Genomic DNA, 55,474 nt, shown 5'->3' on the forward strand with positions numbered 1-55,474 from the left:
TTTTTTTTTAATAATAGTATTTGTAAGTTAGGTATTTATCACAAAAACATCCACCATCTCTTAATCTTTAAGTAATATGTAGCGCGTGCCTGTGGCGCTACCCTGAGATTTTAAATCGAAAACAACACCGTCTAACGTGATAGCATCAAAAACAGGGGTAAGCAGATCTATTTGTGCTTGTTTCTCAATCGTATCGAATAACGTCGGATCCATATAAAGCTTTAATGGCTCATCACCCTCTTCAATACTACCAAAAGCCGCAATCGGGTCGTCATCTTTATTCATAATATCAATCCTCATTAAATAAAAAGGCTGCTATTTTGCAGCCTCTTTTTTATCTTATTTTTTATTAAAAGTCTAACCGTAAAAACAGACTGCCCAGTAGCATTTAGCATAAAACACTTAGCGCGCTGGCAATTACTTACCTTATTAAAAGCACTCTATTTAAAATCACAGTCTTTAATAATCTTCCCAATGACCATTGCGCAATAACAGCTGACGATCAGCCAGTGCCGCCAAATTGCGATCATGCGTCACCATCAACAGCGCCGTTTTCATCGTGCTTTGTAGCTCTGATAACAGACCAAAAACGCTTTGTGCATTGTCATAATCTAAGTTACCAGTTGGCTCATCTGCCAAAATAAGCGATGGTTTGGTGACCAAGGCACGGGCAATAGCCACGCGCTGACGCTCACCGCCTGATAACTCACCAGGTCTATGCGCCAAACGATGCTCAAGACCGACGCTATTTAAAATATCAATTGCTTGTTGACGCGCTTCAGTTGTCGATACTTTTGGGCGCATCAATAACGGCATAGCCACGTTTTCAATGGCAGTAAATTCAGCCAATAGATGATGGAACTGGTAAATAAAACCTAAGTGTTTATTGCGCATCGCACCACGTTCAGTCTCATTCATATTATTTAATAACTGACCATGCAGCCAAACTTCGCCGCTAGTCGGCATATCAAGTCCACCTAGCAGGTGTAGCAAGGTACTTTTTCCTGACCCACTGGTTCCAACAATAGCGATACGCTCACCGGCATTGACGGTCAAATCTAAACCTGTCAATACTTGTGTACTGACGGCGCCTTCGTCATATATCTTATTGATATTGATCGCTTTTAAAATCGCAGACATAATGCTTCCTTTATTTTATTTATAGTGGCATTTACGCCTTTATATTACTCGTAACGCAGCGTTTGCGCAGGCTGGATCTTAGCCGCTCGGCGTGCTGGATAAATAGTTGCCAAAAAGCTCAACACAAATGACGCGCTCGTAATCAGCACCACATCTGTCAAGCGCAGCTGCGATGGCAGATAATTAACAAAATAAGCATCAAATAAATTTAGACCAAAGCTTTGGTTGATAAAGCCCAAAATATCACTGACCGTCAACGCAAATATCACGCCCAATATCGTGCCAGCAATCGTTCCGATAAAACCGATGACTATACCCTGAACCATAAAGACCTGAGTAATCAAACGAGGGGACGCGCCAAAAGTTTTTAAGATAGCGATATCCGCTTTTTTATCGGTGACCAACATGACCAAACTTGAAACAATATTAAAAGCAGCAACTAGGATAATTAAAAATAGCAGCAACCCTACCATTGCTTTTTCCATCTGAATGGCACCAAACAGATTACCGTGCGTTTGTGTCCAATCGCTAGGATACAATTGTTCAGGTGCAATCGCTGCGGCTTTTTGCGCAGCCATCGGTGCGTTAAAGATATCATCAAGCTTCATACGGATACCCTGCGCCCCATCTGGGAGTCGCAGTAATTTTGCAGCGTCACCCATGGGAATAAATGCCATGAGACTGTCCACTTCTGGACTGATGGTAAATATTCCGGTTAAGGTAAAACGCTTAAAGCGCGGTATCACGCCTGCAGGTGATGGCGATGCTTCTGGCAGCACTAAAGTCACTTTGTCGCCCAATTGCAAACCCAAAGATTGCACCATCCCTTCGCCTAGCACAATACTGAACTCGCCATTTTGTAGCGTATCAATACTCCCTTCCACCATATGCTCGTTAATGATAGAAACGTTTTTTTCATACTCAGGGTCAACGCCTGTGACCATAATTCCTGCCACTTGACCATTGGAGGTCAGCATACCTTGCAACTGAATGAAAGGTGCAACAGCAGCGACTTCTGGATCTTCTTTAATCTTATCCGCTATTTGCTTCCAATCACCAATAATCTCGGTTGAAGTGACAGTCGCTTGCGGCACCATACCCAAAATACGAGTTTTTAGCTCACGATCGAAGCCATTCATGACCGATAGTACCGTAATCAATACTGCCACGCCAAGAGTCAAACCAATCATCGAGATTAGAGATATAAAGGAGATAAAACCATTACTACGCTCTGCTCGGGTGTACCGTAAGCCGATAAATAACGCTAAAGGACGAAACATATTCAAACTCTTTATCTTATCTACGTGCGACTTTATGTATGTTACAAAACAAATAGCGGCAGCGGCATCAACATTTTGCACCTGCCACAGAAACATATCAATCGAACACAAAAACAGGGTATAAGACAAGCCAAATGCGGCTGTCAAAAGGGAGCTAGTTTGACACAATTCGGCTTATATGTGCCAGTCATTCGCGCAAACTGCCCAGATTTTTTAATAAAAAATTAGGTTTTATTATTATTTTTCATGAGGGACTTGCTATTCTTTGCTTCTATACCTATATATTGTAGGCTAAGGACAATTGTCATTAACCCATCATTGTTGTTTGTTGCCTCTTTACTGACGACATTGCGAGCTACCATAAACCAACCATCTAAGATGTTGCATGGTAGTCAGCAATCACAGTTTCAGACCCAAACCTCATGGCTGACTTAAGTTTGAGTATATTCATGACTATTAATTACCAATATAAAAACATCCAATCTCCCACCAAAATCACTTTAACTGACGAGCAGTCCGCAGGTCATGCTGATCATTGGCGTATTTTGACCGATGACATGAGTCATGATGTACCAGAGTGGTTGCAGAAGATGATTGAGCAGGCCGCAATGCCTAAAGGACTCAATACCAGCGTCAGTGCCACAAAAGACAGCTGCTTGCTTTTATCTGAAGACCAGCCTTGCCACATCAATCAAGTACTGGCCATGAAAGATGGTAAGCCTGAATGTTTTATCAATGCCTATCCTTGTGTCGATAGCCCTTATGGATTGACATGTAAAATCGAACGTATGATTGTCAATGACAACTCACACGATGCGGTACTACGCTTACGCACGACTGACGGTAGTATCATTTATGCTTTTGATCAACTTTATACCGCCAACCGTCATTTGTATCAGCAAGATATGGCTTATTTCGTAAATCTTAGTGCTTGGGCGCATGAGATTAAGCTAAGTGAACAAAACGAGGTGATTATGGTGGAAGACCAAGAGTCTATCCGCTATCACCGTGCTTTTAACGATATTGTCGCTGCCAATGACGGAAAAATACCCGACGATTTACAAGAGCAGATCAAAGAGTGGCAGCCAGAAACCAAAGAACAAATGGCACCAGTAGAGATCAATCTGGGTCACATGTGTGCCTATCTATTTGGCGACACCTTGGGACAAGAAGACGAAGCATGGTGTCAAGGTCAGGTGCTCGGCAAGCAAGACACGCTATTCAATGGTAAGCCAATCATTTTATTTGATGTCGTAATATTACGTGAGCAAGATGCCGATCCATTTGTGGTGCGTATTGGCGCGCTCAAAACGCCAGAGACTGCCTCTATTAAAGTTCATGATTATGTGCAAGCGAATGTTTGGCTACAAGCTGCTGTTTATAAAGAAAATCAGAAACCACAAGCGGCTGCACAACAATCAAAAGCCAGCTAGTCAGCTTCGAATAGCTCATTTTAGAATTTAACAGGCGCTCACAATCAGGTTGAACGCTCAAATAAAAAGCCCCTAATGAATATATTAGGGGCTTTTTATTTGAGCTAAACATAAGTAAATCAATAAAAAATTAAGCCATCGTGGTCATTGATTTAATACGGCTATAAAGCTCTTTTTGCTCAGCACTTGGACGGGCAGTTTGTACGGCCATCAATTGTGACATATCACCTTCGACACGGATTTTACCACCCATAAACGCGCCCATGATCTCATTGGTATCGAAATCTGTGATGATCGACTGTAAAATGCTGCGATCAAGCAACAAGGTGGTCGTCGCCGCGTCATTTAAGCCGCGATGTAATAAACCATCCGCGAAACTGGCTTCAATATCTTGTTCGGCATCAGATACTTTTAGATTAACAATCATATTAGCCAGCGCAGGTGGTAAATTTAACTCACCGGCCTCGTTACCCATCTGTTCAACTTGATCGAACCACTCATCTGTCAAAAAAACTGCCATATTATTATCCTTAATACTTATTATGGTAGGCTAATGCTGTTTATAACCCTAGCCTGACCGCTATTTAAATGATCAAAGTGTTATTAACACTGCTGTCAAAAACACTCTATTACTTACCATACTCAGTCTCATTATAAGATGCGACTTCATAATAAGTAAAACCTATTTGTAGCGCTAGCACTGCAATTGTTACAAAACCTTGTGAATAATTTGTTTTTTAACCTTGTTAGCAGTATATTTTTTCACCCCTAGAATAGTATGAAGATTGGGTATAAAATAGGTGGATAGTGCAGCAATAATAAGTTGCTTGCTAATATTTTTACCAAAGAGTTTGTATTTTGGCGCATAGTTCTGATGATATTTTATTAGGTTTGCGTTACAATACCCTTAAACAGAGTCGGGAGTTTTAACTAAACATTACGTAAACATGTTTTTTTGTCAGCCGCCGCTAGCATACATTGATGGTCGATAAGTTTTTTATCACCAGTTGAATATCAGTATTTATCTTCGTTAGTACTTTTTTTATCAGTAATAATGAAGATAAATACTTCGCCTCAATAGATGTTTGATGCTCAAGGAAGGCATACTTTCTTATTAAACCTGACATTTTATTAACAATCCTACTATCGACTAGCTGTGAGTGCCGTGCATTTTTAGCGCTGTTCTCTGCCCATCAGCAGCAGATACCTAGCGAAAGCTTAGCTTGATAGTTAATAACGTCAGCCTGATAAGATAAGTCAAAAAACAGCATGTACCGCAATCCTTATCTGGTTATACATTTTTGTATAATACAGATGCCGCGGAGAGTTAGTTAATTCTGTTGATAATTCGGGCTGTAAAGGAATCATCCAATGAGTTTACAAAACACAGCAGTCGCCCCAGTTGACCGTGAGTACGAAATTACTGTCGTAAGATTCTTTACGATAATGGCCGTAGTTTGGGGCATCATCGGCATGAGTCTTGGCGTGTTCATTGCTTCACAGTTAGCATGGCCAGCACTCAACTTTGACATTCCATGGTTGACATTTAGTCGTCTAAGACCACTGCATACTAATGCGGTTATTTTTGCATTCGGTGGTAGTGCTTTGTTCGCAACGTCTTACTACATCGTTCAACGTACGTGTAAGACAAGATTATTTGCCCCTTACTTAGCTTGGTTTACCTTTTGGGGTTGGCAAGCGGTCATCGTGTCAGCAGTGATTACGCTTCCTCTAGGTTTAACTACGACCAGAGAATACGCTGAGATGGAGTGGCCAATCGATATCTTGATTGCCTTGGTATGGATTTCTTATGCCATCGTTTTCTTTGGTACGCTCATCAAACGTAAGACCTCACATATTTATGTGGCTAACTGGTTCTTTGCAGCCTTTATCATTACGATTGCACTACTGCATATCGTAAACAGCATGGCGATCCCTGTTAGTGCGTTTAAATCTTATTCATTATTTGGCGGTGCAACCGATGCGATGGTGCAGTGGTGGTACGGGCATAATGCAGTAGGTTTTTACTTAACGGCAGCCTTCCTTGGGATGATGTATTACTTCGTTCCGGTACAGATTGGTCGTCCTATTTACTCTTATCGTTTGTCTATCGTTCACTTTTGGGCACTAATCGCCTCTTATATGTGGGCTGGTGGGCACCATTTGCATTATTCAGCGCTTCCAGATTGGACGCAGTCATTGGCAATGGTATTCTCAATCATCCTATTCGCACCGTCTTGGGGTGGTATGATTAACGGTGTACTTACTTTATCAGGCAGTTGGGATAAATTACGTACCGATCCGATCATTCGCTTTATGATTGTGGCATTGTCATTCTATGCAATGTCAACCTTTGAAGGTCCAATGATGTCGATTAAGACCGTCAATGCGTTATCGCATAATACGGATTGGACAGTCGGTCACGTACACTCAGGTGCACTTGGTTGGGTTGGTATGATCACCATTGGTTCGTTATATGTATTGTTACCACGTATCTATAACAAGCCAAAAATGTATTCAATCAGCTTAATCACCACGCATTTCTGGTTGGCGACAGCAGGTACTATCTTCTATATCGTCTCAATGTGGATTTCAGGTATTGGCCAAGGCATGATGTGGCTTGCTACCAATCCAGATGGTACTTTAGTATATAGCTTCGTTGATACGGTTGAGTTCTCACATTTCCCATATATTGGTCGTGCCTTTGGTGGCTTACTGTATGTATCGGGTATGTTTGTGATGGCATATAACGTTTATAAAACACTTAAGATGCCAGAAGGAAAGCCTGTAGATATCGCTGACCCAACGGATCATGAACCTAGTGTTGATAAACCTTCGGCAGCTAACGTATAAGGAGCGATCATGGCTGGTACACCGCATGAAATTATTGAAAAAAATACAGGCTTGTTGGTCATCGGTATTGTGATTGCTATTAGTTTTGCAACGCTAGTTGAAATCGTACCGCTAATATATGATAACAAGGGTCCTGAAGAAGGTGGGGTGAACGCTCCCCTTCCTGCTATGGAACCGTGGACTGCGCTTGAGTTTGAAGGTCGTGACATCTATATTCGTGAAGGTTGTCACGTTTGTCATACCCAAATGATTCGTCCGCTACGTGCTGAAGTTGAACGTTATGGGCCGTACTCACGTGCTGCAGAATCAACGTGGGATCATCCATTCTTATGGGGCTCGAAACGTACTGGACCTGATCTAGCACGTGTTGGTGGACGCTATTCTGAAGATTGGCAAAAACAACATCTCATCGCACCACGTTCGTTAGTGCCTGAATCAGTTATGCCTGGTTTCCCTTGGCTTGCGACCAACGAAGTTAATGGGTCCAATGTTCAAACCAAAATGCGTCTATTCCGCGATCGCTTCGGGGTTCCTTATACTGAAGAAGATATCGAAGGAGCGCCAGATGCTGTGCTTGGTGCCACTGAGCTTGATGCTTTGGTTGCCTATTTACAGCAATTAGGTACTGCAATGGAAGGACAGCGCTAATGGGTATTGGTGAATTACAAACAATTGCAACCGTTTCTGCCTTCGTAGCTTTTATAGGTGTGGCGTGGTGGGCGTATTCGCCAAAAAACAAAAAACGCTTCGAAGAAGATGCACAACTTGCGCTTGATGACGAGGATGTAGAAGCCTTGTCTGAAGAGCAGCGCAATAAGGATAAACGATGACATTTTTTTGGAGTACTTGGATTACCGTACTGAGTTTCATGTGCTGGGCGTTTATCCTCGGTGTTTTACTAATGGTATTGAAATATAAGCCAGAAGTAGAAGAAGACGGTACCACAGGTCACACTTATGACGGTATTCAGGAATACGACAAGCCACTGCCTAAATGGTGGCTAGTGATATTTTTTGGTTCAATCATTTGGGGTGTTGCCTATTGGGTATTCTTCCCCGCTATGTTTCCAAAACACTGGGATGGTATTGCAACCGTAGAAGTAGATGGCAAAACCGTGCCATGGACCTCTCACAACGAGTTGAATAGTGACCTTGAGAGTAACAACAAAGTATTTACAGATAACTTTGAGCAGAATATTTTGGCAAAAGCGGATGCTAGTGGTGCCACTAAAACCTTGGCTAGCCTATCTGAGATGCAAGCAACATTGCGTCGCAGCGAGACTCCACCAGCAGACTTACAGACCAAAATTGATGAGAAAACGGCAGAACTTGCGCCTTATGTAGAAAAGCTTTCTGAAAACCCGAATGCTTTAAAGGTCGGTAGCCGCTTATTCTTACAGAACTGCTCGGTGTGCCATGGTTCTAACGCTAAAGGTGCAACTGGCTATCCTAACCTGACTGATAACGATTGGCTATATGGTGGTGAAGCTACTAATATCTTGACCACACTACATAAAGGTCGCGTTGGTGGTATGACAGCATGGCGTGATCAAATCGGTGAAGATGGTGTACGTGCGGTTGCAGAATACGTCCTGTCTATCTCTGGCAATCAGCCTGGTTATGATCTTGATCAAGCTAAAGTTGCCCAAGGTGAAACCATATTTAAAGAACCGACTAACTGTGTACTTTGTCACGGTCCAGAAGGTAAAGGTATGATTTCAACAGGTGCGCCTAATCTAACTGATAATATTTGGCTTTATGGTGGTGACCGCGAAACTATCCGTGAGACCCTTCGTTATGGTCGCGCCGGTGTAATGCCTGAGTGGGAAACTAAGTTAGGTAACGAGCGTATTATGTTACTTGCTGCTTATGTTTATTCGCTATCAGACCGAGGTGCGCAAACAGCCAAAGTAACAATGCCTGCCAATGCCACTGCTTCTAAAGCAGCAGCACCCGCAGCGGCTACTGCTAATTAGTAGCACTTTGTTAGATTACTAACTCATAAGAAGCTAATATTTAAAAAGGAGAACTGTCATTGCAGTTCTCCTTTTTTATTGAAATAATTTTGTTCAATATATTGAGTTAATGATATTTAACTAGAACGTCAGTATCCATTATTAACAGATAATTTTGATCATCAATTTTTTCTGATAGCTAAGACTACAGACTAGGTAAAACATAGGCTATCAATCGCTATTTATATTCATATAATGATTGTTTTTTTAGATTGTCTCCCCATTTATACTAAGGAGAATGCTAAAATAGTCGCTATTATAATTCGTTATATATAATCGCTCATTTGGTAGTTGAAATAGTATTCAGATTTGCAGTACGACTCCACTACTTACTGACATTGATAACACCGCACGTCTACGCATCTTGTTTTTAAAATAGGTGTTTGTTACCCATGCCAGCAGACTGATTCTTTTCTTAAAGAGGCAAGTTTATGTCAGCACCACAACCCAATCGAATTCCTGTTATTGAAGTCGATCTTAACGCCACCAAAAAACGTATTCATCCTAGATTTGTCACCGGATTTTACCAAAATATCCGTATTATCAGTATGTACGCATTTTTGGCGCTGTTCCTCATTCTACCGTGGATACGTTATAACGGTAGGCAAGCCATATGGTTTGATGTCCCATCGCAACATTACTATATTTTTGGGATGACCTTTTTAACCCAAGATTTTTACTTTATTGCAGCATTTGCGCTCATTGCGGCTTTTACTTTATTTATGGTCACCGTTTACGCAGGGCGGGTGTGGTGTGGCTATGCGTGTCCGCAGACTATTTGGACGCATATGTTTCAATACACTGAGAAATTGGTGATTGGTGACCGTAATAAGCGTATTAAGTTCGATAAAGAGCCGATGAGCGTCAGCAAAGCTTTTAAGCGCTTTTTGGTTTATTTTATTTGGTTTGTATTTTCGATGATTACGGCCACTACTTTCGTCAGCTATGTGTCGGGCACAGATGCCCTATATCAAAGTTGGCAAATGATCGGATTTATACCCTTTCCTGATTGGGCAACGTGGATATGGGTTTCAATATTTATCTTTGCCTTTTCTACTTATGTTAATGCTGGCTATATGCGTGAGCAGATGTGTATTCAAATTTGTCCTTATGGCCGCTTTCAAAGTGTGATGTTCGATAAAGATACCTTAGTTGTCTCTTACGATTATGAGCGTGGTGAGCCTCGCGGCGCACGTAAAAAAGGCACCAATCCTGAAGACTTAGGTGATTGTATTGAATGCCTAATGTGTGTGCAGGTCTGCCCTACTGGGATTGATATTCGTGATGGTTTGCAAGTAGCGTGTATACAGTGTGCGGCTTGTGTTGATGCCTGTAATGAGATTATGGACAAGGTTGGCTATCCACGGGGACTGATTCGTTATACCACGGAGCGGCAGTTGGTGGAAAAAGAAGATACCCGAGTATTCAGTCCGCGGTTTTTTGCTTATCTGACCCTACTGGCAGTGTTATGTGGTGGTGTTATTTACGCCTTATCGGATCGTGTGCCATTAGAGATTGATATTCGCCGTGACCGTAATCAGTTGTCCTCAACCAATGCTCAAGGCATGATTGAAAACAGCTATATCGTGAAATTAACCAATAAAACACAAGAGCCGCATACTTATAAAATTACTTTAGCGCCACAAGACGGTATGAGTTTAGAGCTGCGCTTTAACGATGTACCACTAGAGCCGGGTGAAAGCTTCGATATGTCCGTTAGTATTTATGGTGATCCAGATATTATCGAATCAGGTCAAACGCCAGTGACTTTAAATGTAGTGAGTGAAGATGGTAAATATAAAGTCAGTAAGCAAAACATCTTTACCACTCAAGGTCAGTAACGTTTAATTAAAACTTCCAACTTATTCTGCTAATGACTTGTTTATTGAACGCTTAAATTTTAGATAAATCAGGCACTTAGCAGATGCAGTATCTTTTAAATCAAGCTATACTGGCTGCGATTATTGATTATCATTCATCTAGCAGCTTTTAATGGTGGGTTTATCAGTTGCTAGATTTAAGTGGTACTTTACTATTTACTAATAGGTATTTTATGTCTGCTCCAGCACCGAACTTTAAGCATCAAGATAGCCAACCATGGTATAAAAACTACATGGTCATTATCTTTGTGATTGGTATGCCAGCTTTTGTGGTTATTGCCTGTATTTGGTTTGTTTATTACTCTTACCAAATTCGTGATAGCGTGGTGCGTGACGACTGGTATATGGATGGCAAGACGCTATATCACGATGTTGGACGTGATAAACTGACATATGATTTAGACTTGCACGGTAAAATGCAGTTTTCAGATGCTGGTAATGTTACTTTTTATCTGAATTATCCTGAGAAAAGCTTGCAAACAGGCAAGCTACTTAATGGCGAGGCGCTAACTTATCCTGATACATTGGATTTATCTATCTCGCATGCAACCGATATCAAAAAAGATCGCGATGTGGTACTACAACACCAAGAAGGTAATAAATACAGCGCGCAAGTGCAGATTGACCCCTTAAAAGCGAAGTATTATTTACAGGTCAGTAATGATGGTAAAGATGACTGGCGTATGCAAGATGTCGCTAAACTGCCGCGCTCAGAGGTTAGCTTTAATCCGCTACCTGTCTTTGATAAAAGCTGATATGGTTAAAAGTAAACATTGCTAAAATAAGAAAACCAGCCATCAATCTATAATGAGCTGGTTTTTTTATGGAGATAATCTAAAGAGATATCACTAACAACAAGTTAAATAATTGGATTAATCGTTGGGATTTTTTGCGTTGTTTGGCTGCTGTTGACTGTCTTAGTGTGCTTTTCTGCTTGCGTATCATGACTGGCAAATTTTGGATTGAATATCTGCGTTTTTGGCGCAACAGGTAATCCAATCTCGGCCAGACTTTCTGTTTGCCCAGCTTGAATATTATCACCTTCAAATAAACGCTCGTTATCGTCACGCTCAAGACTTAATCGCTCAAAGTCGAACAATTCGCGATCTGCTAATTGAGAAGGGGCGACGTTTTGCATCGCTTTAAAAATAGACGCTAAGCGCTGCGGGTGCGCATCATCCCATTCGCGCAGCATATCATTAATAATTGCACGTTGTAGATTGGTTTGGCTGCCGCATAAATTACATGGAATAATTGGAAACTCTTTTAAGCGCGCATATTCAATAATGTCCTTTTCTTCGACATAGGCTAGTGGGCGAATAAGCATGTTTTGCTTGTCATCACTAAGCAGCTTGGGCGGCATAGACTTCAGCGAACCGCCATGAAATAAGTTCAAAAAGAAAGTCGCCAACATATCGTCGCGATGATGACCTAGCGCAATCTTGGTCGCGCCGATTTGTTTGGCAAATCCATACAGTGAGCCACGGCGTAAGCGTGAGCATGCCGAACAATAGGTTTTGCCTTCTGGCACCACACTTTTAACAATGCTATAAGTATCTTTTTCTAAAATATAATGCGCGATGCCCTGCTCGTTCAGATATGCTGGCAAAATTTCTTCAGGATACCCTGGCTGCTTTTGGTCAAGATTGACCGCCACGACATCAAAATTAATCGGTGCAATACGTTTTAGCAGTAAAAGAATATCAAGCAAAGTATAGCTGTCTTTACCGCCTGATACGCAGACCATCACCACATCGCCGTCTTCGATCATATTAAAATCACGAATCGCCCATGATACTTGGCGGCGTAGCTTTTTTTGTAACTTGCGAAAGTATGCAGACTCAGTCAATTCTTGCTCGTCCGTCAAGATTTCAGCAGCTTGCTCATCAGTAGAATCAACATCGCCCTCATCGTATTGCATTTCATCTATACCAGACTCGACATCAGCTTCCAAATCATAACTGTACAAGTCAGCATTCATAGAGCTATCTTCAAACTGAGGCGTGATTTGTGGCGTAAACAAGGTAGCTGCATTCATAAATTACTCAATGTCTTTACAAGGATTGTTTTACTATAAAAATGTGAAATAAATTGATTTAATATAAAAAATCAATCAATTTAATATAAAAATGGTTGCGATAAAACAATATCTGGCTATGTCCTAGCATTGCTGCTTTTCAATGAAACAGAACTTTAAAGCAGCAGCGATTATAACAAAATTTGCTAACAGATTGAAAATATGACATTAAATTATAGTATTAAATCTCTAAATTCGTCTAAACCCTGCCTTATGGATAAATAACGGCTGACGGCTTATAAGGCATTTTTTCTGATTTTATAATATTGCTTTAATATTATTTTAATACTGTCTCTAAGGTTCAGTAATGGCCGTATTTTTGCTAAAATAGGCGTTTTTCGTAAACCAATAATAGATACCACTATGACGAACGTTACTCCACAGACCACTTCCCCTAATCAAGAAAATACTGCCGACTTGAATGCACTTCATAAGAGCCAAAATGCTGTTGTGCTACTGTCAGGCGGACTTGATTCAGTGACTTGTTTATATTGGGCAAAGGCACGCTATGCCTCTGTGACAGCAGTCAGTTTTGACTATGGTCAACGTCATAATAGTGAGCTTGTCGCCGCCAAAGCCATCGCTGACGCCGCAGAGGTGAATCATAGAATCATTGATATCGACATCGCACAGCTTGGGGGCTCATCGCTAACCGACCACAGTATGATTGTGCCTGATGGCGATGCCGATAAATTCCCTAATAAAAAGCATGATGAGATTGATAACGACGCCATTCCAAATACTTATGTACCAGCGCGCAATACTATATTTTTATCTTATGCACTGGCAGTGGCGGAAGTGACCGACTCCAATCATATTGTGATTGGCGTTAGCTCAGTTGATTATTCAGGCTATCCTGACTGCCGTCCTGAGTACATTGCGGCCTTTCAACATATGGCAAACCTTGCCACCAAAGCTGGCGTGACCGGTCATCATTTATCAATTCAAACACCGCTGCAACAACTATCAAAAGCCAAAACTATCGAGCTTGGTCTATCACTAGGAGTCGATTATGGACAGACGATTTCTTGTTATCAAGCAGATGCAAAGGGTCTTGCCTGCGGTGTCTGTGACAGTTGTGCCTTGCGCCGTCAAGGTTTTGCGCAAGTAGGCATCGCTGATCCAACCCATTATCAATCGTAATAGCAAAAATAATTGTCTTAAAAAATAAGAGTAATTCTCTTAAAATAAAGACCATTAAACATTCGCGAAACATTCGCTTGCATTAACACAGCACGCTGCCGTTGTATTTTAAGCAATATACTTGCTATGGTATGGACGAATAAACCTATCACAAGATATGAGTGCTGCTATATAGCTCAATATATAAAAACAAGCACTCATTAAAGTAACAAGTTTTGCCGTGAATATAAAATTTAAGAAATTGACGTCACCCGTAAGAGGATATTTATGAAGTTGTTGCCAGTATTACCCCTAGCTCTCGCTGCCTTGTTTGCAATGCCACAAGCAAATGCTGCCGATATTAAACAGAGTAACATCAATACCTGCGTCAACGGCGCGGTCAAATATAAAGTGGCTGACAAAAGCACAGCAACCAAACTTTGTGATTGCACCATTGGTGTCCGTAGCAGTATGACCATCGGGCAAATGTGGGAAATTGAAAGCTACGCGCAAAACAAAAAAGACCCATCAAACCTACCTTATGTGAAGAAAATGCAAAAAGATTTGCAACAATGTACCGTTGGTTTAGATTTAAAGCAGCCACAAAAACCTGCTTAATCAATAATTGCTCGAAAATACAAAAGACTGGTCATTGCCAGTCTTTTTTGTTGCTAATACATAAGTGAAGTGTAAAGCCGAGTATTTATTTCTATTAATCTGCCTATAATAAGACCACTAATAACAATATATGCTTAACCAAAACTAATAAGGATTTTACGATGGCAAAGCCGACCACAGAAACCATTACCCTACCTGATTTCCCAGTTACGATAGTACGCGAGCTAGACGGCAATTTTATCCATGACGACATTAATCTAAAAGAGCTCGTGGCTAATACGAGTAAAGGACTGATCCTTTATTTTTATCCAAAAGACAATACGCCTGGCTGTACCACACAAGCGACAGAATTTACCGCTCATCTTAATGAGTTTGATGATTTAGGCTACGACATCATTGGGGTTTCACGAGATAGTGTCGAATCTCACGAAAACTTCATTGCTAAACACCATCTTAATATCTCCCTTATCAGTGATAGTGATGAAAAACTGTGCCAATATTTTGACGTGATTAAAGAAAAAAACATGTATGGAAAAATCACTTTGGGTCTTGTACGTTCAGCATTTGTATTTGATAAAAATGGCAATCTCACTCATGCGCAGCGCAATCTACGAGCAAAAGACTATACAGAGCGTTTATTAACCATACTAGCACCCTAGTTTGTTGAGAAATCTTACGAGACTTTTTTTGATATTCTTTCATTGTGCTTTTGATAGTCAGTTTTTTATTTAAGTTGGATTCTATCAATAAATTGACATCAAAATAGAGCCGACCACTAAAACACCAATCAATCATTAAACCATTTTTATTTGAGAATAATATGAATAAACAGCCTGATAGCGCATCTGATCATAGCAATGATAAAAAAGTGACACGCAAGGTATCTGTTGCGATTATTGGTGCTGGCACTGCTGGGCAGAATGCCTTTCGCCAAGCCAGAAAAATAAAAGAAGACGCCCTTATCATTAATGATGGATTTTGGACAACCACTTGTATTGAGATTGGTTGTATGCCGAGTAAATTACTCATTGCAGCGGCTGACCGTGCTTACGATACCAATCATTCTAGCGAGTTTGGCGTTCATGCCAGCGCTCAGATAGATGGTAAGCAAGTCATGGAACGCGTTCGCGCTGAGCGCAGTCATTTTGCCAACTATATTAAAGAACAAGTGGATAGCTGGCCTGAAAACAACAAAATAGCCGGACGTGCTCATATTAATAAGCAAGGGCTTATCGAAGTCAACGATGAGTTGATTGAAGCAGAGAAAATTATCGTCGCCACTGGCAGCTCAACCTTTATTCCAGATGACTGGGCAAAGAAGCTTGGCAAAACGTTACTCACCTCAGATACCGTCTTTGAGCTTGCTGATTTACCAAAATCAATGGCGGTGGTTGGCGCAGGTGCTATAGGTTTAGAGCTTGCTCAAGCCTTCACACGCTTAGGCGTTGACGTTACTCTATTTAATCAGGTCAAACGAGTTGCTGGTTTAAAAGATGATGATATAAATAACAAAGCCATTGATTGTTTAAGTCGCGAACTGACCATGCATTTGGGGAGTAAGATCATCAATGTTGGTAGCCAAACAAGTGCGGACAATGCAGCCAGTGCAGCCGCATTTATTGACTATGAAGATAGTGCTGGCGCGTCACAGCAGTGGCAAGGCGAGTATGTATTGGTCGCCACAGGTCGCCGCAATAATATAGATGAGTTGGGCGTTGAAAATCTCGGCGTTGAGCTTGATGAGAAAAATCGTCCAAAGCAGCTCGATAAAAGAACCGGTAAAATCGGTGACTTAGAAGTCTATATCGTTGGCGATGCCAATGCCAATCTTCCACTACTACATGTAGCGAGCGATGAAGGTTTTAGTGCCGGCAGCATGGTCTGCGACAACAAGAAAGACGCCTATATTCGTCCACCAGCCACACCATTTTCGATCGTATTTTGCTCGCCACAAATCGTTAATGTCGGCATGTCTTTACCCGAAATCCAAGAAGATTCAGAGCTTGAGTATGTCATTGGAAAAGTGAGCTTTGACAATCAGGGTCGCAGCCGGGTGATGGGTGTCAACTGTGGTCTGTTGCATATTTATGGTTGCAAAAAAACAGATAGAATCTTAGGCGCGAGCATGGTTGCTCCTGACGCGGAATATATCGGACATATATTAGCGATGGCTATTACCAATGATTTAAGTATCAAGGACATGCTTGATATGCCTTTTTATCATCCTACTATTTTAGAAGGTCTACGTACCGCGTTACATGATGTTCAGCAAATGATGAGGATACCTTACCAATCTAATGACACGCAGCAAGATAACTCTTAATCGATGACTAAGCTGTACTATAAACAGTATGCTTAATGTTCATTATCGCTCATGTCAGTCAGATTTAGACTTGATTTGTATCAACGATTTGAGCTAATTTATAATTAGAGTTTTTACAACCTAGTTAATTTAGAACTTAGTCAATTTAGAACCAGACTTTGCATGGATGAGACAATGGCAATCGCTAGTATTACTGACTTCTTTCAAGAGATTGTTCGCGACTTACATACTAGCCTTTATCTTGCTATTGGAGGCTCTATAGATGAAGGGACATTGGACTGGTCATCTAAATCGGTAGAATTGGTGAGTACTGGTATCAAAATCCTAATACTGCTTGCGGTATTGGGATTTTTTTATTGGCTTGCTATTTATATCCTCAAAAAAAGTAAATCTCGAATTCGTCTCAATGAGCGCCGCGCAAAAATTGTCCGCTCAATACTGCGTTATATTTGGATAGTGACCAGCTTTATTGCCATTATGAGTCAGCTTAATTTTGAGCCAGATACTATCAAGGCGACTGCCAAAGCAAGTACGTGGGCTGGGATATATTACGTGCTGTGGACATCATCTGGACAAATTATTCATAAAGTCTTACAGCATTATGGTCTGAACGCCTCGATTGAGCAGCTACTCAAAAATATCTTGTCGGTGCTACTTTTAGTGTTGGGGCTAGCCAGCGTCATGGCGCAATTTGGTTTTGATATTGTCTCGCTAGTGGCAGGTTTGGGTATCGCCGGTTTGGCGGTGGGTTTTGCTGCGCAATCAACGCTTGCTAATTTTATTGCCGGTATTACTATTTTGCTTGAGCAGTCTTTCCAAGTGGGTGATTGGGTTAATATCAATGACAATGAAGGTCGCGTCGTGGTTATCGCTTTGCGCACTACCCATGTCTTAACTCGAGACAATATTACAGTCATCATACCTAATTCGAATGTTGCCTCTTCTGTGGTCATTAATCTAACCTCCAAAAACTTTATACGCTTTGATATCCAGATGCGCATTGCTTTTGAAGATGATATCGATACCGCGCGCAAGGAGATTTTGCAAGTGCTGACCGATAGCGATGTGGTACTTAACCGTCCTGAGACTTCAGCGACCGTGGCAGAGATTGGAGAATACGGCGTATTTTTTATCGTACGCTTTTGGGTCAAGCCAGCAGCGGTTGCTCGTATGCCAAAAATTAAAGAGGGTTTACGAGAGAATATCAAACGCGCCTTTGATGCCGCTAATATCTCGACCCCTTACCCTCATATGCGTCTACTTATGCCAAAAGACGTTGATTATCCGATTGCCACCAAGCCGTTTGCGACCACTACTCAGCTAGTAGAAGAAAAACCCAAGCTCACTAAAGGCGATTAATAGCTGGCGACTCATTTATACCGTAATGTTATTAAGCATATTTTCTAGGCCCATTTTTTGTAAATCATCCTGCTTTATACATGAGCATTTTGCGCCTAGTTATCTTAAACATCAGCGCTTTAAACCATATTCTATTGAATTATGGTAAAATTAGCGGTTAAACATCTTATTTTATGATGTGCATTATTTATCAATTTAGCCCACAGGTATCCGTATGACCGAAACAACCGCGCTCGCCTCTTCCATAGCACCTTCGCAACTATCTTCACAAGCACCTTCACAAGCATCTTCACAAGTATTGTCGCTTGACCTTATTATCACCTGTGCCGATGGGCTTGAAGTACCGCTACAGACTGAGCTAACAAGTTTTGGTATGGCAAGCGAAATTAAAAGTACGGGCCGTCTTGCGGTTACGGGTACCTTGCGTGATCTATATACCATTTGCCTTTGGTCGCGCGTAGCATCTCGCGTATTGATGCTCATTAAACGCAAAAACATCAATACCGAATACGATGTGGCTGAGCAGCTTTATGGTTTGGCAAAATCGGTCAATTGGACGGAACAATTCAGCTTAGAGCAAACCTTTGCCATCCGTCTGTCTGTCGATAAACGTGTTGCGGTCAGTCAGCAGTTTGCCATGCTACGTATCAAAGATGCGATTGCTGATACTTTTAACGAAGTTTATGACAGCCGTCCTAATGTTGACAGTAAAAATCCAGATTTTTCTGTTTTTGCGACCGTTAACGACAAGCAAGCTGAGCTATATCTGGATTTATCAGGCACCAGTTTGCATCGCCGTGGTTATCGTGTGGCGATGACTGAAGCACCGTTAAAAGAAAACTTAGCCGCGGCCCTACTTTATAGCGCTGGCTGGCATAAGAAAAACGAAGCGGGCAATGCACCTTTTTATAATGCGCTAATCGACCCGATGTGTGGCTCAGGAACCTTTCTCATTGAAGCGCTACTCATGCATTGCGATTATGCAGTGGGTATCGATAAAGCAGCCAATCAGTTTGGTTTTTACCAATGGCAGCATCATGATGATGCACTATGGCAACAGATGATCGATGATGCACAAACGCGTTTCCGTGAAGCATTAGAGATTGCTAATGAGCAGCCAGATACCTTGCCGCTCATCTTAGGATTCGATGCCGATAGTGGCGCCATTATTGCCACAGAAAAGAATATAATTGCCGCCGGTCTACAAGATTTATTACCGCTACTAGACATTGAAACTCGTGCCCTTGATCAACTGAGTAACGTCCTAAAACCATTGGTTGATGATGGTCGCTTGAGTAATCCTTTAATCATCACCAACCCCCCTTATGGTGAGCGTTTGGGTGATGAAGAGATGATTAAACCTTTATACCAAGCGATTGGGCTTATTTTGCAAGACAGCTTTGCGGGTAGCGGTATCACGCCGATGTTAGGCATATTAGCCTCTCACGTCGAGCAAGTAGATATTTTACCGATTAAAGAGCCAAAAACCTTGCGTTGCCATAATGGTGCTATCACTGTTTATTTCCGCTATGGAACGTTGATTGCTGGGCAAACGGGGAATCTTGTTAGTCGCTTTGAAAAGCGTGAGATTGAAGTAGAAGAAGGACAAGACTTTATCAACCGCTTGCAAAAAAATCTTGGCAAACTGAAGAAGCTGGCTAAAAAAGACAATGTGAGCAATTTACGCGTTTATAATGCTGATTTGCCCGACTTCAAAGTAGCTGTCGATTTATATGGCGATTATGTGCATGTGCAAGAATACGCGCCACCAAAAACCATTCCACCTGAGACCGCTAAAAAGCGCTTTAATCTGGCGCTAATGGGTATTCGTGAAGTCTTTGGTATTAACCGTGAACAAATCTTTATCAAGACTCGCGCCCGTCAATCAGGTAATGACCAATATAGCAAACAAGGTAATACCGAAAAGCGTGGTAAGTTTTATGTCGCTCGTGAAGATGGCGCGTACTTCTATGTCAACTTTACCGACTATCTCGATACTGGGCTCTTTATTGACCATCGTAATATGCGTGCGCGCATTAAAGACAACAGTCGTGGCAAAGCCGTACTAAACTTATTTGCTTATACTTGTACGGCGAGTGTACACGCGGCACTGGCTGGCGCTAAAAAAGTCACTAGTGTTGATTTATCACAAAACTATCTCGATTGGGGCAAGCAGAATTTTGTGCTTAACGGTCTAGATGTCAGTCGCAATAAATATCAATTCGTTGCCGCCGATATCTTTGAGTGGATTAAAGACAATACGGAGCAATTTGATATTATCTTTATTGATCCGCCAACTTTTTCAAACTCCAAAAAGTTTCAAGGTACCTTTGATGTTCAACGTGATCATACCGCGCTTATTAATCGGGCGATGAACCGTTTGACGGCTGACGGCGTTTTATACTTCTCTAATAACTTTACCCGTTTTGAGTTGGATGAACAATTGACCGAGCGCTACGATATTATCGATATTACCCAAAAAACTATTGGTTTCGATTTTGATGTTAAAAAACCGATTCATCAAAGCTTTGAGATTCGTCATCGTTAAGCTTGCTACAGACTAAAAGCACAAGTTAGAGCATAATTTGTTTAATTGCCTTTATAAAAGCACTTAGTTTGATAGCGCTTATTTTTTAGTCAATAAAGCAATCACCGTTTTAAAACAATAATGACTCAATCGGCTTTGATTGGGTCATTTTTTGTTGTTATGATAGAGCGCTACCTAATAAACATATTTAGTATCGCAATTTACCCTACTCTAATAACAAGGATATATCATGGCTTTATCATTGAATAAAGGCGGTAATTTATCGCTCACCAAAACCGACCCAAATCTAACCAAGCTCCTTATCGGTCTTGGCTGGGATGAGCGCGCAACCTCTGGTGCCGAGTTCGATCTTGATGCTAGCGTTTTCTTGCTCAGCAGCGCGGGCAAAGTACGCGGCGACCATGATTTTATTTTCTATAATCAGCTTAAGTCTGACAACGGCGCGGTTGAGCATACGGGTGATAACCGTACTGGCGAAGGCGATGGTGATGATGAAGTCGTTAAAGTAAACCTGACTCAAGTTCCAGCTGACGTTGATAAGATTGTCGTGACCGTGACTATTCATGATGCTGCCGCTCGTAGCCAAAACTTCGGTCAAGTTGCTAACGCCTTCATTCGCGTCGTCAATGAAGAAACAGGTGCTGAAGTGGTGCGTTTTGACTTAGCAGAAGATTACTCTGTCGAGACTGCAATGGTGTTTGGTGAAGTCTATCGTCATAACGCTGAATGGAAATTCCGCGCGGTTGGTCAAGGTTATTCAGGCGGTTTGCAAGCGATGTGTCAGCAATATGGCGTTGTTATCTAATACCAAATTACGACCAGCATAAAACTAATGATAAGCATTTTATTGGTGATCGACAGTCGTTAGCTTGAGGCCACTAAAAGTACGCTATAGACAGTTGCAAATAGTTGCAAAATAGTTGTAATTATTGATAGCCAAACGCCCAATAATGCTTTATGTTTCTCTTAAATTTATGCATAAAAAGCGGTTAGCAATAACCGCTTTTTTTATGGATTGTGCCTATAACAATCCAACCTTAGCTTTACGCAACCAGACAGGATGTGTCATGAGACATTTTTATTTAGACTTTATCTTCACAGCCATTGCCCTAGCGGTCGCGGCATGGTGGGGATATTCACATGGCGGTATGGGCGGTATGATAACCACCCTATCTATTACTGCTATTTTGGCCGTCATGGAAATCTCGTTATCGTTTGATAACGCAGTGGTCAACGCCTCAGTCCTTAAGGGCTGGGACGAATTTTGGAAAAAGATATTTTTAACGGTTGGTATTTTAATCGCCGTATTCGGTATGCGCTTAGTCTTCCCGATTGTCATTGTTGCCGTGACTGCCGACCTTGGTATGATGCAAGTTATAGATTTGGCATTGAACGATCCTAAAGAATACTCAGCCAGACTCTTAGCGCATCATGCTGAAATCTCAGCCTTTGGTGGTATCTTCTTACTACTAGTATTCTTAAACTTTATCTTTGATGAAAAAGAAGTCCATTGGTTTGATTGGCTTGAAAGTCGTTTGGCCAAACTGGGCAAAGTCGATGCTATGAGTGTCTTTGTAGCACTTATCGTGTTGATGATTGCGGTATCATTTGCCAATCCTGCTCAATCAGCTGCTGTTTTAATCGCTGGAATATGGGGTATCTTGGTTTACCTTGGTGTACAAGTGGTTTCTGGTATGCTTGAAGGAGATCTTGAAGAAGAACTCGACGCTCAAGGTAATAGTACTGGTGCTGCAACTAGCGCGATTATGAAAGGTGGTATTATCGGTTTCTTATATCTAGAAGTCCTTGATGCCTCGTTCAGTTTCGATGGTGTGATTGGTGCATTTGCCATTACCAATGACGTGATTGTGATTATGCTAGGTCTTGCTATCGGTGCGATGTTTGTGCGTTCGATGACGATCTTCTTGGTAGACAAAGGCACACTTGATGAATATGTCTATCTTGAACACGGTGCGCATTATGCCATCGGGGCTTTAGCCATTATTATGCTATTGTCAGTAAAATTCCATGTGCCAGAGCTTATCACTGGCCTTATCGGTATTACTTTTATTGGCTGGGCATTCGTTGCGTCACTTAATTATCGTAAGCGAGAAGCAAAGTCGATTACTTAATCTTAGTTTGAGTTTTAGTAATAACTTCAAATTAAGTAAAAAGTGCTTTGGTAGAAAATCGTAGTAATGACAGGTTATATCAAACAATTGGTATAACCTGTTTTTATTTTCTAAGATGGCTCTTATTAAACCGCTTTTATCCAATAGCTTTTAAAATTATCAATAGCGCTTAAGAAAAAGCTGTTAGAGAATCATTCTTATAGTTGATTCACTGTAAAACCGATACGAGTGCTACTGGAATAAAATTTTTGCAGCCTCTGTCACGCTTGCGAACAGCCAGCAAGAAAATTTTATAACAGTAGCACGTGGCTACCAACGTATCGATTTTATGTAGAACTGCCTATAGTCTCTTCAAGCTTTTCGCACTACCATTTATCTATAGCAGCTGATAATTAACTCACTTCGCTTTTAATAACAATACCTTACTTACTATAGCTTAGCGTGTTAAAAAAGTATCTGCCATACAAGGCTTTTATGTTGCTTAGTAAGCACACAAAATTCACCTTGCTTACTATCAATCTGCTTAGTATAGTAAAACGTAACGATATGCAGGACGTGGCTTAGCATTCATGTAATATTGTTTTTGAGCTCAATTCTCATACTATCAAAAAATAAAATCATTTAATTAATAAACCAAAGGACATTCATATGGCTATTAGCTTAACGAAAGGCGGCAACGTAAACTTATCAAAAGAAGCGCCAGGCTTAACCAATATTACCGTCGGTCTAGGCTGGGATCCACGCGCGACCGACGGTCAAGATTTTGACTTAGACGCTATCGGCTTCTTGGTTGATGAATCTGGCAAAGTCCGTAATGACCAAGATTTTATCTTTTTCAATAACTTAAAATCAGACAACGGCGCGGTTGAGCATACCGGTGATAACCGTACTGGCGAAGGTGACGGCGATGATGAAGCCATCAAAGTCAATTTAGCGAGCATCCCAGCTGACGTTAGCAAAGTTGCCTTATGTGCCATAATTTATGAAGGTCAGACCCGTAACCAAAACTTTGGTCAAGTTGGCGATGCTTACATCCGTGTCGTGAATGACAACGGCGCAGCTGAAATTGCCCGTTATGACTTATCAGAAGATGGTAGCACTGAAACGGCCATGATTTTTGGTGAATTATACCGTCATGGTAGTGACTGGAAATTCCGCGCAGTGGGTCAAGGCTTTAGCGGCGGTCTAGGTCCATTAGCCGCTTCTTATGGCGTCAATGTCTAAGTTTGATTGAGCTAAAAAATATCCTATAGTAAATGGATACAAGCAGACGACTGAATGTATCCAATAAGCTATCAAGTGTGCTCTACTATCACATTTGATGGCTTTAAAATTAATTGGCTATCGAAATTATATGTAAAAAACATATTCAAAACATATTAAAGAATCAAAATAAGGATTTGCACCCCATGGCCGCAACATTTAGCTTAATCGGTACGATTGAACCCTTTTTACATTGCAACCTTAAAAAAGGTGATTCGATATATTGCGAAGCCAATGCAATGGTGATGATGGAGTCGAACCTTGAGCTTAAAGGTAAGCTGCAAGGGGGATTAATGCAATCCTTGATGCGGCGCTTTGCCAATGACGAATCATTATTTCAGCAACAAATTGAAGCTGTGAATGGCGAAGGTGATTGTCTACTTGCACCAACGCTCGATGGTGATATGCAGATACTCGATGTTGGCTCACAACAATATACACTCAGTGATGGCGCATTTGTAGCAGCGCAAACGGGTGTCGATGTGAAAGCTAAGATTCAGCGCAATCTAGGCGGAGCTGTATTTGGCGACACCGGCGGCTTTATGGTGATGCAAACTCAAGGTAATGGTCAAGTGGTGGTATCAGGCTTTGGCTCATTGTTCGAGATTGATGTCGAACCCGGTAAAGATGTCATCATTGATAATGGTCATGTGGTCTGCTGGGACTCGCGTTTGGAGTACAAGCTCTCGGTCGCAACCAGTAAGAAAAAAGGCTTTATGGGCAATATCATCAATTCTGTCACCAGTGGCGAAGGTATGGTTTTAAACTTCTCTGGTACGGGCAAAGTTATTATTTGCTCGCGTAATCGTGACAGCTACCAAGGTTGGCTACAAAGCATCTTAGGCACGAGCTCAGGTGGTCGCGGCGGCAATAGCGGATTACTTGGCAATATTCTATAGCACTTTTTTAAATAACTATTATAAGGACAGTCACATGGCAGTTAGCTTACAAAAAGGTCAGAAAATATCCCTAAGCAAAGAAGCTGGCGGTACGCTTACGCAAGTAAAACTAGGTCTTGGTTGGGATGTTGCGCCAGGTCCACAAGATAAAAAAGGTGGTTTTTTAGGTAAATTATTCGGCGGCGGTAGCGGTGGCGATTCTATCGACTTAGATGCGTCTTGTATCATGTTTGATAGCAATAAACAGCCGGTTGATGCTATTTGGTTTAACCAATTGCAATCGAAAGACGGCAGTGTCGTGCATACCGGTGATAACCGTACTGGTGATGGCGATGGCGATGACGAAGTGATCAACGTTGACCTATCAAAAGTGCCAGCTAGTGTGGTGTCATTGGTATTTACCGTCAATAGCTTTACTGGACAGACGTTTGAGACGGTCGAGAATGCATTTTGCCGTATCGTTAACGCCAATAATAATAGTGAAGTCGCGCGTTATAACTTATCGTCACAAGGTACTCATACGGCGATGATTATGGCAAAAGTTTATCGCCATAATGATGAATGGAAAATGCATGCTATCGGCGAAACGGCTTCTGGTCGTACCTTTCATGACTTGATGCCTGCTATTACACCGCATGCTTAATTAGCTTAATAACTTTTATAAGCACTGTTAGTTATCAATAAGCAATCAGCCCCTCTATTATTAGTAATAGAGGGGCTGATTTTTTGGTTTTAATACTTTCTTTTGATATTAATATCAGAAAAACTATTTACTACCACGCTTCCAGCTAAAACCCCAATTAAAGGCTTTATCCATTTCTTGGTGTCCTTTAAAGTACTCATTAATACGCTCAACGTTAATACTACCATTTTGATTGACCAAACGAGCAATGGCACACATAGGCAAATTACCAGCACCTTCTGTCAGGCGTGTTTCAATCGGTGGCTGCTCAGGGGCATGAATAGTGACCACGCCATCCGTTTGCGCCCAATTGGGCGCGCCTTCATAAATGAAAGCAAAGATAAAGACCTCTTCAATCTGCGACCACTGTTGACCATTAATATCCAGCCATTCGCCGCCACTGGTCTGCCCCGTTCTATCATCTGCGCGTAAACATACATACGGCGCTGAGGTTAGGCTACCAAAGCGATTACCCAATGCTTGAATGAGTGTTTTCTCACCATTTTTAAGATGAATCATCGCGCCAACATCAAGATCAATCCCGCCAGCTTTATGTTGTTTAAACAAATCGCCTAATAAGCCTTTTTTAGACGCTTGCTTGCTGGTATCTGGACGCTGATTCCAGTTAAGATTGACAGAGATTTTACCAAAGTCATCACGCTTTTTAAGATTGATGCTAGATTGATTTTTAGTTAAGGTGATTTTACTTAAGTTAATCGAAGGTGCGCTGGTATTACCAGCTGGAATGGGTGGTGGACTGCTAGCTTGCCCTGTACTCGCTGGCTTTTGCGTGTTGATAGACGCATTATTAGCGGGCGACGCTTGAGCCGGAGCCTCATCAGCAATTTCAACGCCGAAATGCTCCGATAACGGCTTAAGACCGCCTTCAAAACCTTGAGCAATAAAACGAAATTTCCAACTGCCCTGCCGACGATAGCATTCTGCTAGGATAATGGCTTTTTCGTTGCGACCAGCAGCGTTAAGCTGACAAGTCAGCAGCACTTGACTGCCTTGCAAGACTTGGATATCAACATCGCCCAGCTGCGCTAAGGTTTGACTGCTAGAGAATGCTAAGGCAATCTTGTCAATAGCAGCAGATTGCGCGGGCAAATTAACATCAAAAAACCCGTCGCTGTCATGACCGCGGAAGCTGACGCTACCATCGTCACTACGAGTCTGACCATAAAAAATCATATCGCCGTCACCGCGAACGCGACCATCTGTCGTCAAACGGTAGGCTGCGCAATCGATAGAGTTTTGGCTCATAATTCGGATACTGATATTATCATTCGGTAGCGGTGCATTTGCTCCGGCAATCAAGGTTTGGCTCATTATTTATCCTTAAGATTCATTATAATTTGTTATGTTGACTATCGCCATATAGTAGCATGGATATTGGCTATTTTTTAATCGGTACTGTGGCTAAGACAATCCTATTACGCCATTAACGATATTTCTGACAAGTATTTATATCTTGTCGCATTTGTATATAATGGCGGTCATATAAAGTATTGAAAGAATTATCAAAAAAATATTTTTACTAATAACTGACGATCGCGCTGAGAGAATTATGGATAATCAAATCAATAATAATAGCAATGGTAATGGCCCTGGAACTGGAACTGGAACTGGAACTGGAACTGAGAATACCAGCACCAGTAACCGCCAAATTAATCCATCAGCGGTTTGGTTGGCTGAGGGTCAGTCAAGCCAGCGCGATATGCTAGCCAGTCTACAGGCACTAAAAGCCCAATCTAATACACCCTTTACCATCATTGCTTCACACCGCCACGATAGACCGGAGATTTTTGAATTTGCGGATAAGATTTATTATGAACCTTCTAATACTGTCGCTGATAGCGATGAATATTTAGACATTGAACCGCCAACTTTACCTACAGCAACGATACCGCGCTGGCAGTTCGTATTAGAACAAGCTAAGCAAGATAAGGTCAAAGTATTATTAACGGGACGCAATGGTATTGATTATGAAGCCCATCGTGAGGTATTTAGCACAGCCAGCATTCGCTTATTAACAGGTGCGACCAGCGTCGGCGCATTAGAATCGATAGATGATAAGTTTGCCTTTATGCAGCAGTGTCATCAGCATGGTATTCCTGTCGCAGATGCTTGGCGCTTTGATAATACCGCTGAGCTCAAAGCCTTACTTGTCAAACATGGTCATCAGCCCTTATGTGTCAAACCGGTCACGGGTATTTTTGCGCAAGGGTTTTGGCGACTTGATTCGAGTAAAGAAACTGGTGAGCACTACGATAGTTTTGAGCATTTATACTTTACTGAAGAGAAAAAAATCAGCACTGCTCAGTTTATAAGTGCCTATACAAACAGTCAAATGATACATGAGCGCCCTATCCCCATGCTACTGATGCCTTATCTGGCAGGGCAAGAATACTCTATCGATGTGGTGTGCGAATATGGTGAAGTATTAGCCGCCGTCACTCGTTATAAAACAGGGAAAATCCAGCATATTGGCTACGAGCAATCGGTAATGGATGTGGTCATTCCACTCATTAAGGCATTTGGCTGTGATGGTATCGTCAGCGTACAGACCAAGGCCGACGATGACGGTCAGCACCGTGCGCTTGAGATTAACAGTCGCCCCTCTGGTGGTATCGATTACACTACCCATAGCGGGGTGGACTTGACGCAAGTAGGATTTGGCTACTGGCTGGGCTTAACTGATAAACCAAAGCTAGCAGACATCGTTCAGCAGATTATACCTTGTCAGGTACGCTCAGTTATGGTGAGTGTAAAGATTGAAGAACAATCTATAGAATAAACTTATCGAATAAATCTATTAGATGAAATAATAAGTTGAATAAAGTTATGAAATAAAACCATTGATTACTATCAATCGTAATCAAGATAAAAAATCTATAGTGCCTAAAATCTTCTCATTTCACATCGTATAGCATCGCTAGATGATGTGAAAATTCTGACCCATACCGTTTATAAAACCGTTACTATAAGCGTATATTAACAGTACTACTCACCAGAGTAACCACTAAAAAACCTTATTATAATATGGCATAATATTGACTAGAGGCCGGGCGATGACAGCACAGACGACGTTAGTGTTAGGCGCGAATACAATTATCGAGCAAGCGCAATGTTCAGTCGCCTTTGCTACTACAAATCAGCTGAAATTTGGTCAACAGCTGGGGCTAATATGGCTACCTTTAGATGAGCAGCGTAAGGCTGCCTGTAGTCCAGCCTATCTTCATGAACCCAAAGACTGGGCGCGTCTTGATAATACCGACACGCCGAGCGAATGGCAGCTAAATTTGCAGATGCTGTTCGGTACACAAGGCGTCAGTTTTTTACAACTAATAGTCTATGTCTATGCAGAGCCAAGCCTCAACTTGCCTGCGGTCGAGCTAAATTCTGTTAGCTTGAACCTAAATAACAGCGCTATCTATTATGACTTTACCGCGATGGAACGTCATGTTAAAGCCGCTATCGTGCTTGAGATATACCAGCGTAACGGCCAGTTTAAATGTCGTGCCCTTGGTGAAAGCTCGACCCAAGGGCTAGTAAGTTTGGAGCATCGAGTGCAAGTTAGCCTTGATACCCGTCCACCAGATACCCATGCACTGATTCAAGACGCCCAACGTCAACAAAATCAGCAGGGACATTCTAATAGCGAGTCACGCCCTCCTCGGCAAGTACAAGTAGGTGAAACATGGACGGGCACTGCCTTTGCCATAGACGCTTATCACCTGCTAACCTGCTATCACGTGATTGAATCAGCCGCGATGATTGGTATACGTCAGCAAGGACAGCCTGACCGTGAGGCACAAGTAGTGCTCAGCGATATCGGTAGCGACTCGGCGATTATTAGGGTGAGCGAGCCGCTGTCAAGTTATCTACCATTGGCGCAACAGTGTGCGGATATCTTGCGCGAGACCGTGACTACCTTGGGTTTTCCGCTATCTGGTGTGAGCAGTCAGTTACAGGTAACTCAAGGCTGCGTCTCGGGTCTGACCGGCTGCGGCGATGATATTCGCTATATGCAATTCACCGCGCCCATTCAACCCGGCTCTAGTGGCAGTCCTCTGCTATTACCAACGGGTGAAGTTGTCGGCATGGTAACGGCGAGCCTTAATCATGAACATGCACAAAATATGAACTATGCCGTGAAATTTCAGTTATTATCTGCGCTCTTGACCAGCGCCGGCATTAGCCTCACTGATTTGACTAACAATCAAAACTCGTCCTCAATGGTTGCAAGTGTGCCATTATCGACACCACAGCTCAGCAAGCAAAGCCGCGGGGCGCTATGGCTGGTCGGCTGTCAGGGTTAGTAGCTGTTAGTTAATAATTTTGCTAACAATAATAACAACACCTAAAATAATATGAGAACAGCGACTTCGTCAGAAGTCTGTTAAGGAATATGAATGTCTAATGAAAAATACACTGCGACCATCACCCTACCACGCGGCACTCTTGATCTAACCTATCAAATAAATACTGCCACCAAACGAATAGAAGATGAATCATACCAGCTAGAAGACCTACTTGGTTTTGCCCAGCGTATTAATCCAAAACGGGCGTTTTTGTTTGTCTCAAAAGTACTAGGTCGTCATATTCCAGTTGCGCCCAGCACTATGCGTGGTGCCTTTACTGATTTGGCTGACTTAGTCCCTAATGATTTACCTGAGCCTATTTTGGTCATTGGTATGGCCGAAACTGCCGTTGGCTTATCTGCTGGCGTTCATCAAGCACTTCAGACGCGATACCCGAATGCATTACTACTCAACTCTACTCGTCACGCCCAGCATAATGACAGTGATATCGATGCTTTATTGACAACTTTTAGCGAAGACCACAGCCATGCCAGCCAGCATTTAATTTATCAAAGTAAAGATACCATCACCCAAGCGCAACTACTTGCCAGCAAAACCCTTATTATGGTCGACGACGAAGCATCAACAGGTAATACTTGCGTCAATGTCGTCACTGCGCTACGTAACGCAGGGCTGACGCAATTGGAGCAGGTGCATTTAACGACATTGGTTGATTGGTCACTAGCTCAGAATCAGGGTGAAGCCGACGCGGATGATGCTGTGTCTGATCAAGTCGCGAAACGCTTACCAAATATTGATTTTTATCGTCATCATCTGCTATCTGGCGCTTGGACATGGACGGATGCGCCCAATCCTGAGCCAATTACCATGCCGTCGGTCGATACGACCGAAGCTGGCAGTCACGCTTTAGGTAATACCGGTAATTGGGGGCGTTTTCCAACGCTAAATAGCAAAGATGGTTTTGATAATTATCTGGCGAATTTTCAAACTACATTTGAATTATTTAACAAACAAACGCCGTTTGATAAAGCTCAGTTACCAAAAAAGATATTAGTATTGGGCAGCAATGAATTTGTTTGGTTACCATTCTTATTGGCTGAATGGTTAGAAAACCAAGCAATAGCGCAATCTCAAGACTCTGGAACTATCTCTATTGTTAATTTTAGCGCTTTGACCCGCTCGCCGATTGCCATTGGTGGTGCGATTACTACCATGTTGAGTTTTAGCGATAATTACGGGCTTGGCATGACCAACTTTGCTTATAATGTTGATCCCAATGAATGGGACTTAATTGTGTTGTGCGTAGAGACGTCGGCTGATAGCGTCGATGATATGTGGCAAGGTTTAGATAATGTGTTGGTGGTGAGTCCTTAGTCTTAAGTCACGCTCTAATCTTTCAACCCATCATTTACGGACAACTTAATGACTACCCCATTTTTCCAACCAAATCCAAACATTATCAAACCTTACGCACTAATGGATTTGGACGATACGCTGTTTCAGACCCAACGTAAGATTGACGCATGGGAATTACCAACGACTGAGCCTAAAAACTTAGTGTGCGCCACAGTCAATAAACAAGATGAGCCGTTAAGCTTTATGAGTCAGCGCCAAGCAATGTTTTTTAATTGGCTCCTTGCTAGCACTGAATTGATAGCCGTCACAGCGCGTGATCGTCATGAAATTCAACGCGTTAAATTACCTTTCAACAGTTGGCAAGTATTAACCCATGGCGCAGTTATTCTAACACCAGAGAGTGAACTACTAAGTGCATGGCAGCAGCATATGTATAATGCCCTTGCACCACTACAGAATATCTTAAATCAGCTGACTGATTGGATTCATAATTATAGTCAAAAAAGCGATAGTACTCATAACGATTTAAAGCTTACCCCGCATACGGATACTTTTGTTGACCGCGAACTAACTATTTATCTAGCTATCAAACATACTCAAAAAGACCATCAAGCGTTAGCAGATTTAGCCGAACAACTACCAATATTTATACCAAATTTTGAACAACACTTTTATGTGCATGTGAATGCTAATAATTTAGCAATATTGCCGCATGGGGTTCATAAGCGTCATGCGGTACAGTTTTTATTAGAACAGCATTTGGACAGTCAGCGCCCAAGCTTCGGTTTTGGCGACAGTCTGGCAGATTTACCATTTTTGCAACTGCTTGACTGGTACGGTATGCCCAATCACGGGCAACTTCATGAGCAATTTTAAGCTTAATAATAGACGTTTCATTGTCATTGCAATCATACCGTCATCACCATTCCATCATATTGTCATTAAGTGAGTGCTAATATTTCTACCATGACCTCAAATAACCCTAATACACAAACAGTCGATTTAAAACGTTACGGCTCAGGTAGCTATCTTGCCAGCGATGTGACAGTACTGCTCGATATTGTCGATAAAGACGCCGTTGCCGATGTGCCTGTTAGACAAAAAGAAGCCCTTATCCAAAGTGGTCAGCGCCATTATTCCGATATGTTGACGTTAGAGGACACACCAACTGCCATACATGAGCAGCTATACATGCAGGCGCTAGAACAAGGCAAGATAAGAGCAGCGACTGATATTGCCAATTTGGCATATACACTACAGCAGGTTTTTCAGCCAATCGTAAATAATGAATGCCCGTTAATATTGGTTAGCTTAGTGCGAGCAGGTTTACCGATTGGCGTATTATTACAGCGCGCGTTGGCAGATATTAATAGCAGCTATTCTTTACCAAGTGTGCATTACGGCGTCAGTATCATTCGTGATCGCGGTCTTGATCCTGTTGCTTTACAGATGATATTGGACAGCCACCCAGACAGTCCCATCGTATTTATCGATGGTTGGACCGGTAAGGGGGCTATTTATCAAGAGCTGGCGCGTAGCCTAGAAGCATTTTCTGATCCTAGCCATACCAATTTTGCCAACATTTTCCATCAAGGGGCTGCAGTTATCCCGCTGCTTACCCTTGCTGATCCGGCTGGCGTTGCTTGGCTTGCTGCTAGCGAGGAAGACTGGTTGATTCCATCGGGTTTATTAAATAGTACGGTGTCTGGGCTAATCTCACGTAGCTTATATACCGAGCCGCAATTGGGGCTACATCGCAGTGTCTTTTATGATAACTTAATAGAAGTAGATCATAGCTTAGCATTTGTCGATCATATCGATGCCGTAAGGCGTATATTGAGCACGCCTTTGCAATGCTTGCCAACGTACAAGCAACCTCGCTACCAGACCGCGGACTTAATCGATACGCTGGCAGCAGAATATAACATCACCAATCGCAACCGTATTAAACCGACCATTGCCGAGGCGACAAGAGCGATATTACGCCGTGATCCTGAGCGTATTTTGCTGGCCAGCGCTGAGCATCCCGATACCATATTATTGCGACATTTATGTGCGCAACGACATATCGCTATCAGTGTATTAGGTGATAAAATACTACCCTATCAAGCAATTACCCTTATCAAGCAGCGCGCCACAGATCGTTGATAATTTATCGTCTTAGCGCTGGCGTTTTTACCGTATCACTTTCTCTCTCTAATCATTCATTTATCACTATTTACGATGCCCATTATGTCAGACATACCAAACAACGAGTCCAACCTTTATCAGAATACCCAGTCTTATGCGCATCTCATCACTGAGCGTCATGCCATGATCAAGCCTCATGCGCATCATCCGTACCAGTTGGGCGCCAGCTTATATATGCCAGCGACGCGCCAAGATATTTGGCAAGTGATTAAGCGTGATAAATTACCGACGATTAACAGTATTATTATCTGCTTAGAAGATGCCGTCAGCCACAATGATGTTGAGCTGGCACTCATGCGTCTGCAAACCTTGCTGCATACATGGGCGGCGCATGTCGATAGCATCAATGAGCCATCAAAAGAGGCGGATATTCATACCGAGCAACCAACCAGACCATTGGTGTTTGTGCGCCCGCGTCATCCGGCAATGTTAGAACAGCTATCGCATTTTGCGCATATCGATTTGATTGATGGTTTTGTCATGCCCAAAGTCGATATGTATAGCTTGTCTAATTGGCGTATGGCTTGTCAGAATTTAAATACTGACATGCTATTGATGCCGACACTTGAGACCGCAGCGCTATTTAATCCGCATCATAATCAAGAGTTGGCCATTGCTTTTAAAGAAGCATTTAGCCAGCCCGTATTTACCTTGCGTATCGGTGGCAATGATTTGTTTGCGGCGCTGCGTTTGCGGCGTCCTAAGAATAGCATTGTCTATGACACGCCCGTTGGTACGCTAGCCTATCAGCTACTTGGCTGTTTTGTGCCGCATGGTTTTTATTTGTCTGCACCGGTATTTGAATATTTGGATGAGCCAACGTTATTTATGCAAGAGCTGACCCGTGATGTGAGCTTAGGACTGGTTGGCAAAACCGTTATCCATCCAAGCCAAATTGCTTTGGTACAACAAGCGTATTGCGTACCGCTTAGTATTTTAGATGAGGCGCAGGCAATCTTGCATAGCGAGGCAAAAGCAGTATTTAAATATAATAATACGATGTTAGAGCCTGCCACGCATCGCGCTTGGGCAACTGAGATAGTTAATAGAGCCGACGTGTTTGGCACCATTAATGATGGCAATAATGACTATACCTCGCGGCTATAAATTAAAGCAGTAAAATTGCAGTTTTAAATTTAATACCTTAAGACTCCTAAGAAAAAAGCCGTTATCAAATCAATGATAACGGCTTTTTTCTAAAAAATTTTCCCTATACTGATAAATGCTATACAAAGTTTGCTAAGAATTTATTAATGGCTTTATTTACTTGTTCAGGTTCTTCGACTGTCGCTGTATGTCCCGCACCTTTAATAACAGCAAGCTTAGAGCCTTCGATTGCAAAGTGCATACGCTCAGCTTTTGCATACGGTGTTGCTGCATCTTCATCGCCAACGATAATGAGTGTGGGCGTTTTAATATCACTTAGCTGATCATAAGTTGCCGTGCGCTCAATAACGCCCGTGGTCGCCTTAATGACCCCATCTTTACGGTTGCTTTGTAATATAGACAACCATTCTCTACGGTCAGCCTTACGCGACTTATCAGCTAAAAAACTGCTGCCAAACATAATAGGCATCACTTTTTGGCTGACACGCTTCATACCTAACCAACGAATGGCCTTTATAAGCTTGCGGTACTTTGGTACGTTTTTTGGATCTTCAGGATCGGCTGATGTTTCAAGTAGCGTGAGCGATAGCAATAATTCAGGACGTTTTAGAGCGATACGCTGGGCGACAAAACCACCCATTGACAAGCCTAAAAAATGACACTTATTGATATCTAGCGCATCCAGTAGCGCAAGCGTGTCCTCCGTTAGTGTCTCCATATCATAGCCAGACTTGGTAATTTCAGACTGACCTTGTCCACGAAAATCAAAGGCAATACAGCGGTAGCCGGCTTTAAAATACTCGACTTGCTTGTCATACATGCTCGTATTCCATAGCAAACCATGGGCAAACACCATGACTGGCTTTTGCTTGTCATTGGGCGCACTGTCTTCATAATAAATATCGACATTATTCACATTAATCGTTGGCATAACCACTTCCTTGTTTGTTTAATAAATTAAAAATAAGCACATTATCGAGCAAGTCCCTCACCCTTATAACCTACAACCCTTTAAAACACAGCCTTTTGAAACACAGCCTTCTAGCATAATTTAACCACCCTACAGTTAGTAGCCTTATTTTTGAACGGTAAGGTTTTATACCTTTATCAATAAATATAACTGCAAATAAAAAAATTGCTTTAAGCGTGTCTTCAGCGCCCACAAAACCAGCTTTTATAATAATCCCAAACTGCTATAGTAATCAGCATTGCATTATTTGTCACACTTATTGCCAACCTCTATTTTTTACCAACAACGTTTATATAGAAAATTTAACTAAGGATATCGAAATGTCACAAGCTCTCGTTGAGTACCAAGCAGAAAATCATATCGCTACCATCACGATGAATGACCCAAAAACGCTTAATGCTTTTAGCACTCTACTCAAGAATGCGATGGTAGATGCGCTTAATAAAGCAGATGAAGATGAGCAAGTACGAGTCATTATTTTACAGGGCGCAGGTGGTCATTTCTCAAGTGGCGGTCATATCGGTGAGATGTTAGAGAATGGCATGGAAAGCGACGCATTATCTGACAAGCTAAATTTTATGGTCGGTGAAGTGGCTGAGATTAGCTTAAAGCTGCGCAATATTCATAAACCAATTATCGCCAAACTAGAAGGTGCTGTCGCTGGCGCTGGTATGAATCTTGCCCTTACTTGTGACTTTCGTATCGCCGCTGATAATGCCAAATTCGTCCAAGCCTTTGTTAATATCGGTCTGATTCCAGATGCTGGCGGTATTTATCTGCTTAATCAGTTGATCGGCGTGGCAAAAACCACTGAGATGGTGATGCTCGGTGATAAGCTAAAAGCGGAAGATATGGCACGCCTAAACTTGGTTAACGATGTGGTTAGTAGCGACGAGTTAGATGCGAGCGTGTTAGCGTTGGCAACTCGTTTAAGTAATCTACCCGGAAAAGCATTAGCCTCGATGAAGCATATGATTAACACGCATGCGTATATGGGTCTTAATGAAGCGTTAGATATGGAAGTTGATCAGCAAACCATGCTAGCTAAAACAGCTGACTTTAAAGAAGGTATTACCGCCTTTATGGAAAAGCGTAAACCGGTTTATCAGGGTAAATAAAACGCTTATAACGCTGCTTTTGGTAATATCATTAAAAAGGCTGCCATTAGGTAGCCTTTTTTTGGTAAGAACCTATAAACGATAGATACCTAAACAATAATTTCTAGCCGTACTATTACTTACTAAGAAGCAGAGGCACTTTTATATTGATGCGTTAAGGTAAATATTTTGTCAAAACCCAACGTAAAGAGAAAAGTATAAACTAAGAAAAATAGCAGTAAGGCAGCTTCCATCATAAAGGCTTTAATAAAACCAACATCGTACCAAATCATATATAGCGGTAGGCAAATCAGAACCAACCCGCCTTCAAACCCTATCGCATGGGCACTTCGTATGAAGAACGTGCGCTGCGTTACCTGCTTACGACGTTCCCAATTTTCAAACGCCGTATTATAAATGAAATTCAAAATTACCGCTGCTAACGACACCATCACCGCAACTGGTAAAGACTCTTCTGCGCTACTGTCGCTTAACAACATAAGAACCAAGGTGGATGAGATGATAGCGATAATTTCAAAAACTGTCACATAGACTATACGGCGTTTGATGGGGGATAAAGTAATCAACCAAAACTCCAAAGCACATCAGTGCCTATCAAAGTATCGGTCCGTCCCGAGAGAGAAAATAGAAAAAATTACAGAGCCACGGTTTCCGCCTGCACCTATATTATACATAAGATAATGAGAGAAACTACCCATCGCTCACAGCAAAAAACCCCGCATCATAACGATACGGGGTTTTCTTATAGATATCTTAACGTTTCTATTAACAACTAGGTTAACTGAGCAACGTTAATTTTATCCGCTTCTTCAGTATAGGTTTCCATACGGTCGAAGTTCATGTATTGATACACTTCTTCGCCCATGCTATCAAGCATACCAGCATATTGCTGATACTCTTCGTTGGTTGGTAGTTTACCCAATACCGCAGCAACAGAAGCCAATTCAGCTGATGCTAGATAGACGTTAGCACCTTGACCTAGACGGTTCGGGAAGTTACGGGTTGACGTCGATACCGCAGTAGAGTTCGGTGCAATACGTGCTTGGTTACCCATGCATAGTGAACAACCTGGCATCTCAGTACGAGCGCCGGCTTGTGCATAGATATTATAGTAGCCTTCTTCCATCAACTGACGCGCATCCATTTTAGTTGGCGGCGCAATCCATAGACGAGTTTGCAAGCTACCTGCTGGGACGTCTTGTAGCAATTTACCGGCAGCGCGGAAGTGACCGATGTTGGTCATACATGAACCAATGAATACTTCATCAATGGTATCACCTGCCACGTCTGCTAATGTTTTTGCATCGTCTGGATCATTCGGGCAGCAAAGAATCGGCTCTTTGATTTCAGACATATCGATGGTCATATCGATGGTATATTCTGCATCTTCGTCAGCGCGCATCAGGCTTGGATTAGCCAACCACTCTTGCATACCTTCGATACGACGGCTAATAGTACGCGCATCGCCGTAACCTTCTGAGATCATCCATTTTAACAAGGTGATATTCGAAGTCAGATACTCGGCAACTGACTTCTCAGATAAAGTAATCGTACAACCAGCAGCACTACGCTCAGCTGAGGCATCAGACAATTCGAACGCTTGCTCAGCGGTTAAATCTTCTAGACCTTCGATTTCTAAAATACGACCGTTAAACTCGTTGATTTTGCCTTTCTTATCAACAGTCAATAGACCTTCTTTAATTGCTTGATAAGGAATCGCATGGACTAAGTCACGTAACGTGATACCGGCTTGACGCTCACCGATGAAACGAACACGCACAGATTCAGGCATATCAAGCGGCATAACACCAGTCGCAGCAGCAAATGCGACTAGACCAGAACCAGCTGGGAACGAGATGCCAATTGGGAAACGGGTATGCGAGTCACCACCAGTACCAACGGTATCTGGAAGTAGCATACGGTTCAACCATGAGTGAATGATACCGTCACCTGGACGTAAGCTCACGCCGCCACGGTTCATGATAAAGTCAGGAAGGGTATGCTGAGTTTCAATATCAACTGGCTTTGGATAAGCAGCGGTATGACAGAATGACTGCATAACCAAGTCTGCTTGGAAACCTAGGCAGGCTAAGTCTTTTAGCTCATCACGGGTCATCGGACCAGTGGTATCTTGACTACCGACCGTAGTGATTTTTGGTTCGCAGTACATACCAGGACGAACGCCTGCTAGACCACAAGCTTTACCAACCATCTTTTGCGCTAGTGTAAAGCCTTTACCAGTATCGACTGGCTCTTCTGGCTTAGCAAAAATGTCTGAATGACCAAGACCCATGTATTCACGAGCACGATTGGTCAGACCACGACCAACGATTAGTGGAATACGGCCACCAGCGCGAACTTCGTCAAGCAAGGTTGGCGAGTTTAGTTTAAACGTTGACAGTACTTCATCAGAGTCATGCTTAGTGATTTTGCCTTCATACGGATAGATATCGAACACATCACCCATATTTAGGTTATCAACAGCAACTTTCTCAATTGGTAATGCGCCTGAATCTTCCATGGTATTAAAGAAGATTGGTGCAATGTTATTACCCAATACTAGACCGCCACCACGTTTGTTTGGCACGTTAGGGATATCATCGCCCATCAACCACAACACTGAGTTAGTCGCAGATTTACGGCTAGAACCCGTACCTACCACGTCGCCAACATAAGCAAGCGGATGGCCTTTTTCTTTTAGTGCTTCAATTTGCTTCATTGGACCAATTTCACCCTCAACGTCGGCAGTGATACCGTCGCGAGAGTTTTTATGCATGGCTAATGAATGTAATGGGATATCAGGACGGCTCCACGCATCTTGCGCAGGAGACAAATCGTCAGTATTGGTTTCGCCCGTTACTTTAAACGTCGTATATGTGGTTTTTTCTGGTACTGCAGCACGGCTCAAGAACCATTCAGCGTCTGCCCAAGATTGAACCACTTCTTTGGCGATAGCATTGCCGGCTTCGGCTTTTTCGGTCACGTCATTGAACGCATCAAATACTAGCAATGTTTTTTTCAAAGCTTCAGCGGCTTCTTGCGCGACTTCTGCGTCATCTAGTGCAGCAACGAGTGGTTGTACGTTATAACCACCTTGCATAGTGCCTAAGATTTGAACCGCTTTTTTCTTGCTTACTAATGAAGAAGTCGCTTCGCCTTTCACGATAGCCGCTAAAAATGCCGCTTTAACATAGGCAGCTTGGTCAACACCGGCAGGAATACGATTTTCTAACAAATCCATTAAGAACGCATCTTCACCCGCTGGTGGGGTTTTAAGTAGCTCAACCAATTCTGCTACCTGCTTCTCATTTAGTGGAAGTGGTACAGTACCTAGCTCAGCACGTTCTGCGACATGTTTACGATAAGCTTCTAACACAATAGTCGTCCTCGTCGGTTGGTGACCAGTACATCACGTGAGTAGTCAGGATGACAGCCTACATCGATGTACTGCATTGAATAATTATTCGTGCAATCATAGCTTAAAACGCCTAAAAAGTTAATGGCTAAGCCGAGAAAAGGCGCAATATAAGGCCATATTGGACATTTATTATAAAAATAGTGCCATAAATAATATGACTAATGGTGCCTATATCATAAATTCTGAAATTTTCATACTGAGGACTTATTTTGCCGCTTAACATTCAAAATATATGTTCGTAGTAAAGTGCTGTTAAGACCGTCTATTCACTTAAAAAAGAATACGGCATTGCTACTTTAGAACATTGTTATTGTTACACGTTGTTATCGCTATATGAAATCAACTATATCTCGATTAACAGTTAAATAAAACGCGCTCGACTGGTATACTATTTAATAACTAAACCTCAATGAGGCGCACTATATTTACTCACAACATCAAGGATGATAATGGAAAATAAAGAGACAGAAGATAATAGTATTAGTCACAATGCCAATCAAAGCACCAATCAAAACGCCAATTATGAAAACGGTTTAAAAGTTCGCACCGAAGTAATGGGCGCAGAGCATGTCAAACGCTCGCTTGACTCAGCAACACCGTTTACTCAGCCATTACAAGACTGGATTATCGAACACGCTTGGGGCAGTACGTGGCAAGATGACTCAGTTTTACCGCGCAAATATCGCTCCTTAATCACCATCGCTTTTTTAATTGCACAAAAGAGCCCAAATGAGCTAAAAGGGCATATCCGAGGTGCGATTAATAATGGCGCCAGTGTCGCTCAGATTCGAGAAGTCTTGATGCATAGTTTGCCTTATTGCGGCGCGCCTGCTACTCAAGAAGCGTTTCGTGCCGCCATAGAAGTGCTGAATGACTTAGATATTGATATCAATAATTAAAACTACGCTAAAGAGTTCATCCATAGTAGCCTTAACAAGGTCGCTCTCATACGATTGTCTAAAAATTACTGACCTGATATCTGCTATAATAACTCGATTCATAAAACATTCTAATAATGCCATAAACCCTTATCCTATCAAGGGTTAAGAGATAATTTGATTATGACAAACGCCGCCGTACAAACGCACACGCCTGCTGCTCGGGCAAAACCAAAAAAAGCCATCCAAGGTGAAAAGCTACGTGGCTATGATAAAGTTGCACGTATCCCAATTAAAGTAATCCCGACCATCGAGGCGAAGAAAAAGCCAGATTGGATTCGGGTAAAGCTGTCCTCACCTGCTGAAGTGGCGCGTATCAAAGCCACCTTACGTGAGCAAAAGCTCTATACCGTTTGTGAAGAAGCCGCCTGCCCTAACTTAGCGCAGTGTTTCTCTGATGGTACAGCCACCTTTATGATTATGGGTGATATCTGTACCCGTCGTTGCCCGTTCTGTGATGTCGGTCATGGTCGCCCAAATGAGCTGGATAAAGATGAGCCGCGCCATACTGCCGAAACTATCTTAGGTCTCAAGTTAAAGTATGCGGTTATCACCTCAGTTGACCGTGATGATCTAAAAGACGGCGGCGCGATGCATTTCGTCGAAGTGCTGAATGAATCTCGCGCACTTAGCCCAAATTGCTTGATTGAAATATTGGTGCCGGATTTCCGTGGGCGTATGGATATTGCTCTAGACTTGCTGACTGAAACAGCGCCTGACGTCTTTAACCACAATATCGAAACGGTGCCTCGTTTATATAAAGCCTTCCGTCCAGGTTCTGATTATCAACATTCATTAGACTTGCTAAAAATCTATAAAGAACGTCGCCCTGATATCGCTACAAAATGCGGCTTTATGGTTGGACTTGGTGAAACCGAAGAAGAAATCTATGCACTACTTGATGATCTAAAAGCGCATAATGTGGATATGATTACAGTCGGTCAATATTTGCAACCAAGTAAAAACCACGCACCAGTCGACCGTTATGTGCATCCTGATGAATTTCAGCGCTATATGGACTACGGCAAAAAGATTGGCTTCTTTAACATTTGGGCGGGCCCTATGGTACGCTCAAGTTACTTTGCCGATCGCCAGTATTATGGTGAAGATTGCCCTGCACCAATTCGTAGTAAAAAAGCACTGATTGCTGAAGGTAAACTTGGCTGTTAAAATTATTTAGCAAAAACTTGTATCACTATAAAAAAAGAGGCTTATGACAGCCTCTTTTTTTATTCTTGTTTTTTATCTTTACTTTTATATCGTTAAAACGCTGTAAAATAGCACCGCTAACAATACCAACAAACATCAAAGGGAATATCATGAAAAAACTACTTATTTCAACGGCGTTAATGGCTACTTTTGCCCTAGCTGGTTGTGCGACAACCGGTGGAAACACCAATGCAGGCAATACAATGGGTACTGCAAGCGAAATCGGTATGAACGTTTTTAAGGCTGCTATTGATAATCAATGTCGCAGTCAGATTGAAAACCAAAATGCGTGGCGTATTGCTAGTGTCGCTATGACTGACGTCCAAGAAGAAGCCGTAAAAGGTAAAGTTTGTGGTTGCGTAAGTGAGCAAGCACCACAGCAAGTGACTCTCATTGAATTGGGTAATGCAGCCATAGATCCACAATATCGTACCCAATTGGTGACCAGAGTCGTGGCCAAATCACTACAAAGTTGTTATACCAGTATCGTTAAATAAGTAGTGGCTTTAAAAAGCTATATCGTTAAGCGTTACAGATAAAACAATAAAAAAAGAGGACGTTATTAACCATAACGTCCTCTTTTTTTATCAAGCACAATACTACTTATTCATTTATTCTTTAACTCTTTATAAGCCCCCACCACTCGATAGGCTCTGAGGCACTGCTACCGGTAGAATTCTACGGTGGAAATATTTAGATTTACCATCAAGGATTTTATTAACCTCTTTGACCAAGTCATGAATGATGTCATCATAAATTCCGTGATTCAGTTCTGTCTCAAAAGCAGTAAATGGATGCTTACGAGCCGCTGATCTCACATCCGTGATGCCCTGCTTAGTATAGAAAACATTAACTCGACCATCACTGTTTAAGATGCATTTTAATTGACCATCATCAACCATAATCTCTATAGTCTCTGGCATGAAAATATAGTCATCCACATCGAGCAATTCTTTCTCTACGCCTCTTTTTAATAATGCTTTGATATCAAACATAGCTACATCCCTTTCAAAAACTTATAAACGTAATTAATTCAAAATAGCTGTCAAATAGGCCATCTTTTATTAATTTATACTACACAAAGTAGGTGTCTATTTTAAGTTAGAAAGTGTAAAACTACGTGTGATATTGGAAAGCATATAGTCTTGCTAGCTCTGTAAGTAGAGGATAACGTGGGACTGTTTAATAGAGAGTTTAGGACAAGTTTAGTAAAGCACAGTGGCGTTAAATTGCTGCAGAATTATTATGTCAAACTCATTCAATAAATAATAGGATTCGTGGGTTACGTCATTGAACGCCTACTCTACTAATATTCTATTGCTCGTTGTGAAACCAATCTTTTTTAAGAAAGTGTTTTTTACCGCACGTACAATTAAAAACGTACAAGCTTTCCAAATCATTAATATTAATTTTATTTGTTTCTCCACAACTACATGGCACATTAAGATGTAATGCTTCATATATTAACTCATTGTCTTCACTTATATCTAATACCTGATATTGCATATTACAGCTTGAATCTAAACAACTAAACTTTTCTTTTATAGCTAGACCTTCTTTTCTTAGAGGAATAGACTTTTGACAAGACTCACACTCAATAGTAAAGACCTCACCAAAATTAGTATCGAAGCAACAATCAACTAAAGGACGTAATTCTTCTATAGTTGTTTTAAGAAACTCTCTAAGATTCTTATGTTTCTCCGAATAATTTAATTGCTGCTTAATAGTTGGTGTATGAAGGTAACTACCTAATTTGTTATAGTCTTTTCCAATATGTCGCTTATTCAAAGTAACATGGTCTCTCTCGAGAATACATTCACCTAAACTCTCATCATCATTCTGCTTATATACCTTGAATTTATAATCTTCTATTGATAAAGGATCAACTTGTCTAAGAAAGTCAAAAACACGTTTAGGTTGCCACGTATTCAGTTCTTTTTCCAAAATATACTTTTGATAAGTCTTAAATTTTTCATAAGCAATTGCTTCAATACATTGCCTTAATTCAAGGCACGCATATCTTAAAGAAGCAACATCAGCATTATATAGAAGTTGCTCAGCTCGATTTAAACACTCTTTCTTATCAAAGCTATATATAGACATTTCAAAATCCTAGTTAACTTAAAAAAGCGAGCTAACTATCCGTTAACCCGCCCTATTTATCCAACTTACAACACTTCTAAATCAAATGCGCTTTTAACTCTAGCACTTTATCGCGCGTTTTTGCTGCATCTTCAAACTTCAGATCACGCGACATCTGCTTCATAAGCTTCTCAAGACGATTGATCTCTTTAGCCAATAAATCAGGACTACGTAAGATGCTGATATCGACATCAGGTAGATTGCTCTTAATGGAAATCATCTGATTATCGTTGGCATCATGGTCATCGCCTGTATCGATTTTATCCGTGATACTACGGCGCGCGCCTGTTGGCGTGATGTTATGCTCAAGGTTAAAGGCCACTTGCTTTTCACGGCGACGATCCGTCTCATCGATCGCTTTTTGCATGCTATTGGTAATACGGTCGGCATATAGAATAGCCTTACCATTAATATGACGCGCAGCGCGACCAATGGTCTGAATCAAGGCACGCTCAGAACGCAAAAAGCCTTCCTTGTCTGCATCAAATATCGCCACCAATGATACTTCAGGCATATCAAGACCTTCACGCAGCAAGTTAATACCGACCAACACATCATGCACACCAGTACGCAGCTCATGAATAATCTGCATGCGCTCAAGGGTATCAATATCCGAATGGAGATAAGCGACTTTGACATCGTATTCTTTCAGATAACTGGTCAAATCCTCTGACATACGCTTGGTCAAGGTCGTGATTAGTACCCTCTCATCTTTTTCACGGCGTTTGGTAATCTCCGATAGCACATCATCGACTTGTGTTAATACCGGACGAATCTCAATCTCAGGGTCAATCAGACCCGTTGGACGCACCACTTGCTCGACCACCTGCTCGCTGTGTTCAAGCTCATATAATGCAGGCGTGGCGCTAACATAAATGGTTTTAGGCTTTATACGCTCCCACTCTTCAAACTTCATCGGGCGATTATTCATCGCACTCGGTAGACGAAAGCCATAATTCACAAGGTTCTCTTTACGCGATCTATCGCCTTTATACATCGCGCCAATTTGCGATACCGTCACGTGCGATTCATCAATGAATAGCAGCGCATCTTCTGGAATGTAATCAAATAGCGTTGGCGGCGCTTCGCCTGACGGACGACCAGAGAGATGCTGTGAGTAGTTTTCAATACCGTTACAGTAGCCAAGCTGTTGAATCATCTCAAGGTCATACTGAGTGCGCTCTTTAAGACGTTGAGCTTCAATCAGTTTATTATTGTCGCGGAAATACTCTAACCGAGGCTCAAGCTCAGCCCGAATGGTATGGCTAGCAGCTTCTAACTTATTGCGCGGTGTCACATAATGCGATTTTGGATAGATAGTAATACGCGGCACGCTGCGCACCGTTTTGCCTGTCAAAGGATCAAACCAAGTGATTTTTTCCACTTCATTATCAAATAGATGCACACGCACCGCCAGTTGCTCAGACTCAGCAGGATAGATATCTAGCAGCTCACCACGCAAACGATAAGTACCACGCCCAAAGTCCAGCTCGTTACGCGTATATTGCATCTCAACCAAACGCTTAATCGTCGCAGTACGGTCGATGTGATCGCCAACAACGACGTGTAGCAGCATTTTCAGATAACTTTCTGGATCACCCAAACCATAGATACAGGACACTGACGCAACGATAATCGCATCACGACGCTCAAGTAATGCACGTGTGGCTGATAGACGCATTTGGTCAATATGATCGTTAATGGCGCTGTCTTTTTCGATAAAAGTATCGCTGGCAGCGACATACGCTTCCGGCTGATAATAGTCATAATAGCTGACAAAATACTCAACCGCGTTATTGGGGAAAAATGATTTAAACTCCCCATATAACTGGGCAGCAAGCGTCTTATTATGCGCCATAATAATGGTTGGGCGCTGGCACTCAGAGATGACTTTGGCCATGGTATACGTCTTACCAGAACCGGTCACCCCAAGTAACAGCTGCTCATCCATACCAGAATTGATGCCGTTAACCAGCTTTTTAATCGCTTGCGGCTGATCGCCTGCTGGCTCAAATTCGGTAATCATCTCAAAGGCGCGACTTGAGATTTGCGTACCAGACGCATTAACACCACTAATTTCAGCTTCGCCTTGTAGCTGAGTGGCCAATTGGTTTAACTGACGCGACGATCGCGGTTCAGGCATTCGCATAATGGCTGTCTTCCTGGTATTTATAAAAGGTTATAAGAGGTTAGGTTTATAACAATATGGGGTTAAATCATTATTTTTAAAGGTCATTTATTAAGTTAAACGCCTACAGATGGATGCAAAAACACTCAATAAAAAGCATGAAAACTCAGGTATAGTTCAATGACCATTAATCAAGGAACGAGTTATGAAAGGTCACTGTCTGTGCGGTAACATCACCATCAAATTAGAAGATATCAATACTTTTGAGGCATGTCATTGTACGATGTGTCGCCGTTGGGGCAGCGGACCATTAATGGCGATACATAGCCACTCAAAACCTGATATTCAGGGCGAAGACTCAATGACGGTCTATCCATCCTCTGCATGGGCAGAGCGTGCGTTTTGCCATAAATGCGGCACCAACCTATATTATCACCAGCTTGGCTCTGAAACTTATGTACTATCGCTTGGACTGTTCCAAGACAATCCAAACCTTAGTTTCGAGAGCCAGATCTTTATAGACAAGAAGCCCGACTATTATGAATTTGCCAATGACACGGTAAACTTAACCCAGCAAGAGCTGTTTGATAAATTCGCAGAAAAAGGCATTAGACCAAAAGACTAGAAATTTTAAGCCGCTTAAAACCCACATACCTATGTTAAATAATCCTAAGTTAAATAAGCCTAAGTTCAATAAGGTCAAAATATTAGTGTGTTCACCGATTGTTATCAGATCGTCCATTTTAACCACTATGTTTACAAAGGTTTTCACGATTAACAAACTCATTACACGACCTCTGTATAAAGCCTAAATGTCAGGGTTTCATCTCTTGTTTAAGCTGTTATTATCGATAGTGAATTCATAAGTAGTCAGCAACAACTTAATAAATAGAAACTTAAAGAGCTGTTGATAATAGTTATTAATTGAAACTCAAATATCAGTAAAATAAAATAATGGAGCAAAATATGAGAGAACGTTACGCAAGTGGAATAGATGATGCAACCGCAAAAAAAATGACTGATCTGTTAAACGCCAACCTAGCAAACGTCATCGACTTGACTCTAGATGGCAAGCAATGTCATTGGAATCTACAAGGTACTGGCTTTATCGGTGTACATCAGTTACTAGACGATACTGCTGAGCGTATTCGTGAGGTTTCAGATGCGATTGCTGAGCGTATTGTCATTTTAGGTGGTGAGCCGAATGGTACAGCCCGTCGCGTGGTAAAAGATTCTATTTTAGATGACTACCCGACTGATATCACCGAAGTGGAAGATCATGTTCGTGCGATTACTGATCGTTATAAAAAAGTAGCTGTTAAATTGCGTGAAGCAATTGAAGCTGCAGGTGATGCTGGCGATGAGGATACTGCTGATCTATTCACCGAAGCAAGCCGTATCATTGATAAAGACGCATGGTTCATCGGTGCCAATGCCCCGAAAAAAGATACGTCTAAAAAATAAGACTGTAATAAATAAGATTAACTTATTTGCTAAACATAAAAAAAGGTCACCTAAATGGTGATCTTTTTTATGTTTGCTTATTTTTAAGCTGGCTTCAAAATATCGAATTTAAAAACGACTAAGTTGAAAATAATTAGGTTAGCAGCAGCAAGCTTAGAAAATACCTTTCACGATTTGCTTCATCTGCGGCAATAGCTCGCCTAGTTGGGCTTCAGTTTCAGTAGTATCATCAGGTAAAGAGTGCTTCAAAAAAGCAGCAGTAATTTGTGGCTGTTTTGCTAAGATATTTTGACCGACAGCTGTATCGTAGAATTTGATTTGCGCATCCACTTCCGCTTGCGTGTAGTAAGTTTTTGCAGCACTGATATAGGCTTGCGTCAAGGTTTGGGCATCGGTCGCGTCACCAATACCGTTGCTCATAATTTTGGCATACTGACCTAAAACGTTTTGAATTTGATCTTGTAACTCGCGTTGACGCTTATTTAACTGCTTATCGTTTACTTGTTGCTGACTACGGCTTTGAGCTTGATTATTAATCGCCTCAATAGCAGCTTGCTGTCCATTGACGATAGATTGTATTTGTTCATCAATATGCATCACCTGCATAAGCTTAATAATAGAGATATCAGTAGGTAACAGGCTGCTGACACTTTGTGCATCATCAATCTTACGGACGGTATTATAGGGTGCGGATGTCACCGTTTTTGTTTGTTGAATTTGATTTGCATCACTGTGTACGATTAATTCTGCATTGGCTTGTACAGCAGTACCTGCCATTAGAGTCGCTACTACCAATGCCAGCAAAGGCGACACTATTTGTGTATGATGGTTGGGATTTTTCGTTAGAAGTTTTAAAGGAATTTTCATATTATATTCTCATTCTCATTATTATTATGGATTATGGATTATGGATTATGGATTATGGATTATGGATTATGGATTTTCAGTGTCAGGCAAGCGTAAGATTTCGGCATTAGGGACCGACAAGGTTAAAATAGCTTCTTGGAACAACGCCTGACTACGAAACTGATTTTCTATACTTTCAAACTTGTGCGCAATTTCTTGCTCATGCTGATTGCCAGCAATATCGACCGCCGCGACCATAAATATTTTTTTTGGACCTACCCACTCTAAATGCAAGTAAGAAACGCTATCGATATCTGGATGCTTGAGCAGTTCTGCTAAGATATAATCGTGCATTTTTTCTGAGACTCTATAGCCCACTAAAAAATCACGATTACGACTGATTAAAAAGACTGCCACAACGGCAAGCAATATACCAACAATAATAGACCCAAGCGCATCCCAAAATGGCTCACCAGTATAGGCATGCATTGCCATCGCAGCTGCCGCCACAACCAACCCGATGACTGCCGCCAAATCTTCAAAAAACACTCCACGCAAGGTAGGATTAGACGTATCAATCACATAACCTATGGCACTGACATTAATCGCTTCGCCATGTTTTTTACTTTGCAAATACGCCTGTGTTAAAGAAAATCCTTCTAGTACAAAGGCGACTGCTAAGATAATAAAACCGATGGTATAGTTGGTTTCAGTTTCAGCTGCATTCCACTCGGTAATACCAGTATAAATAGAAACCACTGACCCTGCCATGAAGACGCCAAACGCTGCAATCATCGACCATACATACGACTCTTTACCGTAGCCGAGTGGATGGCTTTTGTCAGCAGGTTTGATTGACTTTTTTTCTGCAATAATCAACAAAGTACCATTGCCCGCGTCTGCCCAAGAATGCGCAGATTCCGCTATCATAGAAGCAGAGCCTGTCATAAATGCAGCGACTGTTTTGGCAATGGCAATAATGAGATTGGCACCAACTGCAATCAGAACCGTTACTAATGAGCTCGATTTTTTGTCATCAGGGTTAGGCACAGATCTAGGTTGGTCAGAATGAATGTCATCTGGAGCATTGAAAGGATTTGGAGCGCGAGGGCGACCAATGCCGCTCGTATCAGCGCGCGGCATTGGCTCGGATTTTGCATCAGATTTTGACGGTTTTAAACTCATCTGAGCCTCAATAAATGAATGGTTTAAGGTATAAAACCAGACTAGCTATATATAGTCGCTAGCTGATTTTATTAGACACTTTAGCTTTCATTCAATGTAGTCAAAAACCTTGTATATATCAGTAATGTTTTGGTGAGAGTATGTTTATTGTCTGCATTAATGAGCAGACTCTGCACTTGCGACTTTATTATTGAATTTACTGATGTCGCAGCTGATACGTTGCGAGCCTTCCATACGCAGCTTTTTGCGCTCTAAGCCTGCATCAAAGCGGCATTGTTGCAAGGCATCTTTAATCTCAAGCTCAGGGATTAGCGTTGGCTTGCGGTTCTCATCAATCGCCACCATCGTAAAATAGCAGCTGTTGGTATGTCGAACGGTACGTGCACGTACATCCTCTGCCTCTACTCGAATACCGACTTCCATTGAGGTTTTGCCGACATAGTTCACACTAGCCGCAAACGTCACTAGCTCGCCGACATGAATAGGTTCACGGAACATTACTTGATCGACTGACAGTGTCACCACATAACTACCGCTATAGCGACTGGCACAAGCATAAGCAACTTGGTCCAGCATCTTGAGCAAATCCCCACCATGAACGTTGCCAATAAAATTGGCCATATCTGGCGTCATAAGCACTGACATATATAGCTCATGGTTTAATGGGACTCTTTTAGCGGTGGAGCTGGTATTGTATTGCGACATAGTGTTCCTTAACGGGTGTAAAAACTATTTAAAGTGTTATTTATACAGCAGCAATTGCCACAGCGCAAATATAGTCGATTCACCTTAACCAATAGATTAGCTTAACCAATGAAAACGATAAGCAAGCCAAGCCACGATAGCACTCACTGAACCCGTTAAAATGCCGCCCCAAGCAAAATCAACCAAAGCGGTGTCCATAGTAAAACCTTTATATAACGCTAAGCTGGTAAAATCATAAGTACCGTAAGCCATCAGTCCTATTAAAGCGCCCAATAAGAAAATATGGTGAAGCGGCGCATTTGATCTGATTTGTGGGTATAAAATAATGATACAAAGTGCCAACAGATAGAACATATAAAACACGCCAGCTGCAACCATATTGGGCTCATCGGCGAGCAAATGCCCAATACGCTTTTCATAAAAAAGACCCGTCATTGTCTTGAGCCAAACCGCATCGATGCCCAAAAATATAGCAACGGCGGCAAGATAGATATAAATATAACCCATGATAATATCCTTTTATAATGGTAGCTAAAAATTGGACAAATTTGTGCTGATAATCCGCGCAAGATAATGGCTTACTTAAGCAGGGACACTCACTGTTGCTGGTAAATCAGAAAAATGTAGCGTATCGATATTGTCTGGCTTAACCGCCGTGACTTGTACTACGCCAATCGTACGCTCCAAGAATCCACCTTCGCAGTAGCAAAAATAAAACGCCCATAAGCGAATAAAAGCCTCTTCATAACCGAGCGCTTTAATCTCTTCGCGCTGCGCCATAAATGCTATGCGCCAATCTCGCAAAGTATGGGCGTAGTCAAAACCATAATCGTGCAGCTGCTTAATGACCATATCCGTCTGTTCTGTGAACTGTGTATTCAGCTCTTGATTGGACAGCAAGCAACCACCTGGGAAAATATGAGTTTGGATAAAATCCACCGACTCTATATAGCTTTTATAGTTTTGATCATTAAAAGTAATTGCTTGCAGCACCATCAAACCCGTTGGCTTGAGCAAGCTATTACATTTAGCAAAAAATGTCGGCAAATACTCATGTCCAACTGCTTCAATCATCTCAATACTGACCAATTTCTCGTACTGCCCTGCCAGCTCGCGATAGTCTTGCTTGAGTAGGGTGATCTTATCAGAGAGTCCTGCAGCTTCGACACGGCGCTGCGCCTCTTCATACTGCGCGTCCGAGATAGTCGTCGTCGTTATGTGACAGCCATAGTGCTTTGCCGCATAAATAGCAAAACCACCCCAACCTGTGCCAATTTCTATTACATGATCTTCAGCTGTGAGTTGAAGACGTTGGCAGATCAATGCTAATTTATGCTGCTGCGCCTCAGCCAATGTCGCCTCTGGGTTTTTATAGACCGCTGATGAGTACATCATCGTATCATCTAAAAAGCGCTGATACATATCATTGCCCAAATCGTAATGCGCTAGAATATTGGACTTTGAGCCAGACTGATCGTTACTGCGCAGCTTATGATTTGCCCTCTCAAAGGTTTTACTAATGCCAGCAAAGCGGTTCTCTAGCTTATTAAGCACGGCTAGGTTACGCGCCGCCAATCGAATCAATCCCGTTAAATCAGCTGTATCCCATTCAGCGTTAATATAGCTATCCGCTAGCGCAATAGAGCCCCCAAACAGTAATTGACGATAAACGCTACTGTCATGAATCATGAGCGTCACGTCTAATGGATGACGACCAATGGCTGAGCTGCTTTGGGTGTTAGAAGATTTACTGCCAAAATGATGAGTCTTGGACGGCTGTCCAGCAAAGTCTTCAATAATAGTGATACTGCCAAATCGAATATGTTTTAGAGCACGAAATATGGCTTGTTTTGCCAAATAATTCACGCTGTTGGTCACTGGTTGCAAAATCGTACTGTCATTGACCGTTCGGCGCATGCTTGCGGTCATTTTTCCTAGTTTTGAAGCGGGTGCTCGGTCGGTCGGTCGTGCTGACATTATTTATTTATCCTTGTCTAAGTGCTCTAAATTAAGCGCTCTAAATTTTGGCATTGAGCTGGCTAGCTGTTGAAATAGTTATCTAACCATTATCTAAAACTCTAACTATCAAGAAATATCCTTTTGAGTACTCTCATTTTGCTGTTGGCTATCAGCTAATTTTTCATCGTAATTAATATAAGGTACTTTTTTAATGGCGTAGAGTTTAAAAGCATGCCAATAAATACGCATTAAAGAAGTCACATTCATCAGTGGGTTTTTTCGCAAGCTCTCGCGAATCGTCGTCGCTGTCATTGGTATGCCTGACATTTTTATGCCGGTTTTTAATACTTCGCCGCGTTCATCACTGATATTAATAGCAATACGAACTTGCAAGCCGTTATCTGACTGTTTTTTATCCTCATTTTTTACTGCACTTTTTATCGCCACTTGCCAGCAATACTGCTGGTCAATGGGATTAAAAGGTGACACATGAAAGTCTTTATCGTGACAAAACTCAGTATTCGCGCCATCTAATAAAAACCCATAATAATGACGTTTATCCCACGGCGTATTGGACACTTCAGCCAATAAATGGGTTGGTTTTTGCTCCATATCAAAACCCAAGTAGAAATTCACAGGGCTGAAATAGATACCGGCATTGCGGCAAACAACCATGCCAATCATACCGCCTATTGGCGCACTACCTGTCCTTTCTGTAAAGGCTTGAATCAAACGTTGTTCAAGCGCTTGGACATTTATTAAAGATTCATTTCTATCTAAAGTACTTTTTTTATCTGAAGTTTTGCTTTCATTGTTAAAGTTTTTATCTTTACTTAGGCTATTTGACTCTTGTAAATTTAGTCCTTGTAGATAATCATTAGGATAAAATTGCTGCAATGCTTTTTTCTTTGCTGAAAATAACGGCAATCCTTTTGACAGTAGTTTTTTTGAGAAAATCTTCTTGGATAACAATGCATTTAACGGCAATTTTCTTAGGATTTTACTGTTGCTAAGAATTGCTGTTTCTACTTCAGGAAGTGCTTGTCCTGCTACTAGCGCACTAATATTGACGCCCCAATAGCGATAAGGATAAGCAAATTTATGCATACTCGGTAACAGCCGACTATGCCATGTCGTTCCATGAAACAGTTGGTGCTGCAAGCTCACATTATCATGAGGCGACGCTTGCTTTAATATCCTGTCAGACGGAGGCGTTGAACCAGTCATAGTGCTCTCTCCCATTAATTCTGCTATATATTTTTGGCTTTACGACGAGCAAAAAAACCCAGTTTTTTCTTATTAAATGCTTCGGCATCTGGCTGTAAAGTCGCGATATATTCCACCAATTCTTGATTAGTAGTGGCAGTCACTACCTGACGTTTTTTGAGTTTGCGCGACTGTTTGTCTGCTTTTATCGGCAAGTCTTTATAGCGAAATGGTGTATGCGCACTCTCGGCATCCGGCAGAGGGCTTTGGTCAACGCTATCCTTAATATCAATGTTGCATTTTAATGCCTGACAAACACGCAGAGCGCTGCGCACCCCATCTTCATGAAAGCCATTAAACCAATAAGCACCGCAGAAATGAGTGTGTAAGCTACTACCAGAAATACGCGACCACTGAGCTTGCGCGTCAATCGTCTCGTTATTGAATACGGGATGGCTATAGTCAATTCGCTTGATAACTTGACTCTCATCTACCTCGTGATTTAGCGTCACTAAGTAATTATGCTGCTTGGTTAAACGCTGCAAGATATTCATATGATAGGTCAATACTGGTTTCACTGAAGCTTGCGTCTGTCCTTTGCTATTTTGAGTAGAATTTTTATCATCAATTAAATAGTTCCAACTTGCCCATGCAAGTGGCTTTTTCGGCAAGACGGTCGTGTCGGTATGCAGGACAGCGGTATTACTTGTAAACTTGAAATGACTCAGTACTTCCTGCTCAGCAGGACTGGCGTCTTTTATTATTTTAAGCGCCGTATCCGCATGACAAGCAAAGATCACTTCATCGAAAATCATTTGTTGCACAGATTTATTGTCTTTAGTAACGGCCTCATTACTATTACTGACGGTCAAAGTGACTGTCTCATCATGACGAATAACAGACTGCGCCGGACTGTTGACTCGAATGCTGCCGCCAGCTTTCACAAAGCGTGTTACCAGCTTATTCACGTACTGCTTAGAGCCGCCTTTTATCGTGAACCACTGCGGACGATTGACCACATCAAGCAAGCCATGATTATCAAAGAATTGAGCAAAGAAAATCAAGGGGAAGTCTTGCACCTCGCTCAAACTGGTTGACCAAATAGCGGACACCATTGGCAATAGATAATTATCGGTAAATAAATCACCGTATTTACTACTATTAAGATAATTGCCTAGCGTTTGCTCGGTAAAGACACTGAGATCGTGTCCTTGCGCGCGAGCCACATCATAATCTTGACGCAGCTGACGAACCTGTTTATTGAACCGCAAAATATCAGTGATAAATGCCCAAAACTTAGGGTTAAGAATATTTTTGCGCTGCGATAATAAAGTATTGAGTGTATGACCATTATATTCAAAATTACGAGCGGTATTTTTAACTGAGAAACTCATATCTGTTGCTTGAAACGGTACTTGTAGCTCATAAAGCAAACGAAAAAAGTTGGGATAAGTACGCTCATTAACGACGCTAAAGCCAGTATCTATCGCACTTTTATCTCCTTTGCTTGGTTTTGCCTTTTTACCATCTTGTAGTGTCCCATCGATCGTATTTAAGTGTACTTCTTTTTTTTTTTTTTTTT

49 protein-coding genes are annotated in these 55,474 nt (G+C 41.8%); 30 read left to right on the forward strand and 19 right to left on the reverse strand.

Annotated elements, in window-relative coordinates:
• Nucleotides 1-60: 60 nt before the first annotated feature.
• The 3 genes from CAN34_RS06750 to CAN34_RS06760 form a co-directional block, all read right to left on the reverse strand.
• Complete coding sequence (locus CAN34_RS06750; protein WP_254423119.1) at nt 61-285, reverse strand: hypothetical protein; 225 nt, start codon at nt 283-285, stop codon at nt 61-63.
• 174 nt (nt 286-459) lie between these two features.
• Nucleotides 460-1,140 carry a lipoprotein-releasing ABC transporter ATP-binding protein LolD gene (gene lolD / locus CAN34_RS06755; RefSeq protein ID WP_079691307.1) on the reverse strand — a complete coding sequence of 227 codons (681 nt, stop codon included), beginning with the start codon at nt 1,138-1,140 and terminating at the stop codon, nt 460-462.
• A 44-nt stretch (nt 1,141-1,184) separates the two neighbouring features.
• On the reverse strand, nt 1,185-2,420 hold the full coding sequence (locus CAN34_RS06760) for a lipoprotein-releasing ABC transporter permease subunit (RefSeq protein WP_079691306.1): 1,236 nt from the start codon (nt 2,418-2,420) through the stop codon (nt 1,185-1,187).
• Between the two features lie 449 nt (nt 2,421-2,869).
• On the opposite strand from CAN34_RS06760, the gene CAN34_RS06765 reads away from it, so the two are divergent.
• Nucleotides 2,870-3,853, forward strand: coding sequence for a hypothetical protein (locus CAN34_RS06765; protein WP_089555040.1), 984 nt, complete (start codon nt 2,870-2,872; stop codon nt 3,851-3,853).
• A 130-nt stretch (nt 3,854-3,983) separates the two neighbouring features.
• On the opposite strand, the gene CAN34_RS06770 is transcribed toward CAN34_RS06765, so the two are convergent.
• Entirely contained in the window at nt 3,984-4,373 is a 390-nt protein-coding gene (locus CAN34_RS06770; RefSeq protein WP_079691305.1) for an SCP-2 sterol transfer family protein, read from the reverse strand.
• Nucleotides 4,374-5,224: 851 nt separating this feature from the next.
• Here CAN34_RS06770 and ccoN point away from each other — a divergent pair.
• The 6 genes from ccoN (at nt 5,225) to CAN34_RS06800 (ending at nt 11,355) form a co-directional block, all read left to right on the forward strand.
• Nucleotides 5,225-6,706 carry a cytochrome-c oxidase, cbb3-type subunit I gene (ccoN, locus tag CAN34_RS06775; RefSeq protein ID WP_079691304.1) on the forward strand — a complete coding sequence of 494 codons (1,482 nt, stop codon included), beginning with the start codon at nt 5,225-5,227 and terminating at the stop codon, nt 6,704-6,706.
• Nucleotides 6,707-6,715: 9 nt separating this feature from the next.
• Entirely contained in the window at nt 6,716-7,354 is a 639-nt protein-coding gene (gene ccoO / locus CAN34_RS06780) for a cytochrome-c oxidase, cbb3-type subunit II (protein WP_079691303.1), read from the forward strand.
• On the forward strand, nt 7,354-7,536 hold the full coding sequence (locus CAN34_RS06785; RefSeq protein ID WP_079691302.1) for a cbb3-type cytochrome c oxidase subunit 3: 183 nt from the start codon (nt 7,354-7,356) through the stop codon (nt 7,534-7,536). The genes ccoO and CAN34_RS06785 overlap by 1 nt, the downstream gene beginning before the upstream one ends.
• On the forward strand, nt 7,533-8,681 hold the full coding sequence (gene ccoP, locus CAN34_RS06790; RefSeq protein ID WP_089555003.1) for a cytochrome-c oxidase, cbb3-type subunit III: 1,149 nt from the start codon (nt 7,533-7,535) through the stop codon (nt 8,679-8,681). The genes CAN34_RS06785 and ccoP overlap by 4 nt, the downstream gene beginning before the upstream one ends.
• A 470-nt stretch (nt 8,682-9,151) precedes the next feature.
• On the forward strand, nt 9,152-10,561 hold the full coding sequence (ccoG, locus tag CAN34_RS06795) for a cytochrome c oxidase accessory protein CcoG (protein ID WP_089555004.1): 1,410 nt from the start codon (nt 9,152-9,154) through the stop codon (nt 10,559-10,561).
• 212 nt (nt 10,562-10,773) lie between these two features.
• The gene (locus tag CAN34_RS06800; RefSeq protein WP_089555005.1) at nt 10,774-11,355 is read left to right on the forward strand and encodes a FixH family protein; all 582 of its coding nucleotides are present in this window, start codon (nt 10,774-10,776) and stop codon (nt 11,353-11,355) included.
• A 104-nt stretch (nt 11,356-11,459) separates the two neighbouring features.
• On the opposite strand, the gene ttcA is transcribed toward CAN34_RS06800, so the two are convergent.
• Nucleotides 11,460-12,638, reverse strand: a complete 1,179-nt coding sequence (gene ttcA, locus CAN34_RS06805; RefSeq protein WP_089555006.1) for a tRNA 2-thiocytidine(32) synthetase TtcA — start codon at nt 12,636-12,638, stop codon at nt 11,460-11,462.
• A 402-nt stretch (nt 12,639-13,040) separates the two neighbouring features.
• Here ttcA and queC point away from each other — a divergent pair, with 402 nt between their 5' ends.
• From queC to CAN34_RS06860, 11 genes are all read left to right on the forward strand, one after another.
• Nucleotides 13,041-13,820 (forward strand): 7-cyano-7-deazaguanine synthase QueC, encoded by a 780-nt coding sequence (gene queC / locus CAN34_RS06810; protein ID WP_089555007.1) that lies wholly within the window; start codon nt 13,041-13,043, stop codon nt 13,818-13,820.
• A 267-nt stretch (nt 13,821-14,087) separates the two neighbouring features.
• The gene (locus CAN34_RS06815) at nt 14,088-14,417 is read left to right on the forward strand and encodes a hypothetical protein (RefSeq protein WP_089555008.1); all 330 of its coding nucleotides are present in this window, start codon (nt 14,088-14,090) and stop codon (nt 14,415-14,417) included.
• A gap of 161 nt (nt 14,418-14,578) precedes the next feature.
• Nucleotides 14,579-15,076 (forward strand): peroxiredoxin, encoded by a 498-nt coding sequence (locus CAN34_RS06820; protein ID WP_089555009.1) that lies wholly within the window; start codon nt 14,579-14,581, stop codon nt 15,074-15,076.
• A gap of 161 nt (nt 15,077-15,237) precedes the next feature.
• The gene (locus tag CAN34_RS06825) at nt 15,238-16,740 is read left to right on the forward strand and encodes a dihydrolipoyl dehydrogenase (protein ID WP_089555010.1); all 1,503 of its coding nucleotides are present in this window, start codon (nt 15,238-15,240) and stop codon (nt 16,738-16,740) included.
• Between the two features lie 174 nt (nt 16,741-16,914).
• On the forward strand, nt 16,915-18,099 hold the full coding sequence (locus tag CAN34_RS06830) for a mechanosensitive ion channel family protein (protein ID WP_254423120.1): 1,185 nt from the start codon (nt 16,915-16,917) through the stop codon (nt 18,097-18,099).
• Between the two features lie 214 nt (nt 18,100-18,313).
• Nucleotides 18,314-20,647, forward strand: a complete 2,334-nt coding sequence (gene rlmKL, locus CAN34_RS06835; RefSeq protein ID WP_089555012.1) for a bifunctional 23S rRNA (guanine(2069)-N(7))-methyltransferase RlmK/23S rRNA (guanine(2445)-N(2))-methyltransferase RlmL — start codon at nt 18,314-18,316, stop codon at nt 20,645-20,647.
• A 229-nt stretch (nt 20,648-20,876) separates the two neighbouring features.
• Nucleotides 20,877-21,452, forward strand: coding sequence for a TerD family protein (locus CAN34_RS06840; RefSeq protein ID WP_079691291.1), 576 nt, complete (start codon nt 20,877-20,879; stop codon nt 21,450-21,452).
• Nucleotides 21,453-21,714: 262 nt separating this feature from the next.
• Nucleotides 21,715-22,779, forward strand: a complete 1,065-nt coding sequence (locus tag CAN34_RS06845; protein WP_089555013.1) for a DUF475 domain-containing protein — start codon at nt 21,715-21,717, stop codon at nt 22,777-22,779.
• 648 nt (nt 22,780-23,427) lie between these two features.
• Nucleotides 23,428-24,003 (forward strand): TerD family protein, encoded by a 576-nt coding sequence (locus tag CAN34_RS06850; protein WP_079691289.1) that lies wholly within the window; start codon nt 23,428-23,430, stop codon nt 24,001-24,003.
• Between the two features lie 185 nt (nt 24,004-24,188).
• Nucleotides 24,189-24,941, forward strand: coding sequence for a TIGR00266 family protein (locus tag CAN34_RS06855; RefSeq protein ID WP_089555014.1), 753 nt, complete (start codon nt 24,189-24,191; stop codon nt 24,939-24,941).
• A gap of 34 nt (nt 24,942-24,975) precedes the next feature.
• Nucleotides 24,976-25,584, forward strand: a complete 609-nt coding sequence (locus CAN34_RS06860; protein ID WP_089555015.1) for a TerD family protein — start codon at nt 24,976-24,978, stop codon at nt 25,582-25,584.
• A gap of 123 nt (nt 25,585-25,707) precedes the next feature.
• On the opposite strand, the gene CAN34_RS06865 is transcribed toward CAN34_RS06860, so the two are convergent.
• Nucleotides 25,708-26,955 (reverse strand): TerD family protein, encoded by a 1,248-nt coding sequence (locus CAN34_RS06865; RefSeq protein WP_089555016.1) that lies wholly within the window; start codon nt 26,953-26,955, stop codon nt 25,708-25,710.
• Between the two features lie 388 nt (nt 26,956-27,343).
• Between CAN34_RS06865 and CAN34_RS06870 the strand changes: the two genes are divergently transcribed.
• From CAN34_RS06870 to CAN34_RS06895, 6 genes are all read left to right on the forward strand, one after another.
• Entirely contained in the window at nt 27,344-28,423 is a 1,080-nt protein-coding gene (locus CAN34_RS06870) for an ATP-grasp domain-containing protein (protein WP_254423122.1), read from the forward strand.
• Nucleotides 28,424-28,697: 274 nt separating this feature from the next.
• Complete coding sequence (locus CAN34_RS06875) at nt 28,698-29,948, forward strand: serine protease (RefSeq protein WP_089555018.1); 1,251 nt, start codon at nt 28,698-28,700, stop codon at nt 29,946-29,948.
• A 93-nt stretch (nt 29,949-30,041) separates the two neighbouring features.
• A complete protein-coding gene (locus CAN34_RS06880; protein ID WP_089555019.1) occupies nt 30,042-31,325 on the forward strand; it encodes a phosphoribosyltransferase domain-containing protein in 1,284 nt (427 codons plus the stop codon).
• A 48-nt stretch (nt 31,326-31,373) separates the two neighbouring features.
• Entirely contained in the window at nt 31,374-32,183 is an 810-nt protein-coding gene (locus tag CAN34_RS06885; protein ID WP_089555020.1) for an HAD hydrolase family protein, read from the forward strand.
• Nucleotides 32,184-32,273: 90 nt separating this feature from the next.
• Nucleotides 32,274-33,455, forward strand: a complete 1,182-nt coding sequence (locus tag CAN34_RS06890) for a cysteine protease StiP domain-containing protein (RefSeq protein ID WP_089555021.1) — start codon at nt 32,274-32,276, stop codon at nt 33,453-33,455.
• 84 nt (nt 33,456-33,539) lie between these two features.
• Nucleotides 33,540-34,604, forward strand: coding sequence for an HpcH/HpaI aldolase/citrate lyase family protein (locus tag CAN34_RS06895; RefSeq protein WP_089555022.1), 1,065 nt, complete (start codon nt 33,540-33,542; stop codon nt 34,602-34,604).
• A 118-nt stretch (nt 34,605-34,722) separates the two neighbouring features.
• Here CAN34_RS06895 and CAN34_RS06900 read toward each other — a convergent pair whose 3' ends face one another.
• Nucleotides 34,723-35,535: an alpha/beta fold hydrolase gene (locus tag CAN34_RS06900; protein ID WP_089555023.1), complete on the reverse strand. Its 813-nt coding sequence runs from the start codon at nt 35,533-35,535 to the stop codon at nt 34,723-34,725.
• A 359-nt stretch (nt 35,536-35,894) separates the two neighbouring features.
• Here CAN34_RS06900 and CAN34_RS06905 point away from each other — a divergent pair, with 359 nt between their 5' ends.
• Nucleotides 35,895-36,692 carry an enoyl-CoA hydratase/isomerase family protein gene (locus CAN34_RS06905; RefSeq protein WP_089555024.1) on the forward strand — a complete coding sequence of 266 codons (798 nt, stop codon included), beginning with the start codon at nt 35,895-35,897 and terminating at the stop codon, nt 36,690-36,692.
• 122 nt (nt 36,693-36,814) lie between these two features.
• On the opposite strand, the gene CAN34_RS06910 is transcribed toward CAN34_RS06905, so the two are convergent.
• Both CAN34_RS06910 and acnB read right to left on the reverse strand, forming a co-directional pair.
• A complete protein-coding gene (locus tag CAN34_RS06910; RefSeq protein ID WP_089555041.1) occupies nt 36,815-37,258 on the reverse strand; it encodes a PACE efflux transporter in 444 nt (147 codons plus the stop codon).
• Between the two features lie 206 nt (nt 37,259-37,464).
• A complete protein-coding gene (gene acnB / locus CAN34_RS06915) occupies nt 37,465-40,068 on the reverse strand; it encodes a bifunctional aconitate hydratase 2/2-methylisocitrate dehydratase (RefSeq protein WP_089555025.1) in 2,604 nt (867 codons plus the stop codon).
• Nucleotides 40,069-40,664: 596 nt separating this feature from the next.
• On the opposite strand from acnB, the gene CAN34_RS06920 reads away from it, so the two are divergent.
• From CAN34_RS06920 to CAN34_RS06930, 3 genes are all read left to right on the forward strand, one after another.
• On the forward strand, nt 40,665-41,009 hold the full coding sequence (locus tag CAN34_RS06920) for a carboxymuconolactone decarboxylase family protein (RefSeq protein WP_254423123.1): 345 nt from the start codon (nt 40,665-40,667) through the stop codon (nt 41,007-41,009).
• A 162-nt stretch (nt 41,010-41,171) separates the two neighbouring features.
• Nucleotides 41,172-42,218, forward strand: a complete 1,047-nt coding sequence (gene lipA / locus CAN34_RS06925; protein ID WP_089555027.1) for a lipoyl synthase — start codon at nt 41,172-41,174, stop codon at nt 42,216-42,218.
• A 149-nt stretch (nt 42,219-42,367) separates the two neighbouring features.
• Entirely contained in the window at nt 42,368-42,754 is a 387-nt protein-coding gene (locus CAN34_RS06930; RefSeq protein WP_089555028.1) for a hypothetical protein, read from the forward strand.
• Between the two features lie 129 nt (nt 42,755-42,883).
• Here the strand turns inward: CAN34_RS06930 and CAN34_RS06935 are convergent, their stop codons facing one another.
• From CAN34_RS06935 to uvrB, 3 genes are all read right to left on the reverse strand, one after another.
• Nucleotides 42,884-43,252 (reverse strand): hypothetical protein, encoded by a 369-nt coding sequence (locus CAN34_RS06935; RefSeq protein WP_089555029.1) that lies wholly within the window; start codon nt 43,250-43,252, stop codon nt 42,884-42,886.
• Between the two features lie 319 nt (nt 43,253-43,571).
• On the reverse strand, nt 43,572-44,360 hold the full coding sequence (locus CAN34_RS06940; RefSeq protein ID WP_089555030.1) for a hypothetical protein: 789 nt from the start codon (nt 44,358-44,360) through the stop codon (nt 43,572-43,574).
• A gap of 76 nt (nt 44,361-44,436) precedes the next feature.
• Nucleotides 44,437-46,548, reverse strand: a complete 2,112-nt coding sequence (gene uvrB / locus CAN34_RS06945) for an excinuclease ABC subunit UvrB (protein ID WP_089555031.1) — start codon at nt 46,546-46,548, stop codon at nt 44,437-44,439.
• Nucleotides 46,549-46,732: 184 nt separating this feature from the next.
• On the opposite strand from uvrB, the gene CAN34_RS06950 reads away from it, so the two are divergent.
• Complete coding sequence (locus CAN34_RS06950) at nt 46,733-47,152, forward strand: GFA family protein (RefSeq protein WP_089555032.1); 420 nt, start codon at nt 46,733-46,735, stop codon at nt 47,150-47,152.
• 341 nt (nt 47,153-47,493) lie between these two features.
• Nucleotides 47,494-47,991 carry a DNA starvation/stationary phase protection protein Dps gene (gene dps / locus CAN34_RS06955; RefSeq protein ID WP_079691263.1) on the forward strand — a complete coding sequence of 166 codons (498 nt, stop codon included), beginning with the start codon at nt 47,494-47,496 and terminating at the stop codon, nt 47,989-47,991.
• Nucleotides 47,992-48,144: 153 nt separating this feature from the next.
• On the opposite strand, the gene CAN34_RS06960 is transcribed toward dps, so the two are convergent.
• The 7 genes from CAN34_RS06960 to CAN34_RS06990 form a co-directional block, all read right to left on the reverse strand.
• Complete coding sequence (locus CAN34_RS06960) at nt 48,145-48,858, reverse strand: DUF2059 domain-containing protein (RefSeq protein ID WP_089555033.1); 714 nt, start codon at nt 48,856-48,858, stop codon at nt 48,145-48,147.
• Between the two features lie 66 nt (nt 48,859-48,924).
• The gene (locus CAN34_RS06965) at nt 48,925-50,022 is read right to left on the reverse strand and encodes a cation diffusion facilitator family transporter (RefSeq protein WP_089555034.1); all 1,098 of its coding nucleotides are present in this window, start codon (nt 50,020-50,022) and stop codon (nt 48,925-48,927) included.
• 156 nt (nt 50,023-50,178) lie between these two features.
• Nucleotides 50,179-50,727 (reverse strand): acyl-CoA thioesterase, encoded by a 549-nt coding sequence (locus tag CAN34_RS06970; protein WP_089555035.1) that lies wholly within the window; start codon nt 50,725-50,727, stop codon nt 50,179-50,181.
• A gap of 96 nt (nt 50,728-50,823) precedes the next feature.
• Nucleotides 50,824-51,234, reverse strand: coding sequence for a DUF2177 family protein (locus CAN34_RS06975; protein WP_089555036.1), 411 nt, complete (start codon nt 51,232-51,234; stop codon nt 50,824-50,826).
• A gap of 75 nt (nt 51,235-51,309) precedes the next feature.
• Entirely contained in the window at nt 51,310-52,704 is a 1,395-nt protein-coding gene (locus tag CAN34_RS06980; protein WP_254423121.1) for a cyclopropane-fatty-acyl-phospholipid synthase family protein, read from the reverse strand.
• A gap of 108 nt (nt 52,705-52,812) precedes the next feature.
• Nucleotides 52,813-53,913, reverse strand: a complete 1,101-nt coding sequence (locus CAN34_RS06985; protein ID WP_089555038.1) for a DUF1365 domain-containing protein — start codon at nt 53,911-53,913, stop codon at nt 52,813-52,815.
• Nucleotides 53,914-53,936: 23 nt separating this feature from the next.
• The coding region (locus CAN34_RS06990) for an NAD(P)/FAD-dependent oxidoreductase (protein ID WP_089555039.1) at nt 53,937-55,474 on the reverse strand (1,538 nt) is incomplete at its 5' end.

It is taken from the genome of Psychrobacter sp. DAB_AL32B (assembly GCF_002224105.1).
Taxonomy (GTDB): domain Bacteria; phylum Pseudomonadota; class Gammaproteobacteria; order Pseudomonadales; family Moraxellaceae; genus Psychrobacter.

Coding starts and splice junctions, on each gene's coding strand:
- CAN34_RS06750 (WP_254423119.1), bottom strand. CDS start 285: ATGAATAAAGATGACGACCCGATTGCGGCTTTTGGTAGTATTGAAGAG.
- lolD (WP_079691307.1), bottom strand. CDS start 1,140: ATGTCTGCGATTTTAAAAGCGATCAATATCAATAAGATATATGACGAA.
- CAN34_RS06760 (WP_079691306.1), bottom strand. CDS start 2,420: ATGTTTCGTCCTTTAGCGTTATTTATCGGCTTACGGTACACCCGAGCA.
- CAN34_RS06765 (WP_089555040.1), top strand. CDS start 2,870: ATGACTATTAATTACCAATATAAAAACATCCAATCTCCCACCAAAATC.
- CAN34_RS06770 (WP_079691305.1), bottom strand. CDS start 4,373: ATGGCAGTTTTTTTGACAGATGAGTGGTTCGATCAAGTTGAACAGATG.
- ccoN (WP_079691304.1), top strand. CDS start 5,225: ATGAGTTTACAAAACACAGCAGTCGCCCCAGTTGACCGTGAGTACGAA.
- ccoO (WP_079691303.1), top strand. CDS start 6,716: ATGGCTGGTACACCGCATGAAATTATTGAAAAAAATACAGGCTTGTTG.
- CAN34_RS06785 (WP_079691302.1), top strand. CDS start 7,354: ATGGGTATTGGTGAATTACAAACAATTGCAACCGTTTCTGCCTTCGTA.
- ccoP (WP_089555003.1), top strand. CDS start 7,533: ATGACATTTTTTTGGAGTACTTGGATTACCGTACTGAGTTTCATGTGC.
- ccoG (WP_089555004.1), top strand. CDS start 9,152: ATGTCAGCACCACAACCCAATCGAATTCCTGTTATTGAAGTCGATCTT.
- CAN34_RS06800 (WP_089555005.1), top strand. CDS start 10,774: ATGTCTGCTCCAGCACCGAACTTTAAGCATCAAGATAGCCAACCATGG.
- ttcA (WP_089555006.1), bottom strand. CDS start 12,638: ATGAATGCAGCTACCTTGTTTACGCCACAAATCACGCCTCAGTTTGAA.
- queC (WP_089555007.1), top strand. CDS start 13,041: ATGACGAACGTTACTCCACAGACCACTTCCCCTAATCAAGAAAATACT.
- CAN34_RS06815 (WP_089555008.1), top strand. CDS start 14,088: ATGAAGTTGTTGCCAGTATTACCCCTAGCTCTCGCTGCCTTGTTTGCA.
- CAN34_RS06820 (WP_089555009.1), top strand. CDS start 14,579: ATGGCAAAGCCGACCACAGAAACCATTACCCTACCTGATTTCCCAGTT.
- CAN34_RS06825 (WP_089555010.1), top strand. CDS start 15,238: ATGAATAAACAGCCTGATAGCGCATCTGATCATAGCAATGATAAAAAA.
- CAN34_RS06830 (WP_254423120.1), top strand. CDS start 16,915: ATGGCAATCGCTAGTATTACTGACTTCTTTCAAGAGATTGTTCGCGAC.
- rlmKL (WP_089555012.1), top strand. CDS start 18,314: ATGACCGAAACAACCGCGCTCGCCTCTTCCATAGCACCTTCGCAACTA.
- CAN34_RS06840 (WP_079691291.1), top strand. CDS start 20,877: ATGGCTTTATCATTGAATAAAGGCGGTAATTTATCGCTCACCAAAACC.
- CAN34_RS06845 (WP_089555013.1), top strand. CDS start 21,715: ATGAGACATTTTTATTTAGACTTTATCTTCACAGCCATTGCCCTAGCG.
- CAN34_RS06850 (WP_079691289.1), top strand. CDS start 23,428: ATGGCTATTAGCTTAACGAAAGGCGGCAACGTAAACTTATCAAAAGAA.
- CAN34_RS06855 (WP_089555014.1), top strand. CDS start 24,189: ATGGCCGCAACATTTAGCTTAATCGGTACGATTGAACCCTTTTTACAT.
- CAN34_RS06860 (WP_089555015.1), top strand. CDS start 24,976: ATGGCAGTTAGCTTACAAAAAGGTCAGAAAATATCCCTAAGCAAAGAA.
- CAN34_RS06865 (WP_089555016.1), bottom strand. CDS start 26,955: ATGAGCCAAACCTTGATTGCCGGAGCAAATGCACCGCTACCGAATGAT.
- CAN34_RS06870 (WP_254423122.1), top strand. CDS start 27,344: ATGCTAGCCAGTCTACAGGCACTAAAAGCCCAATCTAATACACCCTTT.
- CAN34_RS06875 (WP_089555018.1), top strand. CDS start 28,698: ATGACAGCACAGACGACGTTAGTGTTAGGCGCGAATACAATTATCGAG.
- CAN34_RS06880 (WP_089555019.1), top strand. CDS start 30,042: ATGTCTAATGAAAAATACACTGCGACCATCACCCTACCACGCGGCACT.
- CAN34_RS06885 (WP_089555020.1), top strand. CDS start 31,374: ATGACTACCCCATTTTTCCAACCAAATCCAAACATTATCAAACCTTAC.
- CAN34_RS06890 (WP_089555021.1), top strand. CDS start 32,274: ATGACCTCAAATAACCCTAATACACAAACAGTCGATTTAAAACGTTAC.
- CAN34_RS06895 (WP_089555022.1), top strand. CDS start 33,540: ATGTCAGACATACCAAACAACGAGTCCAACCTTTATCAGAATACCCAG.
- CAN34_RS06900 (WP_089555023.1), bottom strand. CDS start 35,535: ATGCCAACGATTAATGTGAATAATGTCGATATTTATTATGAAGACAGT.
- CAN34_RS06905 (WP_089555024.1), top strand. CDS start 35,895: ATGTCACAAGCTCTCGTTGAGTACCAAGCAGAAAATCATATCGCTACC.
- CAN34_RS06920 (WP_254423123.1), top strand. CDS start 40,665: ATGGGCGCAGAGCATGTCAAACGCTCGCTTGACTCAGCAACACCGTTT.
- lipA (WP_089555027.1), top strand. CDS start 41,172: ATGACAAACGCCGCCGTACAAACGCACACGCCTGCTGCTCGGGCAAAA.
- CAN34_RS06930 (WP_089555028.1), top strand. CDS start 42,368: ATGAAAAAACTACTTATTTCAACGGCGTTAATGGCTACTTTTGCCCTA.
- CAN34_RS06935 (WP_089555029.1), bottom strand. CDS start 43,252: ATGTTTGATATCAAAGCATTATTAAAAAGAGGCGTAGAGAAAGAATTG.
- CAN34_RS06940 (WP_089555030.1), bottom strand. CDS start 44,360: ATGTCTATATATAGCTTTGATAAGAAAGAGTGTTTAAATCGAGCTGAG.
- uvrB (WP_089555031.1), bottom strand. CDS start 46,548: ATGCGAATGCCTGAACCGCGATCGTCGCGTCAGTTAAACCAATTGGCC.
- CAN34_RS06950 (WP_089555032.1), top strand. CDS start 46,733: ATGAAAGGTCACTGTCTGTGCGGTAACATCACCATCAAATTAGAAGAT.
- dps (WP_079691263.1), top strand. CDS start 47,494: ATGAGAGAACGTTACGCAAGTGGAATAGATGATGCAACCGCAAAAAAA.
- CAN34_RS06960 (WP_089555033.1), bottom strand. CDS start 48,858: ATGAAAATTCCTTTAAAACTTCTAACGAAAAATCCCAACCATCATACA.
- CAN34_RS06965 (WP_089555034.1), bottom strand. CDS start 50,022: ATGAGTTTAAAACCGTCAAAATCTGATGCAAAATCCGAGCCAATGCCG.
- CAN34_RS06970 (WP_089555035.1), bottom strand. CDS start 50,727: ATGTCGCAATACAATACCAGCTCCACCGCTAAAAGAGTCCCATTAAAC.
- CAN34_RS06975 (WP_089555036.1), bottom strand. CDS start 51,234: ATGGGTTATATTTATATCTATCTTGCCGCCGTTGCTATATTTTTGGGC.
- CAN34_RS06980 (WP_254423121.1), bottom strand. CDS start 52,704: ATGTCAGCACGACCGACCGACCGAGCACCCGCTTCAAAACTAGGAAAA.
- CAN34_RS06985 (WP_089555038.1), bottom strand. CDS start 53,913: ATGACTGGTTCAACGCCTCCGTCTGACAGGATATTAAAGCAAGCGTCG.